Genomic DNA, 56865 nt, shown 5'->3' on the forward strand with positions numbered 1-56865 from the left:
CTGCGTATACGCAAAACTGCCGAAGGGATTCCATATTCCTACTCCTGTGGGGAATTACTCACCTGACTGGGCGATAGCTTTTTATGAAGGAACCGTAAAACATATTTTCTTTGTGGCAGAAACCAAGGGTACTATGGAGAGTCTGAACCTCAGACCGATTGAGCAGGCAAAGATTTCCTGCGCTAAGAAGCTGTTCAACGAAATGTCTACAAGTAATGTGAAATATCACGATGTGGACAGCTACCAGAATTTGTTGAATGTGATGAAGTTGTTGTGACTTATAAATGTCTTAGGGGTAGAGTTGCATTTATAAAAGTTTGATTTCAGCAACGAGTAACAAAAATTTCAGCTTCGTGTGTGACTTACTCTAGGAAATATTAGAACGGGAATTTATTGACTGCGATATATAATACAAAGAAAGGATTTCCCATATTATGGGCTTAATTGGAAGGAAGGTAAAACATTATAAATTTGGAGAAGGAGCCATTACGCAACAGGATACTTCCTATGTTACTGTTAAGTTTATGACGGAGGCTGCTCCTAAAAAATTTCAATATCCGCCCTGCTTCATATGTTGCGATTCTACCGAAAGAAAGTGTAGCAAAAATTATTGGTAGAAACACCAAAAGGCCCTGGAGGAGCTAACTCAGACCACCAGCCCCGCTGGTGGTCTGAACAAAGTGGCCGTGATTTGCTCATAATGTTAAAGGCATGTTCAATGTGAGTAAACTAGACAAGAAGAGAGATTGACATTGCTGAAAATTCTGAAATAATATTGAGTCCTAATTTTGAAATTTTGCTGTACAATTAATGTAGAATAGTATACATTTGGGGTCAGATATAATGCGGTTCAAAGTAATCCAGGGGAGTATCACGGTATAGGTGACAAAATTAAATTGCATCCTCCCCAAATTCCGCCCTAATCCGAGCACACAGCCGTTCCCACGCTGCCTGTCGCTCTTCCGGCGTTTCTTCCGGAAGTTCCGTATCAGGATATTTTTCATCCAATTCCTTTTCCAGTTTTTGACCGTAAACATCTGTCAAATCCGGATAGTCCCTGAGAAGCCGATAAAAAATTTTGTCGGCCGCAGATCCAAGCTCATTACAGCGTTCAAGAATGGATTCGAAAACCTCTTGGGTCATGGGTATTAGTCCATCGATGGCTGCAAGCTGTTCTTCGTTAAAAGCGAATGTTTCAAGCAAAAAACTTTTTACATTTTCTATTTGTTCTTTGGTAAGTTTCATACGACACCTTCCTTATCGTGCTGAGTGACAGTTACCCAGATACGGACGAAACTGTCCTGAAAGCACAAAATAAGGAGCAGCTCATCCGATTGGTTCATCAGAAACTACTCCTATTGGAAAGTGCGTATAATTTTCATCAATCTTTCACGTTCTTCCGGGCTTAACCCGTTCCACGTTTCAATGATTTCTTTTTGTTCGGCAGTCAGATCCGGAGGATTCTCATCTTTCGCAAAGAACTGTGCCAGCGATATGTTCAAGGCGGCGCATATCTTTTCGAGCGTCTGAATTGTCGGTACATTTTCTCTCTTAATGATTCGTGACAGGACAGTTTGCGTCACTCCTGTCATTTGTGAGAGGCGGTACTTGGTGATCTGCTGCTTATCGCACAGTTCTTTTACTCTCGGCCCAATAAAATCAGCTGCAGATACCTGAGTGATTTCCGGCATTGCTGGATTCTCAAGCTCAACTGACAAGTACAATCACCTTCCTTCTGCTTATACTGGTCTTATTTTACCTGTAAAGCAGAAGTTTTATTAGACTAATTAGAAGATATGCTTTAGTATCTAATTAGGTAGTATTGAGACGAAAGAAAAGGGGGTCATAGTAGATAGTTCCGATGCCCTTCTTCTAAATTCTACTATTATCCCCTATATATTTGCAACAGAATTCGACCGCAAAATTCGAGCTTTTTCGTAGATTTCATTTTGCCTCAATTTTGAGCGCCCTGGAAATCGATCCCTGCCTTTCTGGCCTGGGTCAGCTGATCTTTTCGGTCGATCTGATAAACCCGGTTCCCCCGTTTAAATTTGGCTCCGGTCTGCTTAAAATGAAAGCTGACGTTATATTCCACACACTGCATCATGGTGTTTAGAATCCAGGCATAATCGCAGATTCTGGCTTCTTCACCGGATTCTCCGCCACAGGTCACTTCCTCTATGCAATCGTGGTACTGTGCCAGATAGGGACGGATATTGATGGATCCCAGCATTGGCTCATGGATAATAGATTTGTGGCGGATAGGAAGCTCCAGAAATAACGGCAGCCGTTTGTCGGTCATACGCTGGTTCTCACAGGTGCAGCAGATATGTACGTTTTCATAGCCGTCGCCCCAGTCATCCGGCAGGCTGACAGAGAATCGCTCGGGACGTTTGGTTACAAAAAAGAAGTTCAGGTCATCCCTCTCTTTCATCATCGCCCAGGCCTTTTTTCGCCATTCGTCAGCTGCAGGGTGAAAAAAATCAGATGTAAAGCAGGTATATACATAATCGCCGTCCGGCTGGAGCTTATATTCTCCTTTTCGGTTCTTCTTTACGGGCAGATTGAAAGAGGCCGTTTTGGAAACGACAGAAGTATCCTTGCCAAACTCGGCATCCCGTCGGTACACATAGCAGTGGTAACAGCCTGGGCTGATCTTCGTGCAGCCATGCCAGGGATTCCATGTTGCCATACCAAAAGCCCCCTTTCAATCAAATGCCGGGACATCAGTCCGCTGTTCCAGATTTTTCAGGAAATCTCCGTTTGCCGTTATGGGAGACTCTACCTTGTAACCGCGCCGCTTCAGAATGCGGAATTTGAAATCCAGCAGTTCGGAAGGAACATATAAGGCTTTCGCTGCCTGAAAGAAAAACATATCGTCATTCAGCACCTCCAGTACAGCTTCATCCGGGAGAAGCAGTTCTGAGGCAAAGACGTTGGCTTCGTATTCCTTTTGGTCTGCCGTATCAAAGAGAATGACCTCATGGAAGGCCGCGCTGGAAGAACCGGAATGCAGGACGCAGTGTCCCAGCTCATGGGCCAGCACCACTTTCTGCAGGACGTCCGGCAGATCGCCGTTGATGGTAATGTGTTTTTTCCGCCTGTGAACCAGAAAAAAGCCCTTGCAGCAGCCCTCAAACAGCCCCATTGGTTCCCGTGATACAAGGATTTTCATCTGTTCAGCCAGCCTTTCCGGATCTGTCTCATCATATTTTTTCTTTAATCGCTTTGCAGCGTCTGAAATCTGTTCTATGGTCAATCGAAATCACATCCTCCCCATATACAAGCGCCTGTTGACAGGCATTTTGAACAGCTTGCTTGATAAGCTGTTCCAGTAACCGGATCACTGCCTGTCGGGAGCAGTCTTTTTCTTTCGTCCATAGGTCTCTTTGGCCGCCTCTTTACATTCGAGGTATGCCTTCATGACTGCCTGAAAGTAGGCGTCTTTTGCTTCTTCGCTGATGGTTCCTCCGGCAAAGAGCGCCTGATTTTCCCGGAGCATTTCTTCCAGATCAAGGGATTCGCGCCGTCCGCCCTTCTGCCGCATTTCCTCTACATAGTCCATGCGATCCATGCCGTAACTGGGATCTTCAATCTCGTCATTCTTCAGATACTCGGTGGAAACGCCGAGAGCCTTTGCCAGCTTGTACAGTTGTGCGGCCTGGGGGAAACGCTTGCCGCATTCATAGTAGGTGAGCGTGCGCACTCCGATCCCTGCTTTGTCTGCAAGCTCCTGCTGGCTGAGCCCCAGCTGTCCGCGGTGTTCCCTGACTTTTTCCGTAAAGGGTTTCATGCGATTGCCTCCATTCTGTAAAATATTGTGCGTATTCTTGCGGATTAGATATTGACAATCCGGCTGATTCTTGCTAGAATACGAATCAAATAAAACGTATGTTCTAGCAACTATATGCACATTATAGATGCTGAAAGCAGGGATGTCAAGTAATAATCGTGCTGAAAATTGCGGAATTATGCGGAAAGATACGAGAAAGAGGTGGAAGAATGGACAGAGTGATACTCCACTCAGATATGAATAACTGTTATGCCAGTATTGAACTTCTTCATCATCCGGAGCTGCGCGGCAGGCCCCTTGCTGTCGGGGGAGATCCGGAAGCCAGACACGGTATTGTACTTGCGAAGGATAAGCTGGCGAAAAAGGCAGGAGTAAAGACTGGCATGGCGCTCTGGCAGGCCAGGGAGGTCTGTCCGGAGATTCAGTTTGTTCCGCCGCATATGGATTTGTATCTGCGGTTTTCCCGGCTGGCACATGAAATTTACGGAGAATATACAGATAAGCAGGAGGCCTTTGGGGTGGACGAGAGCTGGCTGGATGTGACAGACAGCTGCTCCCTGAAGGGCGATGGTATGACGATTGCAGCGGAAATCAGCCGCCGGATTAAATTTGAGCTGGGAATTACCGTCAGTATCGGCGTTTCCTGGAACAAGATATTTGCCAAACTCGGTTCCGACTATAAGAAACCGGATGCCATTACCGAGATCAGCAAGCAAAACTACAGGCATATTGTCTGGCCTCTTCCGGCGGAAGATCTGCTTTTCGTTGGTCCGGCCACAAAGAGAAAGCTGCGCGATTATGGAATCCGCACCATCGGGCATCTGGCTGAGGCAGATCCGGGCATTCTGAGCCGCAGACTTGGAAAAATGGCTTATATACTTCATGCGTTTGCTAATGGCGAGGATCAGACTCCAGTCAGCAGGGAAAATACCTCCGCTCCCATTAAGAGCATTGGAAACAGTACCACCACACCCAGAGATCTGGTAAATGAATCGGATGTGGCGATTGTTGTATATCTCCTGGCAGAGAGTGTCGCGGCGCGGCTCCGTGATAATCATTTTAAAGGTGATGTGGTGGAAATCTCCGTCCGGGATAAAGATTTGTACAGCTTTACCCGCCAGCATAAGATTTCGATGCCAACCAATATCACCAGTGAGATTGCCGCTGTGGCCATGAAGCTGTTTCGGGAAAGCTATAAATGGGAGAAGCCGATCCGGAGCATGGGTGTCCGTGTGTCGGATCTGGTTCTGGAGGACTGTCCAATACAGCTTGACCTGTTCATCAGCCAGGAGCAGCGTGAGAAACAGCACAGGGTGGATGTGGCGGTGGATACGATCCGTAGAAGGTTTGGATTCTATGCGATTCAACGGGGACTGATGTACACAGACCGCAAATTAGCCGCGCTGAACGCAAAGGAGGACAATGTCGTTCATCCTCACGGCTATATGGAAAGAGGGAACAGAACCGGCGCATATGCCGGATAGCTGTACCGGAAAACGAGGTGTAAGCGATGGAGGAACAGAAAAGCTGCAAAGTATATGTAGATGTAGGGGTAGAGTTTACTGCAGAAGGAAAGATGCGCCCTTCCTGGATACGCTGGACGGATGGACATATATTTCAGATTGACCGGATAAAACAGATCTGCAGAGCGGCCAGCCGGAAGGCAGGCGGTGTGGGACTGCGGTATACGGTAATCATCAGCGGGCAGGAGTCTCAGCTGTATTATGAAGAAAACTATAAATGGTTTGTGGAAGCTAAACATCCGCAGTGAAGATGAATGAGATTATTTTCTAACGCTGTCTTGGGAGCAAAGGCAGCCGATACAGATAGAGAACCGGCAGCGCAGCTTCGCGCGACGGAACTTGCTGGTTACATACTGCGTGTCCCCCGATTTCCTTTCCCTTTATCGGGCCAGCACGCTTAGAAAGGATTTTATAAGATGAACGAATGATGAAGGGAGATTGAAAAATGAGCCGCAAAAATACACAGACATTAAACAGCATCCGGAGGCTGTGCCGGATGCAGGAGCTGGATGAAAAAACACTGTATGACCGTTCCAAACTGATTTTATCCGCATACCGGGATATCTGCTGGTCAACGGCGGGACGGGCTGACCAGGTACGGGAGGAACTGATTTGCTACTGCGGTTCCCAGCTGGATGACGCATTGATTTATCTGGAAACCTTTGCGCCGGATGAAGCCAGGGAACATTTTGAGGAACGGATAAAGACTCTGTTTGAGACACGTTGGATGATCGAACTCGTGGAAGATACTATGGTACGGGTCAGAGACTATCCCTGCAACGGGAATCTGTACTGCGAGATTCTTTCCAAATGCTATCTGACCTGCTTTAAATACAGGGAGCCGGAACTTTTGGAAATTCTCGATATGGAGCGCAGTACCTTTTACGACAAGAAAAAGGAAGCGGTGCTGGTATTCGGACTGTCTCTGTGGGGTGCGTCCATACCAAAGCTAAAAGGATTTCTTGGACATACAGATGAAGAAGCCGAGTATTGGGAAGACAGCTATGGATATGGCTGTATGGAAGAATCAGTCCGATGAAAACCCGACCTTTTCCCGACTAAATCCCGATGAAAGTCCGATGGAATCCCTACTGAAAGTCCGACTTTGGTTCTGCTATGATTGCTATGCTGGCAGAAGTACGGTATAGCAGTCAGGATAATTGAATAAATAAATTTCAGCCTTGTGCCTTTGATGGGGACAGGGCTTTTTTTATGCCGTCTGCCAGACATTCGGCACAGATGAGAGTCAGAGGTGAATAAGCCTCCGGCTCTTTTTCTGTGCCTGCAAAGGAGGGCTGGCAGGTGCAGGAACGGCGCTGGTATAACACAAGATACCCGTGATCTCCGGTTTTGAACCAACCATTCAGAACCACAGAAAGGAGATCGCGGATATGGCGAAAACAATTTATCTGGTGAAAAAGAACCCGGAAAGTAAAAAAGAAAACACAGAGTGGATGCAGATGAGCGGAGAAGAATTTTATCGGTTTACCCATTCGGAGGAAGGGAAAGGAAGATATTTCATTCATTTGACGGATGACGTTGGATATGAGGCAGATGAGATTTACATTGAGGCGGGATATGAAGAATATCAGGATTGGTATAAAGAGGCTCGCCGCCATCGGTATCTTTCCGACTGTGCAAAAGACACCATGATTATCTCATCAGACGTTCCGGTGAGCGGAGGAGAAGAACTGCTACTGATTGATACAATTCAGGATGAAAGTATTTCAATAGATGAAATGATAGAGAAAAAAGAGATGCTTAAAAAGTTACGTGAAGCACTGGCTTCATTGTCATCTGATGAAGTGGCAATTATTCAAACTTTGTATTTTTCAGGGTGTATCATAACCGAAGCGGAAGCTGGAAAACATCTTGGAATATCACAGCAGACTTTCCATTATCGGAAAAAGAAAATTTTTTCTAAATTAGCAAAATTTCTTTTTGTTAAATCTTAAAAAGTTGCCCAATAGGAGGGGTGAAGGGACAAACTTCACTTCTCCAGGCCCAGGGCCTGATGAACGTAGTTGTTCTTTCAATGCAGATTGAAAAGAAAATACGCATTCATCAGGTACAGTCCTGTGATGGGAAGCCACATCCAGTGGTACGCCATGATCCTGCAAAGGGGAGCGGTTAATGCCAGCTGGTAAGTGCCGGATAGCTTCCGGCATGGCGATGATTCACCACAGGGATAATGAGACTTCCGTCCAGCCACAGCCCCGCAGGAAGCGGGATCACGCAATGGGGACGGCCCGGCGAGAACCGCGGGGAGGTTAGATGCCTATGGAGCCGGAAGCATCCGGCCGCCTGGTGATTTCCCATGTATCGGGGTGCCGGGGACAAATAGATACAGACGCAAAAATATCTTTAAGATGCGGAGACTGGCTTTATGTCAGCCTCTGCTTTTACATACAGCGAAGGAGGATAAAGAATATGAGATACGAAGATTTGGTTTATCACAAAGGCGACATATACATTGCGGAGCTGGGCGAGAATTTCGGCCATGAACAGAGCGGAACGCGTCTGGTGATCATCATGCAGAATGATGTGGGAAACTACTTTTCTCCCACGGTGACGATTGTTCCATTGACCTCGAAGGACAAGAAGCCCGGTCAGCCTACCCATTATCGGCTGGATATGAAAAAGTATCCGTTTCTCACATCATCTTCCACGGCCCTCTGTGAATCGCCCAGAACACTGGATAAACGGCTGCTGAAGAAATACCTTGGAAGAATTGATAAAGCGGATCTGGCTAAGGTGGATGAAGCCCTGGCGGCGCATATCGGATACCGGATTCCGGAGGCTGTGGATGCACCCTGAGCCGCTGGCATATTTTCCGAAACTTAACAATAGTTATGAGATAAGAGAATGAAGGTGGTGTATGTGGTTGATAATGGAAGAAAGGGAAACGGCTGCTGTTCAGGCAGTGGACAAGGCTGAACTGACAGAACTGTCCTCTGTCAGAGTACTGACGGATAGCCAGAAACAGCCGGATCTGGAGGCTTTAAAGAGGCAGACAAAGAATCTGTACCGCTATCGTGTAGGAAATGTGGTTGTGGAATTCGATTACCTTCATAACGGCAGAACAGTCAACGACCTGTTTGCGCTGATGGTTCAGGCAGGAATGTGACATCCTTGAGTGAAAGCAGAATCCCCAATATACTGTAAGTGACCTGAAAACAGGCACCAGCGGCGGCTGCCTGCCCGCAGCTGCCGCCCACAGTATTTCCCTGATAATTTGAGAAAGGAGCAGATGTTATATGTTACAGAAACGGCTGGAACGATACGACACGGCTCTTTACCTGAGATTATCGAAGGAAGACGGAGATGTGGCGTCAGGTTCCAAAAATGAAAGCAACAGTATTGCAAATCAGAAAAGCCTGATTATGGATTATTTGCAGTCCAGACCGGAATTCCGGGTGGTATCCATTCGCGAAGACGATGGTTTCTCGGGTACGGATTTCAATCGCCCGGCATTTCAGGCCATGATGGAGGACGTAAAGAAGGGAGTGATTAACTGCATTATCGTAAAGGATCTGTCCAGGTTTGGCAGGAATTACATTGAGGTAGGACGCTATCTGGAGAAGCTGTTTCCCATGCTGGGGATTCGTTTTATTGCTGTAAATGATAATTATGACAGTTTGGAGGCGGACACGGCACATGATATTGTCGTCCCCTTTAAGAACCTGATCAATGATTCCTACTGCCGGGATTTATCCGTAAAGATCAGAAGCCACCTGGCCATCAAAAGGAAGAAGGGCGAATTTATCGGGGCGTTCGCCTGCTACGGCTATCTGAAGGACGAGAATAACCGGAATCAGTTGGTGGTCGATACATACGCAGGACAAGTTGTACAGGACATCTTTCGTATGAAAATCAATGGCATGAGCCAGTACCGGATTGCGGATGCGCTGAATGAGCAGGGTATTCTGTCACCAATGGAGTACAAAAAATATTTGGGAAGTCATTTTGAATCTTCCTTCAAGGTGAATCCCAAGGCTGTCTGGACGGCAAAGGCGGTAACCAGAATCCTGACCAATGAGGTTTACACCGGAGTGCTGGTGCAGGGAAAACAGACGACGCCGAACCACAAGGTTAAGGTACGCCAGGAGGTGGATGAGGCTGACTGGATTCGGGTTGAGAACGCCCATGAAAGCCTGATTGACCGCGTTCTGTTCGATATCGTCCAGAACCTGATGGGCCGCGATACCCGTACTTCTCCTAATGAAACACAGGTGTTTCCCCTTTCCGGCCTTGTCTACTGCGGAGACTGTGGCCATCCCATGGTTCGTAAGATCAGCCGTTATACCAAAAAGAAGAAAGCGGATGACGCGCAGACTTATGGATATTTTCTTTGTTCTGAGAAGTGCGGGAAAGGCGGATGCAGCTGGCACAGAATCGGCGAGGACGACCTCATGGAAGCGGTTCTCGGAGCGGTGAACCTGCATATTCAGAAGGTACTGGATGTGCAGGAAGCGCTGAAGCAGATTGAAAAGGCTCCGTCACGGCAGCTGATGATACAGAAATATCTGGAGCGGCTGTCCAGGAAGGAAGAGGAACGCAAAAAGGCCGAACGGCTGAAAATCGGGATTTATGAAGACTTAAAAGACGACCTTCTGGATAAGGAAGAATACCAGAAACTGAAAGCGGAGTTTGACAGCCGGATCGCTGAGGCAGAGGCCGCAGTGAAAGAACTTACCCGGCAGATTTCGGAACTGGAAGAAAGCCACAGCGCAAGTGCTCCATGGATGAATTACTTTCAGCAGTTTGGACGCCTGGAACAGCTGACACGCTGGGCGGCAGCCATCGTTATCAATAAGATTCTGGTTTACGAAGATAACCGGATTAAAATCATATTCAATTTCGAGGCGGATCTGAATCGGATTCAGGAGATACTGTCCGCAACGGAGGAACATAAGAAGGAGGCAGTCTGATGGCGCGAAAGAAAAGGCTTGATGTCAATGAGGTACTGGATCGGGAACGAGCTAAAATTGAATTTCAGGAAGAACAAAACATTTATCACACGGCGGGATATATCCGGCTTTCCATAGAGGACAGCGGGAAAACCGACGGTTACAGTCTGGAAAATCAGGAAAGGCTGGTGCGGGACTATATCGCGGATCAGCAGGATATGCGGCTGTATCGGCTGTATATTGATAACGGCGCGACAGGAACTGTGTTTGAACGTCCGGCATTTGATGAAATGATGCAGGATATGAAGGATGGGAAAATCAACTGCATCGTGGTCAAGGATCTCTCACGCCTTGGCAGAAATTATCTGGAAGCCGGGAACTATCTGGAACAGATTTTCCCGTTTTTCCGGGTACGATTTATCTCCATCACAGACGGCTATGACAGCAATTCCCCAGATGTGACGGATGAATCGCTGATTATCCCACTGAAAAATATTATCAATGAAGGATATGCGAAGGACATTTCACAGAAAATCACTACTTCCTTTGAGGCTCGGAAAAAGCAGGGACAGTTTATGGGAAAATATCCGGTGTATGGATACCTGAAGGACCCGGAAAACAAGAATCATCTGATTGTCAATCCGGAAACCTGCGGGATAGTGAAACGGATTTTTCAGATGCGGGATTCCGGAATGGCTCTGGGAGCGATTGCCAGCCAGCTGAATGAGGAGGACATCCCCTCTCCCGCCCGCTACCTCTGGATAAAAGGTCTTTCAAAAGAAGAAAGACACAAGGATTCCTATTGGGACAGAATCAATGTGAAACGGCTGCTGACAAACAAAATGTATCTGGGAATGCTGGTCTATGGAAAAGAAAGGACATCCTTTGCCAGAGGAATCAAGCGGCAGCGTGTTCCAGAATCGGAATGGAAATACGTTCCCAATGCCCATGAGGCGATTATTGATCAGGAATTATTTGATTCTGTTCAGAGAAAGCTGGAAGGCGCGAAACAGGATTTTTTCAAAATGACGGGAATCAATGAGGATTATCAGCCGGAAAATCTCTTCCGTGGCCGGATTCACTGTTCTGACTGCGGCAGAGCCATGAAGATGACAAAATTTGTGACAACCAGGAAGGACGGGAGCATTGACCGTTACGCATTATATGAATGCTGCCGGAGAAAGCAGTTGTACGATCTTTCCTGCCCTCAGAGGAGTATTCGCAAAGCTGCAGTTGATAAAACGGTGGAGGAAGCCATTCGCTTCCACATTCGTACTTTTCTCGACACAGAGCAAGTAATCGCCAAACTGAACCGCTCCCTAAAAGGCAGGGCCGTTGCCTCTGATATACAGAACCGTATTCGGGAAAAACAGCGCCGTATATCCAAAATTGAACGGCTCAGCACCGGGATTTATGAAGACTATCGGGAAGGAATTTTAAATGAAGAGGAATATCTGGCGCTTCGCAAACAATACGGAGAAGAAAAAGAAGATCTGCTGAAAGAAGTGGATGCGCTTCTACTGGCGGAGACAGAGCATGAAGCAGATTATCACAGTACCGGATCTCTGGCGGATATCGTCAGAAAATATGCGGAGTTTCAGGAATTAAACCGTGAGATTGTGGAAGCCTTTATTGCCGATATCCAGGTACATACTGACTCTCATCTGGCTATTACCTTCGCCTTTGAGGATGAGTTTCAGCGGCTGATCGATATGGCAGAACAACGCAGGAGGGAGACAGTATGAGACAAAAGACACTGGCGCTCTATATCCGGCTTTCAAAAGAAGACGATGATGTGGGAATTTCCTCTGATAAAGAGGAAAGTAACAGTATTACCAACCAGAGGATGCTTCTGTATGATTATCTGAAATCACATCCGGAATTTCAGGATTACCGGATTATAGAAAAATGCGACGATGGCTACAGCGGAAAAAAGTTTGACCGCCCTCAGTTCGTCGAGCTGATGGAGCTGGTCAGGCACCGGGAAGTGGATTGCATTATTGTAAAGGATTTTTCCAGATTCGGCAGAGACTATATTGAAATCGGAGATTATCTAGAACAGCTCTTCCCCTTCCTGGGAGTACGATTCATCGCGGTAAACGACAGGTATGACAGTCAGGAAGGCGGGAAACAGACCGCAGGACTGGAAGTGGCGTTCAAAAACTTTATCTATGACTTTTATAGCCGGGATACTTCCAAAAAGATACGGAATGTCCGAAACAAGATGGCAAAGGCGGGCCAATTCGCCAGTGCAAACGCGCCCTATGGCTACTTGAAATCAGCGGTGGATAAGCATAAGCTGGTGATTGATGAGGAAGCGGCTACCGTGGTCCGGGAGATTTTTCGGCTGCGGCTCTCCGGCCTTTCCGGGAACAAAATTGCTGCTATCTTGAATGAAATGGAAATCCCCTCTCCTGCTCAATATGCGCTGAATCATAAACGTGGAATGGACTGGCGGCGGGTGAATCGGAAAACCGCATGGGACCCGGCAAAAGTGCTTGCGATTTTAAGGGACGAGCGGTATGCTGGAAATATGATATCCCTTCGCAGAACGCTGAATGGCATTTACGGAGCAGATACTCCGGTGGAAAAGGAAGAATGGGTTAGAGTTGAGAATACCCATGAAGCCATAGTCTCTTATGAAGACTTCGCAAAGGCTCAGACCACCTTCCTAACCTATCAGAAAAGCCAGCCAAAGGCCATACAGAAGTACAATGCCTTTACCTGCGCTCACTGCGGGAGGAAGCTGTCCTTCAGCAAGGATCGAAAAAAGCTGCTCTGCCGGTATGGAGAGGTAAATCCTTCAGAACCTTGCTACAAGGCCGCTTATCCTGCAGAGCAGTTGAGAGGCGCAGTGCTGGATAGCCTGAAATGGCATTTTGAACAGTTTGTCCGGTGGGAACAGATGAATGCTCAGGCAGATCAGCAGGAGCAGATCCGGCTGGACACATCGGGCTTAAAAAAACGGATTGATACACAGGAAAAAGCAAAGACCATTCTTTATGAGAAGTACCGGGACGGCAGGTTAAGCCGCGAGGAATACATCTCGGAAAGAAATCGTGTGAATCTTCAGCTGGAAGAAGCCCGGAAGCAGCTGGAACAGATCCGTATGGAGCGGGAGGCCAGAGAAAGCGGGGAGACAAAGCTCGGTGAGTTTTCCAGGCTGGTTCAGAAGTACCGTTATGCGGAGACACTGACTAAAGAGTTGGAACAGACCTTTGTAGAGAAGGTTCTGATATTTGATGCGGAGCACATCCGGATAACCTGGAAGTTTGAGGATGTGTTTGCGGCAGTCGAGGCGATGGAGTAGCAGCCCATAGGGCCAATACTCCAAAACCTCAAATTTTTTTATTCCTAATGGGACACCAGCAGATGTCACCGAACGGCTCCTCCAGATCAACCCCTCTCTTGCGGCCAGGGCCAGAGTGGTGCTGGACGTAAACAAATCAGAACGGCATATCCGGGGCGGACTGGCTACCAGGGAGAAATATCTTCATCAACATGAGTAAAACGGGAAAATGTAAAACGGAGGTAGATTGTGCAGAGACTGTGCAGCTGCTTCCGTTTTTTGTGAGAAATCTGAAATGACCTGGCATCATGACATTATGGTATGTGCAAAAATTGTACAGTAAGCGCTAAATAATTGACCGGATAGCAATGAATCGGATTTTATGAGATACTTCAGATACTTGGAGTAATTCACTTCATATCCGGATCTTGGATTTACAAAAGTTGCGATTTCACTTCATATCTACCGTTGCTTTTGTTGTACCTGATTACTCCAAAGTCTAACTTCTTAACTTTACAGGAGATGAATCAAATGAGTACAGCTTCAATCTCGCAGGATCACTGGTTAGAACTGATCAGCCAGTGCAGATCCAGCGGACTTACGGATCGTCAGTGGTGTATTCAGAACGGAATCCCTACCAGCACGTTTTATTACCACATAAAGGCTTTGCGAAAGAAAGCCTGTGAGATTCCGGAAACTTCTGTTGCTGCCACACAGAAACAGGAGGTGGTCCAGATTCCGCTTTGGGAAACAGAATCACATCCGGATACCGTTCCGGTTTCTTCACCATCGGTCTGCCTCGAAATGCAGGGGATCCGTATCGAAATCCATGAACAGGCCGGGGCAGATGTGATCCGTAATACACTGCTTGCCCTGCGGCAACTTTGTTAGGCGAGCTGTCCGGTGTGGCAAAATTTTTCCTGGTGACAGGCTACACCGACATGCGCAAGAGCATCGACGGGTTAATGGCAATCGTCCGGGACACCTATGAATTGGATCCATACAGTAACTCCCTGTTCCTTTTCTGTGGGAGACGCTGTGACCGGATCAAGGCGCTTCATTAATTCCGACATCGGAATTAATGAAGTTATTCCGATTTTTCAATTATTCCGACAGAATCGCATGATGATATATTTTTGTTAAAAACAGTTGAAAAATATCGGAATAAGTATTCTCCTATTCTATATCAAATATAGGGAGGAAAATACTATGCAAGAGCCTGTCATTAAAGGCAAAGGGATTGCTGTCTCTGATGCTGAGTCTGCCGGATGACTGGAATTATAATATGCAAGGACTTGCATCCTTGAGCAGGGATGGAATTGATTCTGTCCGGTCTGCAATCAAAGAACTGGAACACCATGGATATGTGCAGCGAAATATTGTTAGAAACGAGTATGGCTGCGAAATAATCCTGACTTCATTGCAGAATTGGATTATGTGATGGAGCTTAATGGAAAGCTGATTGGACAGAACATTTTCATGAAAGCGGTGATCAAGGCTGATGACGGGAGCAATATTCCAATATCTTTATGTCCCAGATCAATTAAACGCTGAGTGGATTCAATTGATGAAATCATAGAAGTACAAAATGTGGAATCAAGCATAGGTAACAGGATGGCAACGGAGAATGATTTGGCATTACACAGTCCTTTGGCTATATTATTAGGATGAAAGTCAAGTTCTTTGATTGCTTCTTCTATTGCCAGGCGTGTGCTTTCTTTTACTGTTTTGCCATTAATGTATTTGGAAACAGTAGCTACAGAAAGACCGGCACGAGCTGCAACATCGCGTATTGTTGAGGCCATAATAACGCCTCCCTTCTTAATGTGATTGGCTTATAAAAATATTAGCATAATTGCAGAAATTATTTAACGCTGTTAAAGATGCATATATTCCTTAATGAATCCTGTGATTGCTGTTCGCTCCGTTCACAGCAACTTGGTCAAAATCCATTCCACTTGCTGTAAACTGTCAGGAATGCTATATTATAAGAAATATCTGTCGTACTGTACAGTTGTACCAAAAATAAAATGTATGGGAAAGACGGTGAAAAAATGATACCGCCTGTAAGAATACACGGACGGAAATGGGATGTGGAGGAATGGAGCATGTTTAAAGAAATTAGAGATGAACGGGCTTTCAACGGGATTTTAAATCAGATTATAGAGAACATTCAGAATGGCAGTCTCAAAGCGGGCGATGCCCTTCCGGCGGAGCGGACAATGGCGGAGATAATGGGAGTATCCAGACCGGCAGTCAGAGAAGCTTTGAGAGCACTGGAACTGCTGGGAATAGTCAAGCCGGTGCCGGGAGGCGGAAATTATATTACGGAGGACCTGGATACCTGGCTGATCGAACCTTTATCCATACTTTTTAAATTAAATAATGGATATCTGCGCCAGAATCAGCAGTTCCGTGCGGCACTGGAGCGAGAAGCGGCAATTCTTGCGGCACGAAAGTGCACACCGCTGGATGCAGCAGAATTATGGGTGATTCTTGCACGGCTGGACGCCGCAGAAGATGAAAAGATACGGGGTGAACTGGATCGCGAACTTCACAAGAAGATTGCAAAGATCGCAGATAACCCGATGGTTTACAGTGTCCTTGCGGCAGCAGATCAGCTTACTGAGAATATTGTTTCCGGGACGAGAGACTACATTATGAAAAAGAATAATTCTGTCAGAGAGGTTGATGACCAGCATCATCGGCTTGTTAAGGCAATCATCAACGGAGATGTAGAACAGGCGGAACGATGTATGTCCGAACATATGGATACGATTGAACGTTATATGGAAGAAATGCAAAAAAAATCCTGAGAAATTTTGGGCATTTTTACAGGGTAAATTGATATGACCTCTATTGCGTTTTGGTAATACCGGCGGTATAATTAAAATGTAAATTGGTAATGCCGATAAATAAAACTGGCAACACCAGAAGGAGGGACGAAACAATGGGATATGTGAAATGGTCACATGAGACACTGAATCATTTTTGCGGAGACGTATTCAAGGCGTTTGGTTTTACAGAGGAAGAAAGCAATCAGATCAAGGATGTGCTTCTTACGGCTGACCTTTATGGAATAGAAAGTCATGGCATGCAGAGAATGGTGCGTTATCATAAGGGAATCGAAAAGGGAACGATCCATCCGCAGGCAAAGCCTGAAATTGTATTTGAAACACCGATATCTGCAGTGATTGATGGTCATAATGGAATGGGACAGCTTATTTCCGTTTATGCAATGAAAAAAGCAATCGAAAAAGCCAAAAAGACCGGAGTTGGAATTGTAACTGTCCGTGAGTCTAATCATTTCGGTATCGCTGGATATTATGCAAAGATGGCATGCGATGAGGGACTTCTGGGAATGGCCTGTACAAATTCAGAGGCTATTATGGTTCCTACGTTTGGCAAAAAAGCCATGCTTGGATCAAACCCAATCGCAGTAGCTATGCCGGCAGACCCGTATCCGTTTTTCTTTGACTGTTCTACCACGGTAGTTACAAGAGGAAAACTCGAAATGTACAATAAAATGGAGAAACCACTTCCGGATGGATGGGCCCTGGACAAAGATGGTCATGCAAGTACAGATGCACCGGATGTCCTTTCCAATATTGTTGCAAAGAAGGGCGGTGGAATCATGCCCCTTGGTGGAAATGAAGAGGTTACAGGAAGCCACAAGGGATATGGATATGGTATGCTGTGTGAACTATTCAGTTCCATTCTTTCTATGGGGGTTACTTCGGATCATTGCTGCACATTCCCGGATAAAACAGGAATCTGTCATGGATTTATGGCAATCGATCCGGCTGCATTTGGTGATCCTCAAGCAATCCGCAGACACTTTTCAGAATACCTGGAAGCTTTGAGAGAAAGTCCGAAGGCAGAAGGCAAAGATCGTATTTATACACATGGTGAAAAAGAAGTTTTGGCAGAAAAAGATAGAAGAGAGCATGGATTACCTGTAAACGATAATACGATGGTCGAACTTGCTAATCTGTGTGGATATCTCGGACTTGACTTTAATAAATATTTTGATGGATATGAGCTTCCAAAAGAAAGCAAATTCTTTACCGGTAATTATTAATAGATTAGAAGATTGCTGTGAACGGAGTGAACAGCAACAATAGAAGAGTCGAATGATACGGTTTCGCAAAATTTAAGATACCAGGGAGGACAATAGAAATGGATTATGCAAAAGAATCTTTAAGACTGCATGGAGAATGGAAAGGTAAGATTGAAGTTGTAACAAGAGTACCTGTAGAAAATAAGGATGATCTGTCACTTGCCTATACACCAGGTGTTGCACAGCCTTGTCTCGAAATCCAGAAGGATGTGGATAAATCTTATGATCTTACCAGAAGATGGAACATGTGTCTGGTAGTAACTGACGGTTCAGCTGTTCTTGGACTTGGAAATATCGGACCAGAGGCCGGAATGCCGGTAATGGAAGGAAAATGTGTACTTTTCAAGGCATTTGGCGATGTAGATGCATTCCCTCTTTGTATCAAGAGCAATGATGTAGATGAGATCGTTAATACAATTTATCTGATCTCCGGTTCTTTTGGCGGAGTAAATCTGGAGGATATTTCAGCACCGAGATGTTTTGAAATTGAGAAGAAATTAAAAGAAAAATGTGATATCCCGATTTTCCACGACGATCAGCATGGTACAGCGATTATCACTCTTGCCGGTCTGACCAACGCACTGAAGGTTGTAGGAAAGAAAAAAGAAGATGTTCGTATCGTTATGAACGGAGCAGGAGCTGCTGCAATTTCTATTGCACGTCTCCTTCTGACAGCAGGATTCAAAGATATCACTCTCTGCGACAGAAAGGGTGCAATCTACGAGGGACGCCCGGAAGGCATGAATCCGATCAAAGAAGAAATGGCTAAAGTTACTAACCTGGCTAAAAAATCCGGTTCTCTTGCAGAGATGCTGGTTGGCGCTGATGTATTTATCGGTGTTTCAGCACCGGGTGCTGTTACAACAGAGATGGTTAAGACCATGAACAAAGATGCAGTTGTTTTTGCATGTGCGAACCCGACTCCGGAGATTTTCCCGGATGATGCAAAGGCAGGCGGAGCAAAAGTTGTTTCCACAGGAAGAAGTGATTTCCCGAACCAGATCAACAACGTACTTGCTTTCCCGGGAATCTTCCGTGGTGCATTTGATGTGAGAGCAAAAGAAATCAATGACGAAATGAAATTGGCAGCGTCTGAAGCACTTGCAAATCTGATCACAGATGAGGAACTTTCTCCGGAGTATATTATTCCGAAGGCATTTGATAAGCGAGTAGGACCAGCGGTAGCCAAAGCGGTTGCTGAGGCAGCAAAGAGAACCGGTGTAGCTCGTATTTAAACGAGATACGCAGGGGTAACACCGGAAAGTCATGAGACTGCACTGAAGGTCATGAAAGCGTGCCAGATAGAGGTTGTCGAATGAACGGATTACAAAAAGATATAGAATAAAGTAAAGCAGAAGGGGCTGTCGGTTAATATCACATTTCGGCATCCTCAGTAGCAATTGAAAGGATCCCTGCAAGGACAAGGCTTGTTAGCCTTCCACCTTGCGTAGGATCCTTTTTTCTATGAAAGATGAAATTTATTTTTGGCCGCAAAAATCCCTTGTCTGGATTTTTACAGCCACACTTTTGATCAAGCTGTTTTTTTCGGTGTTTTTCCCTCAAACTTCTTTAATTTTTCATTGAGAAAACGGCAGTATTTATTTATATTCCTTCCGATTGCGGTCCGCTCAAGAGATTAAAAGATAAATAAAAGTAGAGTAGTTTGAGATGGGATTAATTTCAATAATTTTCTCTTTTTCTGTTTACGAATCTTTATTTTGATATATAATATAGATGTAACAGAAAATAAATTTGATACAGAGAGGTAACACTATGAAGATAGCAGCCTATTGCCGTGTTTCCACAGATAAAGCCGACCAGCTTAACAGTTTAGAAGCTCAAAAGGAATTTTTCTCCGAATATACGCAGCGTACCGGGGATGTTTTAGTGAAATTATATGCAGATGAAGGTATTTCGGGAACTAAAATAAAAAATCGAAAAGAATTTCTTCGTATGATGGCAGATGCAGAAAAGGGAATGTTTGACATGGTTGTTGTAAAGGATATTTCTCGCTTTGCCAGAAATACCGTAGATCTTTTACAGAATGTTCGCAAGTTGAAAGCGTTAGGTATTGAAACACAGTTCCTTACAGCGAATATGACAAGTATGGGAAATAGTGAGTTTGTTCTCACCATCTTTGGAGCATTGGCTCAGGAAGAAAGTGCCAATACATCTAAGCGAGTGAAATTTGGAAAGAAACTAAATGCAGAAAAAGGACGAGTTCCCAACATTGTGTACGGATACGATAAAACAATCGGAGATTATTTCAATCTTGAGATCAACAAAGAAGAATCGAAGGTTGTAAAGCAAATTTATAAGTGGTACACAGAGGAGGGTTACGGTGCTGCCAAAATTTCCAATATGCTGAACGAAAAGGGATATCGAACAAAGAGAAACTGCAAATGGAGCCAGAATGCCATCTGTCGGATTTTGACCAATGAGATTTATACGGGAAAGATTATCAATGGAAAGCAGGAAATCAGTGATTTTCTGACTGGTCAGAGAAGAGAGAAGGATGAAACGGAATGGCTTGTTGTGGAACGTCCAGAACTTCGTATTATTGAAGATGAGGTGTTTGAAAAAGCACAGGAAATTCTTCGTGGAAGGAACGATGCGTTCAATCTGAATCATGAGCGACAAAGCAACAAATATTTGTTTTCTACATTGATTAAATGTAAAGAATGTGGCTGGTCTTTCCGAAGAACAGTTCGTACTTACAAAAATACGTATGTGCGTTGGGTTTGCTCTGGAAGAAATGGGAAAGGAGCAGATAGCTGTCCAAATAAAACGGTTGTAGATGAAGAAGAATTGATTCAGATTTTACAGGAATATTTTAATCGGGTTCTTCAGCAAAAAAATAAAGTAATTGACTATGTTGTGAAAGAATTCCAAAGAGTGTACAAAGCAAAAGATGAAAATGCAGAGTACGAGAAGGAATTGAATTTGCAGATTGCCAGATTACAGAGAATGCGACAGAAATATATGGACATGTATACTGATGATTTGATTTCAAGAGAAGAATTGAATGATAAGTTGGGTGGTACTCGTCAAGAACTGGCTCGTCTGGAAAATGAATTGAAAATGGTATCCAGTAATTTGACAAAAGGAGATCAGATGGAAAAAATCTTAAATGATACCTTTAAGCAGATTGAGGATATTACAGATGTTCATGAGATGACCAATGTACAGTTAAAGAGACTGATTAAGAAAATAGAAGTAGACAAAGATGGAAATGTGGATATTTACCTTCGATTATTGGGAGATTTGGGATTAAATGAAAGCATTTTAGTGGAAGACGAATGTGAAAATAAAACAGTTCTAAATAGTAATGACCAAACATAAAGATGTCACCGAACGGCTCCTCCAGATCAACCCCTCTCTTGCGGCCAGGGCCAGAGTGGTGCTGGACGTAAACAAATCAGAACGGCATATCCGGGGCGGACTGGCTACCAGGGAGAAATACCTGCATCAGCATGCATAGCCGGTCATTTTTCAAGAAATATTGAGAAAAGTCTGTGAAAGGGCCCAAGCCCGGAACACAGACTTTTTTCTATGCCTGGATTTATAAATGAAGATCGCTTATATAATTCAAAACGACAAAACACATAGAGGATAGCTTTTTTATATTTGGTAAAAATAGATAAAAAATAAAAAAGAAAATTGTGAAAAGTCACGTAAATATATAAAAAGGGACTCGAGTCCTTTTTCAGATGTTAAATTAAAGGTAAGATGCAGGTAGAACAAAGAACGAAAACAAAAAAGAAAGAAGGTATGATTATGAATTACTCAGAAGATGCTAATAAACAATATCACATTCAGGTAGGAAAAGGAGATGTGGGACGTTATGTGATCCTTCCGGGGGACCCCAAACGCTGTGCTAAGATTGCCAAGTATTTTGACAACCCGGTGCTGGTGGCAGACAGCAGGGAGTATGTTACCTACACCGGATATCTGGACGGTGTGAAGGTAAGCGTTACTTCCACAGGAATCGGCGGACCGTCTGCTTCCATCGCCATGGAAGAGCTGACCATGTCAGGAGCAGATACTTTTATCCGGATCGGAACCTGCGGAGGCATGCAGCTGGATGTGAAGAGCGGAGACGTTGTCATCGCAAACGGCGCTATCCGCATGGAAGGTACCAGTAAAGAATATGCGCCTATTGAGTTTCCGGCGGTGGCAGATATCCGGGTGACAAATGCTTTGATCCAGGCAGCAGAGGAGCTGGAAAGCCCTTATCATGTGGGTGTGGTACAGTGTAAGGACTCTTTCTATGGACAGCATTCTCCGGAAAGAATGCCGGTGAGTTATGAACTTCTCAATAAATGGGAGGCCTGGAAACGGCTGGGCTGCCTTGCTTCGGAGATGGAATCAGCGGCTCTTTTTGTTGTGGCAAGCCATCTGAGAGTTCGGGCAGGTTCCTGTTTCCTGGTTATGGCAAATCAGGAGAGAGAAAAAGAAGGCATGGAGAACCCTGTAGTCCATGATACAGATATGGCTATACGGGTGGCGGTACAGGCAATCCGAAATCTGATCAAGGCAGACCAAAAGGCAGAGAAATAAGGGAGGAAATTATGGAAAAAGCAAAGATACAGGAGCTGATCGATACAGCAGTTGCTCAGCTTTCCTACTCTTATACACCATATTCCCACTTTAAAGTTGGAGCGGCCCTCCTTGGGAAAAATGGACAGATTTACACGGGATGCAACATTGAAAATGCAGCCTATACTCCTACAAACTGTGCAGAGAGAACGGCTTTTTTCAAAGCAGTCAGTGAAGGAGTCAGAGATTTTGAGGCCATCTGTATCGTGGGAGGCCCGGAGGGACAGCTTAATGATTATACCCCTCCCTGCGGAGTCTGCAGGCAGGTTATGATGGAATTCTGCAGTCCAAAGGAATTCCAGATCATACTGGCAAAAGGGAAAGAAGATTATAAAATATACAGGCTGGAAGAGCTGATGCCCCAGGGATTCGGCCCTGGTAATCTGGAAGACTGAGAGGCAAGGAGGACAGAAATGAAAGAATATAAACGTGTATTTGTCATCGTAATAGATTCTCTGGGAATCGGGGCTATGCCTGATGGAGAAAAGTTTGGAGATGTTGGAGTGAATACCCTGGGACATATATCGGAATCCGTAGAAAACTTCCGGATTCCCACCCTTCAGAAGCTGGGAATGGCCAACCTGACGCCCCTTCGTCAGGTGCCTGCTGTGGATGAACCTCTTGGATATCAGGCTGCTCTGAGAGAGCGGAGCAACGGGAAAGATACCATGACCGGCCATTGGGAGATCATGGGAATTGAGACTAAGAAGCCATTTAAAACATTTACAGAGCATGGCTTTCCTAAGGAACTGATCGAGGAGCTGGAAAAGAGAACCGGCCATAAAGTAATCGGAAATAAAAGCGCCAGCGGAACGGAAATCATTGATGAGCTGGGAGAAGAAGAGATTGCCACCGGACATATGATCGTCTATACTTCTGCGGATTCTGTGCTCCAGATCTGCGGGAATGAAGAGACCTTTGGCCTGGAAGAATTATACCGGTGCTGCGAGATTGCAAGAGAGCTGACCATGAAAGAAGAGTGGAGAGTGGGAAGAGTCATTGCAAGACCCTATGTGGGCAGGAAAAAAGGAGAGTTTGAGCGGACCAGCAACCGACATGACTATGCCCTGAAACCACCGATGAAAACCGCTCTGGACGTGCTGAAAGATCATGGACTGGATGTGATTTCTGTAGGAAAGATCAAAGATATTTTTGATGGAGAAGGGATTACAGAAGCCTATAAATCCAAATCTTCTGTTCACGGTATGGAACAGACCATAGACATTGCCAAGAAGGATTTTCATGGACTTTGTTTTGTAAATCTGGTGGATTTTGATGCAAAATGGGGACATAGAAGAAACCCGGAAGGCTATGCAAAAGAGCTGGAAATGTTTGATGAAAAACTGGAGATTTTACTGGAAAATCTGAAAGACGATGACCTCTTGATCATTACGGCAGATCATGGAAATGATCCTACCTATACAGGAACAGACCATACGAGAGAAAAAGTGCCCTTCCTGGCATACTCCAAATCCATGGAAGGCAACGGAAGGCTGCCGGAACAGGATACTTTTGCGGTGATCGGAGCTACTATTGTTGAGAACTTCGGACTGGATATGCCGGAACAGACCATCGGAACCTCATTGCTTTCATATATAAAATAAAACTTTGACAAAGGAGGAATGAAGAGATGAAAAAACTGAAAAGGCTTGCCGCATTGCTTCTGGCAGTATGCACAGCGGTTACTGCCCTGGGATGCGGACCTTCGGGAACACAGGAAAGTACCAGCGACTCAGAATATCGTGTGGCCATGATCACAGACAGCGGGGATATCACGGACCAGTCTTTTAACCAGACGACCTATGAAGCCTGTCTGGAGTATTGTACAGAAAACAACATTGATTTTACCTATAAAAAACCAGATGGAGATACAGACTATGCCAGGATTGCCATGATCGATGTGGCCGTGGCAGAAGGATATAACATCATTGTTATGCCGGGATATATCTTTGCACCGGCACTGGTAGAAGTGACTTATAAATACCCGGATGTGAAATTTATCGCCCTGGATATGACGGCGGGAGATATCATTGCGGCAGCTGTAGGAAGCAAATATTATGATGATCCGGATTCCTATGAGGCTTCCGATTATTATAATACGGAAAACACATACTGTGCAGTCTACCAGGAGGAAATACCGGGATATATGGCAGGATATGCAGCGGTAAAACTGGGATACCGGAACCTGGGATTCCTGGGCGGACAGGCAGTGCCGGCGGTTATGAGGTTTGGATTCGGTTATGTACAGGGAATTAATGACGCGGCCAAAGAACTGGGAATTGTAGATGAGATTCAAGTGGAATATGCCTATGGAGGACAATTCTATGGTTCTACAGAGATTACGGCAGCTATGGATACCTGGTTCAGCCAGGGCACAGAGATCGTATTTGCCTGCGGCGGCGGAATCTTTACTTCAGCAGCAGAGGCTGCGGCGAAAGTAGGGGGCAAAATGATCGGCGTAGACAGTGACCAGTCTCCTATTATTGACGCATATGGAGAAGGAATGACTGTGACTTCAGCTATGAAAGGCCTGGGAGCTACTGTAAAAGCTATGCTGAATTCGATTATTGTAGACGGTACCTGGGAAGAACATGTAGGAAAAATTGAGAACCTGGGTCTGGTATCAGGAACAGATACATCTGTAAATTATGTGGGACTTCCGGAGGATACAACTCAGTGGAATGAAAACTTTACTGTAGAAGATTATCACCAGCTGGTACAGAAGATTTATGACGGAGAGATCCAGATTGACAACTCTATTGACAAGATGCCGGAGGTATCTGTCAAGGTAAACGAAAGACAAGGATCGATCATGTAGGAAAATACAGAAAGGAGGAAACAAAAATGGGAGAATATGCAGTTGAAATGCTGAATATAACCAAGAGATTTCCTGGTATTGTGGCAAATGACAACATCACCCTGCAGCTGAAAAAAGGGGAAATCCATGCGCTCCTGGGAGAAAACGGAGCAGGGAAATCTACTTTGATGAGCGTGCTGTTTGGCCTGTATCAGCCGGAGGAAGGAGAGATCCGGAAAGACGGAAAAACCGTACAGATCAAGAATCCCAATGATGCCAACGCCTTGGGGATCGGTATGGTGCATCAGCATTTTAAGCTGGTAGAATGTTTCTCTGTACTGGATAATATTATCCTTGGCGCAGAGCCGGTACAGGGAGGATTTTTAAAGAAAGACGAAGCGAGAAAAAAGGTGATGGACCTGTCTTCCAGATATCATCTCCAGATCGATCCCGATGCTATTGTGGAAAATATCACAGTGGGAATGCAGCAGAGAACGGAAATTTTGAAAATGCTGTACCGGGATAATGAAATCCTGATTTTTGACGAGCCTACGGCAGTGCTGACTGTACAGGAGATCGAAGAGCTGATGCAGATCATGAAAGGCCTTGCAAAAGAGGGAAAGAGTATCCTTTTTATTTCTCACAAGCTCAACGAGATCATGGAAGTTTCTGACAGATGTACGGTACTTCGGAAGGGAAAATATGTAGGTACAGTAGAGACAAAAGATACCACTCCTGAGAAGCTGTCCGCTATGATGGTAGGAAGAAATGTAAGCTTTAAAGTAGAGAAGAAACCTGCCAAACCAGGGGATGTAGTGCTGGACGTAAAGCATATGACCGTTGGCGGACAGAACAAAAAAGACGCAGTTCAGGATGTGAATTTCCAGGTACGAAAAGGAGAAATTGTCTGCATAACAGGAATTGACGGAAATGGTCAGACGGAGCTGGTCTACGGACTGTCTGGCCTGGAGCCTCTGAAAAGCGGAAATATCCTTATGAATGGAAAAGACATTACCCATACTCCTATCCGCCAGCGTTCTGTTATGGGCATGAGCCATATCCCTGAGGACCGGCATAAACATGGACTGGTCCTGGACTATTCTCTGGAGGATAACCTGGTGCTGCAGAGATACTTTGAACCTCAGTTTACGAATAAATTCGGAGTGCTGAAGAGAAAAGAAATCCGGGAATATTCAGATCGTTTGATCGAAGAGTATGATATTCGTTCCGGCCAGGGCTCGGCAACTACTGTTCGTTCCATGTCCGGAGGAAATCAGCAGAAGGCCATTATTGCCAGGGAGATTGATAAGAATCCGGATCTTCTCATCGCTGTGCAGCCTACACGAGGAGTAGATATCGGGGCTATTGAGTTCATTCACAAACAGCTTATTGAACAGAGAGATGCGGGAAAAGCCGTGCTTTTAGTCAGCCTGGAACTTGATGAAGTTATGGACGTGCCGGATCGGATTCTGGTAATGTACGAAGGGAAACTGGTCGGAGAATTCAAACCCGATGAGGTGACGGTTGAGGAATTGGGACTTTATATGACCGGTGCTAAAAAACAGGAGGTGTAGGATATGAATACGAAAAAAGAAAAGAAAGGATTCCTGGAAATCGCCGGTGTGCAGACTGTGATCGCCTCTCTGATCTGTATTATCCTGGGGCTGCTGGTAGGATATGTTGTGCTGTTATGCATTAACCAGGCAGAAGCCTGGAGTGCAATGACCGCAATCCTGAAAAACTTTTTATACTTCCCCAGACCAGAAGTGGCTCTGGAATATTTCGGAAGTACCCTTGCCAAGACTGCCCCTCTTCTTATGTGTACGCTGTCTATCTTATTTGCCTATAAAGTAGGACTTTTCAATATCGGAGCTTCCGGACAGTATGCGGTGGGAGCAGGGCTGGCCCTTTACCTGGCACTGGCCTTCCAGATGCCCTGGTATGTGTGCATGATCGCAGCCATGATCGGCGGAGGCATCCTTGGCGGGATTGCAGGAATTTTGAAGGCTTACTTAAATGTAAACGAAGTTATTGCGGGAATCATGCTGAACTGGATCAGCCTTTACAGTGTGAACATGCTTCTGACCAATGTAAAGGAGTCCAGCACTACCTATACAATGGCTCTGAAGACTAATGCTCCCGGAGCCTTGATCCCAAGTCTGGGCCTGGACGGGCTGTTTTCCAACAACCGGTATGTGACCATTGCCATTCCTCTGGCGGTTATCATTGCCATTCTGGTGTGGTTCCTGATGAGCAAAACAAAACTGGGTTACGAGCTGAAAGCTACCGGATTGAATAAAAATGCGGCAAAGTATGCAGGTATGAAAGAGAAGAGAAATATGATCCTTACCATGGTGATCGCAGGCTGCCTCTCCGGATTGGGAGCTTCATTCCTTTATCTGAGCGGCATCGAGCAGTGGTCCTGCGCCCAGACAGCAGTTCCGGCTATGGGCTTTAACGGAATCGCAGCAGCTTTCCTTGGGGGACTGAATCCTATCGGAAGTGTTTTCTCCGCATTTTTCATCCAGCACATTACAAGCGGCGGCTCTTATGTGGATAAGATGGTATACTGTGCCCAGATTTCTGACCTGATCTCAGCAATCATCATTTACTTCTGCGGCTTTGTATTATTCTTTAAACACTGCATGAACAGAAAAGGGAAAAAGTAGGAAAGGAGGAAGAAAAGGATGGCACTATTATTACAATATACATTAATTTATGCCTCAGTACTGATGCTGGTAGCCCTGGGCGGATGCTTTTCAGAACGAAGCGGCGTAATTAACCTGGGCTTAGAGGGAACCATGGTCATCGGCGCCCTGGGCGGAGCTCTGGTAATGAAATACATGGGGAATCTTCCGGCGGCTCTCATGATCCTGGCAGTTGTGATCGGAAGTGTCCTTTTCGGTATGGTTTATTCCCTTCTGCTGGCAGTATCGGCAATTAATTTTAAGGCAGACCAGACCCTTATCGGAACGGCCATGAACCTTCTTGGAACAGCGGCTGCTACAGTATTTGTAAAAGCAATCAATATGTCAGAAAATGTAAACAACGTTTCTTCCTCGATCCAGTACATCGAACAGAGAAAAGCGTTTTCCGCCTTTAAGATTGGAAATTTTGAGGTGAGCTGGTTTATGATCCTGGCAGTTATCCTTCTGATCATTGCCCATATTGTTCTCTATAAAACCAGATTTGGCCTTCGCCTGCGGGCCTGCGGCGAGCACCCTCAGGCAGCAGATTCTGTGGGAATCAACGTATATAAAATGCGCTATGCAGGCGTTCTGATTTCCGGGGCTTTCGGAGGCCTTGGAGGAATCGTTTACATTACAGCAGGAGTCAGTGAATGGAAGTTTGAGAACGGCGTTGCCGGCTTCGGATTCCTTGCTCTGGCAGTTATGATCTTTGGTCAGTGGGAACCAAAACTCATCGGACTGGCGGCCCTCCTTTTTGGACTATTCCGGGCTCTGTCCAATGTATATTCAGGATTCGACATTCTGGAAGCACTGAACATACCAAGTGCAGTTTACAACATGCTTCCTTATATTATTTCTCTTGTGGTGCTGGCACTGTTCTCAAGGAACTCCAGAGCGCCGAAAGCGGAAGGCATCCCCTACGACAAAGGACAGCGATAAGGAATATCCCCGTTGTCTGGGGACAGAAAATTAAAAATCAGTAAGGAGAAGATCCCATGGAAAGATTTGCCATCAGAGGCCATATCTGTTACAGTGAAGATAAGAACAAAATACGGACCACAGAGCATGGGTATGCAGTATGCGAAAATGGAAAATGCCTGGGAGTCTTTGAGGCCCTCCCGGAGGAATGGAAAGGGATTCCCTGTGTGGACTACGGGGAGAAACTGATCATTCCGGGGCTTGTTGACCTTCATGTCCATGCTCCCCAATACACCTTTCGGGGACTGGGGATGGACATGGAGCTGATTGACTGGCTGAATACCCATACTTTTCCGGAAGAGGAGAAATATCAGAATACAGAATATGCCCAAAAGGCGTATTCGATATTCATAGACGACCTCCTTCACAGCTCCACTACAAGGGCCTGTGTCTTTGCCACCTGCCATAAGGAGGCTACCTTATGGCTGATGGAAAAGATGGAGGAAGCAGGACTGGCAGGATATGTGGGTAAGGTAAATATGGATAGGAACAGCCCGGAAGGACTCTGTGAGAAAAACGCTGAAAGGTCAGCAAAGGACACGGAAGAGTGGCTCCTGGCATCGGCAGGTCTTTCCAATGTCAGGCCGATTCTGACTCCAAGATTTATCCCCACATGCTCAGAGGAGTTGATGGAGAGACTTTCTGAACTCCAGAAAAAATACCGGCTGCCAGCCCAGTCTCACCTTTCAGAAAATCTCAGTGAGATAGAATGGGTGAGGGAGCTCTGTCCTGAAGCTACATGCTATGGCGATGCTTACCGGCTTCACGGTCTCTTCGGGGGAGACTGTCCAACTGTCATGGCTCACTGTGTTTACAGCAATGCAGAGGAAATCCAGATGATGAAAGAGCAGGGAGTATTTATTGCTCACTGTCCGGAGTCTAATGCAAATCTGGCGTCGGGAATCGCACCGGCCAGGAAATATTTAGATCAGGGACTGAAGATGGGACTGGGCACAGATGTAGCTGCAGGCACTTCCCTTTCCATGTTCCGGGCCATGGCTGCGGCCATTCAGTGTTCAAAGCTCCGGTGGAGGATACAGGATGAGAGCCTTGCTCCTCTGACTGTAGAGGAAGTATTCTACCTTGCTACAAAAGGGGGAGGAGAATTCTTCGGAAAGGTGGGAAGTCTGGAGCCTGGCTATGAATTTGACGCAGTAGTCATTGATGACGGAATGCTCCGCCACGCCCGGAAACTTTCTCCAAAAGAGCGGCTGGAGCGGCTGATCTACCTGGCAGAGGACAGACAGATCCAGGCAAAATATATCAAAGGAAAACAGGTGCTTCCTATATAAATGGACTATAGGTGACGAAAGATGGAAAACAAATATCTGGCAAAGATCCTGCCTTTTTTAAACGAAATAGAAAAGGAGAGAAGAGAGCAGTTTGAAGGGTATTTTCGGACAGCTCCCATGTGGCTGATGGACACCTTTGTGGTGGAAGAACTGGAAAAAGGAACCATATTTGTCCAGGAGGGTGAGCCTGCGGACATGATCTACCTGATAGGAAAGGGGCTTATCAAAGCCACAGATTACAGAATTTACGGTATTAACTATGACTTTACAGTTTTCGACAAAGTCTATGCTTTCGGCGGGATGGAAGTGATCATTAATCTGGACAAATACCAGACAACTCTTCAGACAGTGACAAAATGTACAGTGTTGAAAATTCCCAAAGAAGGCTTTAAAAAATGGCTGGATTCCGACATTGTAGCCCTTCAGCAGGAAAGCAGACTGATGGGAGAATACCTTCTGGAGCAGGCCCGGGACAGCCGGATGCTTTTATTCCTCCAGGGGGCAGACCGGGTGGCCTTTCTTCTAATGAAACGGTATCGGAAATATGCCGAGAATGGGGTCATGAAGATGAAAGGAGACCGGCAGGAACTTTCGGATTTTACAGGATTGTGTGTAAAGACCATCACTCGTTCTATTAAGAAATTTAAAGAAAGCGGGTTGATCACCACCCAGGGAAGCTATATTCTCATTAACTATGAACAGTACTGCCGGATGGAAAAAATGATATCGGAAATCCTGGCGGAAGATTTATGAGAGGAGTGGAAATATGGAAAATAAATTAAAGACTTGCCTGGCAAGTATCAGAGAAAAAACAGATTTCAAACCAGAAGTTGCCCTGATCCTGGGAAGCGGACTGGGAGACTACGCGGAAAGTATTAAGATAGAAACTACTGTGGATTACTCAGATATTGAAGGATTTCCCGTGTCCACAGTAAAAGGCCACAAAGGACGGTTTGTCTTCGGATATGTAGGAAATGTCCCGGTGGTGATCATGCAGGGAAGAGTTCATTATTATGAAGGATACCCTATGTCTGATGTGGTGCTGCCTACCAGGCTAATGGGGCTTTTAGGAGCAAAAAAACTGATCCTTACCAATGCAGCAGGAGGAATCAATGAGAACTTCCAGCCGGGAGATTTTATGATGATCACTGACCAGATTGCAACAGGCGTCCCCAGCCCCCTGATAGGACCAAACCTGGAGGAGCTTGGAGACCGGTTCCCGGATATGAGCGAAGTCTACAGCAAAAAAATCCGGGAAGTGATCCGAAAATCTGCCGAAGAATGCGGAATCCATCTCCAGGAAGGGGTCTATGTACAGCTTACCGGACCAAATTATGAGACTCCTGCAGAAGTCCGGATGTGCCGGATCTGGGGAGGAGACGCTGTGGGAATGAGTACTGCCTGCGAGGCTATGGCTGCCCGCCATATGGGAATGGAGATTGGAGGAATCTCCTGTATCACTAACCTGGCCGCAGGACTGTCAGACAAAAAACTGGATCACAAAGAAGTGCAGGAAACTGCGGACAGAGTTTCCGTGCAGTTCAAAGAACTGGTTACTAAAATTATAGAAAAGGTGTGATTATATGGATATAGAACAGCTTCCAAAACTTGATCTTCACTGTCATCTGGACGGTTCTCTTACAAAGTCTATGATAGAGAAACATCTGGGGAAAGAAGTGACCAGGGAGGCTCTGACCGTATCTCAGGATTGCAAAAGCCTTACGGAATATCTGGAGAAATTTGACCTGCCTCTTCAGTGTCTTCAGGACGAGAAAGGACTGGAAGAAGGCGCCTATACCTTTGTGGAAGAAATCGCAAAAGACAAGGTAGAGTATATTGAAGTACGATTCGCCCCTATGCTTTCCGTACATGAAGGTTTAAGCTGCAGACAGGTGATCGAAGCGGTGAGGCGAGGTATGGAACGGGGAAAAGAAGATTTCCATGTGCATTATGGAATCATAGTGTGCGCTATGAGAAACCACAGTGAGGAACAGAACCTGGCCATGCTGAAATGTGCCAGAGAATATCTGGGAGAAGGGGTATGCGCCCTGGACCTGGCCGGAGATGAGTCCGCCTTTCCTACGGCCCAGTACCGGAACATTTTTCAGGAGGCAAAAAGACTTGGCATGCCCTATACTATTCACTCCGGGGAAACCGGAAGCCTGGAAAATGTCCGGGAGGCCTGGGAACTGGGAGCGGCCAGGATCGGTCATGGAATTGCACTGAAAAAAGACCCGGAGTTGATGAAAACATATGCCAGAGCAGGGATCGGCGTGGAAATGTGTCCTACAAGCAACTTCCAGACTAAGGCAGCGCAAAGCTGGCAGGATTATCCTCTCCGTCAGTTTTTGGAGGAAGGAATTAAGGTTTCCGTAAATACGGATAACCGGACTGTCAGCGGTACTACTATGACAAAAGAGCTGATACGGGTTTACGAACAGTATGGCCGGGATGAAGAACTGATCTTTACCCTGCTGCAAAATGCTGCTGATACAGCCTTTAACCCGAAAATCAGAGAAATCTTTGAGAAGAAATGGAAAGGAATTTAAGATGGATAAAAAAGAAATTTTGAAATATGTAGACCATACTTTACTGACACAGACTGCAGCCTGGGAGGAGATCCGTCAGATTCTGGATGACGCCATAAAATATGGAACAGCCTCTGCATGTATTCCGGCTTCCTATGTAAAGCAGGCTGCCGAATATGTAGAGGAAAAGCTTCCAATCTGCACGGTTATCGGTTTTCCAAACGGCTACAGCACCACAGCCACTAAGGTATTTGAGACAAAGGACGCTGTTGCAAATGGAGCTTCCGAGATCGACATGGTCATCAATATCGGAAAGCTGAAAGATAAGAAGTACGAAGAAATCGAAGAGGAGATTCGCCAGATCCACCAGGCCTGCGGCGGCAGGATCCTGAAGGTTATTATCGAGACATGCCTTCTTACTGAGGATGAAAAGATAAAAATGTGCGAGATCGTCACAAAGGCAGGAGCAGAATATATTAAAACATCTACAGGATTTTCTACCGGAGGAGCCACCTTTGCAGATGTGGAACTGATGAAAAAACATGTGGGAAAAGAAGTGAAGGTAAAGGCTGCCGGAGGCATTTCTTCCTTTGACGACGCAGAAGAATTTATCCGCCTGGGAGCTGAAAGACTTGGTACAAGCAGGCTGGTGAAGATCATGAAAAACAGCCCGGATGCCGGGAATGGATACTAAGGGGGAGACGGTGTGAGTACACATATGATGGTGGAGCTGGTGGGATATATTGGCTCCATACTGGTGCTGATCTCATTTCTTATGACTTCCGTAGTAAAACTTCGGATTATCAATGCAGTGGGAGGAACGATTTTTGCAGTTTACGCCATGATCATTCAATCCTATCCTACAGCCCTTATGAATTTCTGCCTGGTAGGGATTAATATTTATTATCTGGTCCGCCTCCGGAAATCAGATAGAAATTATGATTTTATTGAAGGAAAGCCGGGAGAGTCCCTGGTGCAGTATATGATGGATTTTTATCACACAGATATCCAGAAATACTTTCCAATATTTAAAGAAAAACAACCGGAATGTGATACTGCATACGTAGTCTGCAAGGATGCTTCACCTGCCGGGCTGTTTCTTGGAAAGAAAGGGGAAGAGGGTGAGCTGGAGGTCCTTCTGGACTACTCTGTGCCGGCATACAGAGACTGTTCCGTGGGAAATTATCTCTATTCAAAATTAAAAGATCATGGAATCCGCAAAATGATCTTTACAGGAACGCCGGGTCCGCATGAATCTTATCTGCAGACAATGGGATTTGAAAAAGTAAATGGAGTTTATGTAAAAGAGCTGGCTTGAAACAGTCTGAGACATAGCTGCCCTGTGGATGAAAAGAAGGGGAAATTTTTGCCAGGGTTATGATTGCATATCAGAAAAACAAGATGTATAATAGGGCTGTTTGTCCAAGTCCAGGCCCGTGATCCCGGGATTTTCGGAAAGGACAGCGCAAAAATTTCGCATGATGTGCAGGGAGACCATTACATGAAAACTCTGAAAGAATTTTTTAGAAAAGAGACGGTTTTCTGCGTCTCTTTTCTTCTTGCCCTTATTTCGGCAGCGGTGGTGAGACCGGATCCGGCCTATCTGACTTATCCGGATTACCGGACGCTTGCACTGTTGTTTTGTTTTATGATCATTGTAGCCGGATTTCAATGGCTGGGGATATTTTCCCTATTGGGAGAGACCCTGCTGAAGAAGGCCAGCAGCCTGCGGAACTTGTCTGTGCTTATGGTGCTTTTGTGCTTTTTCTCCAGTATGATCATCACAAACGACGTGACCCTGATCACTTTTGTGCCATTTACCATATTGGTATATCAGATGGTAGGCCGGGAAGACAGGATCCTGAGGATCGTGGTGCTGGAGACCATTGCCGCCAACCTGGGAAGTATGGCTACTCCTATAGGAAATCCCCAGAATCTTTATTTATATTCTATGTCGGGAGTTACGCTGGGAGAGTTTGCACGGGCAGTTTGGCCCTATGCCGGCCTTTCCCTGATTCTTCTGGTGTGTATCCTTTTTACAGAAAAAAATGAAGCTTTAAAGAGTATTGCAGTAAAGGAGCAGAAAGAAGTCCAGATAGGAAAAAACCTGTCCCAGCTTTTTGCATTTGCGGCCTTGCTTTTATTATGTCTGCTGGTGGTATTTCGGGTCTTTCCATATATTCCGGTGTTGATCTGTGTGGCGGCAGCTGTGCTGGCAGTGAACCGGAGATTATTTGGAAAAGTAGACTATTTTTTGCTGCTGACTTTTCTGTGTTTCTTCATTTTTATCGGTAATATGAAGCGGATCCCGGAGATCAGCAATACGCTGGCTTCTCTTGTCCAGGGAAAAGAATTGTGGGCAGGGATCCTCACCAGCCAGATCATCAGCAATGTGCCTGCGGCCATCCTGCTGTCGGGATTTGCAGGAAATTTTTCACTTCTCCTTACAGCGGTTAATCTGGGCGGCCTGGGAACCCTGGTGGCTTCACTGGCAAGTCTGATCTCCTTTAAATTTTATACAGTGGAATATCCACAGAGAAAGGGAAGATTTATGGCAGTCTTTACGGTGTGGAACCTTGTTTTCCTGGGGATCCTTATCTGTGAGGCCCTTATCCTCACATAGTTGCCAAGTATATCATCTCGAAAAAATATCCTGGGTGATTGGTCCGATTGTTTAGGGGACGATGTACTAATGGAAGTCTTTTGACAGAGAAGGCTTCCGTCTTTTTATGTGGAAGAGAAAAAGTTGAGAATCTCTCTTGTACACCAGAAACCGGGAGCGTATAATGTGGGATATCAAAAAGATACGGAGGAGAAAAAAAGAAAAATGGACAGGAAAAAGCTCTTTTTTTCCAATGCAGACCTACGGAAACTGATCCTTCCTCTGGTGGTGGATCAGTTCCTTCAGGCCTTTGTGGGACTGGCAGATTCTGTCATGGTGTCCAGCGTAGGGGAAGCTGCAGTATCGGGGGTTTCTCTCATTGATACGGTGATGGTTCTGATCATCAATATCTTTACGGCTCTTGCCACAGGCGGAGCAGTCATCGCCGGCCAGTTCCTGGGCAAGAAAAAGACAGAAATGGCCTGCAAAGCCACAAACCAGCTTTTGGCTTTTACCCTTAAAGCTTCTCTGGCAGTGATGATCCTGGGATATCTGGGACGGAATCTGATCACACATGTGATCTTCGGCAATATTGAGGCAGATGTTCTTTATAACTGTAATGTCTATATGATGATCGTCTTTGCCTCCATTCCTATGATCGCCCTGTATAATGCAGGGGCAGCGGCTTTCCGGGCAATGGGAAATTCCTCGATTGCTATGAAGACTTCTCTGCTGATGAATGCCATTAATATCTGCGGGAATGCCGTTTTGATCTATGGGTTCCACAGAGGAGTGGAGGGAGTTGCCATCCCCACTTTAGTTTCCAGAACCGTAGCCTGTATTGTGATGCTGTTTATGCTGAACAATCAGAAGCATATGGTTCACATTTATCACCCCTTTTCCTTTAAAACAGACTGGTCTCTGCTGAAAAAGATCCTGTATATCGGAATCCCCAACGGCCTGGAGAACAGTATGTTCCAGCTGGGCAAGATCATGGTGCTGAGCATTGTGACTGGATTCGGAACTGCTTCTATTGCAGCGAATGCGGTTTCAAACAATGTGGCTACTTTTGCGACTCTTCCGGGAATGGCTATTGGATTTGCCATGCTTACCGTAGTGTCTCAATGTGTGGGAGCCGGGGACTTTGAACAGGTAAAATATTACACCAAAAAGCTGATCAGGATCATTTATATTTCCGCCCTGGCAATTAATATTCTTGTGGTACTGGCTGTGCCTTTTGTGGTGAGTATTTACGGACTTTCAGAAGAAGCCAGCAGCTATGCACGACAGATTTTGTTCTACCATTCTGCCTGTGTAGTGACTATCTGGCCTCTGTCTTTTTCCCTGCCAAATACCCTGAGAGCGGCGGCAGACGTAAAGTTTACGATGGGAATGTCCATCCTTTCTATGTGGATATTCCGGATAGGATTCAGCGTGGTGCTGGGAGTATATTTGGATATGGGAGTATTCGGAGTTTGGGTGGCCATGACTATTGACTGGCTGTTCCGGTCTATATGTTTCGTTACAAGATACATAAGAGGAAAATGGAAACATGCGGCACTGGTATAGGACGAGAAAAAAGTATGAACAAAAAAGTATTTAAAGAACCAAAGATTCCCGAAGAACTGACAGAGGTAAAGGATGGAGCAGAGCTTATCCGGACAGCCAGGGAAGAAGAAGGGGAAATCTTCAGAAGACAGTTTACAGGGACTTTTCTGTCCAGAATTGACGGAAAGCATATTTCTTTTCAGCAGGTAGTGTTTCGGAACTGTAAATTCTTAGGCTGCTCTTTTGACAGAGCCAGCTTCACAGATGTGAAATTTATTGGCTGTGATTTTTCCAATTCCAGTATGAATGATGTCTGCTTTAAAAGCTGTGCTTTTGAAAACTGTAAAGCTTTGGGAACAGATTTTTACGGAAGCAATATCCGCCATATCTCCATTGAAAACTGCAATTTCAGAGATGCAGGCATGGATGCGGTACGTATGAGCTATGTGAAAATCTACCATTCAGATTTTACCGACGCCAGCTTCAGCAAATGTAATATCACCAATGTAGACTGGAAGGACGACTGCTTTAAAAATGCCAGCTTCTTTAAGACCTGGCTGAAGGATATTGACTTTACAGAGTGTGATATTACAGGCATTGTGATCTCTGATGCAAAGGACGAACTGAGGGAAGTGATCGTAAATCTGGAACAGGCCATTGTCCTGGCAAAAAGACTGGGAATTGTGATAAAAGAGCTGGAGAAATAAGCATATATGTGGATGAGCTGGATAGATGAGAATATAGAGGGCAGACTGATGCAGTTCAGCAGCAGGCACAGCAGACTATAAGGCAGGAAGAGTACGGCATTTGGTTTGGAGGATTTCTGCCTTCCAAGCCCCAGGGATTTTTTCCTTGTAAAATGGATAGGGATAATCTATAATGAAGTATACAATCCAGGCTGATATCTAAGGAAGCTGGATAAAATGTTTTTAAATGAAGATAAAGAAGAACAGGAGGACACTTTCTTGAAGAGAGAAACCGTTATTGTACTTGACTTTGGCGGCCAGTATAATCAGCTGATCGCAAGACGTGTACGTGAATGTAATGTTTACTGCGAAATCTATTCTTATAAAACAGATATTGAAAAGATAAAGGAGATCCAGCCCAAAGGTATTATCTTTACCGGCGGCCCCAACAGTGCGTATCTGCCGGATTCTCCTACTTATTCAAAGGAAATCTTTGAGCTGGGTGTTCCCATCCTGGGAATCTGCTACGGCTCTCAGCTTATGATGCATCTTCTGGGAGGAAAAGTAGAAAAGGCTCCTGTAAGAGAATACGGAAAGATTGAGGTTACTGTAGACCAGAAATCAAAACTCTTTGAGAATGTGTCTGAGAAAACCATCTGCTGGATGAGCCATAACGACTACATCTCCAAACCAGCTCCGGGATTTGAGATCATCGCTCATACAGATGACTGCCCTGTAGCGGCTGTGGAGAATATAGAAAAGAACCTTTACGCAACTCAGTTCCACCCAGAGGTTCTGCATACAAAAGAAGGCAAAAAGATGCTTTCCAACTTTGTTTATAATGTATGTCAGTGTGCCGGCGACTGGAAAATGGATTCCTTTGTGGAGGAGACCATCAAAGCTATCCGTGAGAAAGTGGGCAATGGAAAAGTCCTGTGCGCTCTTTCCGGCGGCGTAGATTCCTCTGTGGCAGCAGTCCTTCTTTCCAAGGCAGTAGGGAACCAGCTTACCTGTGTCTTTGTAGACCATGGCCTTCTTCGTAAAAATGAGGGCGATGAGGTTGAAGCTGTATTCGGTCCGGAAGGCCCATATGACCTGAACTTTATCCGTGTAAACGCTCAGGAAAGATTCTATGGAAAATTAAAAGGGGTAACAGAACCGGAGAAGAAACGTAAGATCATCGGTGAAGAATTTATCCGTGTATTTGAAGAAGAAGCAAAGAAGATCGGCACCGTGGACTTCCTGGTACAGGGAACTATTTATCCCGACGTAGTAGAAAGCGGCGTAGGCGGAGAATCCACCGTAATTAAGTCCCACCACAATGTAGGAGGACTGCCGGATTACGTTGATTTCAAAGAAATCATCGAGCCTCTCCGTGACCTGTTCAAAGACGAGGTCCGCCAGGCAGGCCTGGAGCTGGGAATACCAGAATACCTTGTTTTCAGACAGCCATTCCCAGGCCCGGGACTTGGTATCCGTATCATCGGCGAAGTAACTGCTGAGAAAGTACAGATGGTACAGGACGCCGACGCTATCTGGAGAGAAGAGATCGCTAAAGCCGGCATTGACCGGGAAATCGGCCAGTATTTCGCAGCCCTGACCAATATGCAGTCTGTGGGCGTTATGGGAGATGAAAGAACCTATGACTATGCCATTGCACTGAGAGCAGTGACCACAACAGACTTTATGACAGCAGAGAGCGCAGAGATCCCATGGGAAGTAATCGGACGGACAACCAGCAGGATCGTTAATGAAGTGAAACATATTAACAGAGTACTGTATGATTGTACGGGGAAACCACCGGCGACGATTGAGTTTGAATAGTCGGCGGTGGGCCAGAAAGCCTTTATTTACGGGCTTTTCCGGCACCGGTGCCTCTGGATTGCATTATCATTGCATTTTTACATTTGCCTGTGATAAGAAGCGGTGAACTGATTGTGTGTGTAATCAGCCACGCTTTCCGTAGCAGGCGTGAAGTTAATAACTCCGCCTAACATTTTAGCAACCTCAAAGTTGCTGTTAGGATATAGATGTCCATAGGTCCCTAAAGTCGTCTGGATTTTTTCGTGGCCGAGACGGTCTTTAATGATCAATGGATTCACCCCCATGCTGATTAAGAGTGCAACATGAGAATGACGTAAAGCATGGATTTTAATTCGGTGAACGCCGGCAAGCCCTGCCAGCTTTTCCAGGGCTCTTGGCAGGGTATGCTTGCTGGTGGGAATCCCATTGTAGCTTAGTACAAAGTTACAGTCTTTCAAAACTTTTTTCTGTACTTCTTTCCACTCTTTTAATTCCCTGATAGTATCATCATCAAGCACAACTGTTCGGACACTGGCAGATGTTTTGGGTTCCACAAATTTGTATTCCGTCATTGATTTGTAATACAGCGTTTTGGTTACACTGATTATTCCGCTTTCAAAATCAATGTCATCCCACTGTAATGCAGCAGCCTCTCCGATCCGCAGTCCTGTTGTGAACAGGAGCCAGAAGCAGATGAACAAATAATGTTCATAGTAGTCACCCTTGTATAAAAGGGAAATGACTTTCTGAAATTCATCCAGCGTCCAGAAATCTATCTTCACTTTTTTTGACTTAATATTGCCGACCATACGTGACGGATTTTTTGAAGCAAGACCAAGGATAATTGCACGGTCAAAAGCGAGCGACAACATGCCCTGGATAATCCGTACATAATTTGGGCTGTACTCTTTTGCCAGCTTCAGCTGCCATGCCTGTACATGAATCGGCTCTATTTCAGCAACCTTTTTCCTGTAAAAAAATTTAAAGTGCTTTTCAATAGTATTTAATCGGTTTTTATAGGTACTTTCTTTGACCTGCGTTTTATACCATGGAAGATAAATTTCCTCAATGTACTGCTTAAACGAGGGCTGTTTCTTTTCCATAGCCAGTCCTTCTTCTGCCGCCAGCACCAATCGGGAATACTCTGTACGAGCCTCCTTTTTTGTAGAAAAGCCGCTGCGGTATTTCTGGATCTGCTTTCCGGTTACAGAATCATAGCCCAGGTTTGCCCTGAAATAATAGGTTCCGTTTTCCGCTTTTTTAATTGGATCTTTTGCCATAAAGTTTACTCCTTACATTTCTGCAAGAAGTGTGTCATTACTGCTCATCTGGAAGTTTGATACCGAGCAGTTCTTCTACGGCCTCTTTTGGAACTCTGTCCAGCTTTCTTGACTGATAGTAGGTATGTCCTTTTTCCACCATTAACTTTTTAGCCTCACGTATAATGTCAGCAGCAAAAGAAGGACCATATCCAAGTGCAATTAAATCTGATTTCGTTACAGTAACCATAACCCTCCTTTCCATGAACAGAGTACCATTCTCAATACCTGTTCATTATTATACCAGAATTTGAGTAAAAGGTCTTTAGGTTCAGATACCTCTTGCAAAAATAAATTATAGTTATGTTTAAGATACCGTTTTTCTCTATCTCCCTGGAAGCCAGTTCCTGCGCCTTCCCAAGCCGCGTCTTCGGCGTTGCTATGCAATCTTAAAGCCTGCAGGCACGCATCATGCTGCACTATCTGCAGGCACCCGTATCCCTCTTCCGGGAGGGTGTGAAATTTTCAAGGTACTCTATTTTGCCATTTGTAAGGGAAATAGTGGAGAAAATGCAGAATGTGTAAAAAAATAGAAAAAAAGCTGTCCGTGTGGACAGCCTCTGAAAATTATTTATGTCTGGCAGCGAGCCGATGTAGTATACTGATTACAGCGATCATATCCTCATCGTCGAGCTGCTTTAATAAGTCAGCCGCTTTTTCGTATAGAGGAAGATTGTGAAGAGCTGTATCGAAGAACTGGCAGGGAGTTACTTCCAGATATTCGCAGATTTCCAGGAAGTTCTCCATGGTAGGCAGGGAGCGCCCGGAAGAAATGGACTGGATGTAACTTTTGTTTTTGCCGAGATCCAGGCTCATCTGATATTCGGATACATTCTTTTTTATCCGCAGTTCGCTAATCCTGTCACCGATAAATTTTTTCTCCATGTCATCCACCTCTCTTCCTACATCTTCCTTCGATTTTAAACTATTTACTTCCGGCAAATTACGGAATAAAATAGAGTTATTCACTATATAAATGCTCATATTACGGAATATAACCGGAATTTACTGCTATATACCTGATTGCAAAAAAATGTGATAGAAGCGCTGTTTTAGGGTATGATGTTAATGAGGTGTTTTTAATGAAAATCATAGGTACGCAGGAAGAATTGAAATGGGTCCGCAGGGCGCTGGCAAATAACTGTAAGGGATGTATCTTTGAAGAACGATGTAATCAAAATGCCAGTGAGGAACTGAAGAAGCATGGAAAAACTCTGACAAGCTGTGAGGAATTTATGTCAAGACAGATCACGTTTGTCTGCGAGGAGGAAACAAAAGGCACAAAATAGGATAGTTATGTCATTATCACATACCATATATAGTATAAAACAAATTGACAGCACCTATATCCTGTGCTACTATACTGATATAGTTCTTTTTTATGCGTTCCCCGGCGGGGGATCATGTTTTGGGATTTTGAGAAATCCCGTACATGAAGAGGAAAAGCAGGAGCTTTTCCCGGCATAAGTTGTTTATGTTTGTAGTGAAGTGTCACCGTATGCCTGAAATGGCTGTGTGGCACTTTTTTTGTTTTATCGGTGAAGAACCAGATTGGAAAAGGATGAATGGAGAAAACAAGAGGTTTCTCTGCTCATCCTTTTTTGTTGCCGTTTATCCGGAAGAAAATGTTTCTGCCGGATTTTTGTGTATGTGTGTGGCCTGCCACAATCAGCTTCGGCTGTTTATGGATAATTATTTTAAAGAAAGGTGGAAGAAACAATGAATGAAACAATGGTTTACGCAGATGGTTTTGAAAAGACATTTGCCACGGCAGAGGAGATGCTTGATTTTCTTTCAAGAAGAGGGAAAGCCTCAGAGTGGATCCGCAAGCCCATCCGGGCCCTCCGGCTGGTGCCGCTTGAAAAAGAGGCGGACAACCTGGATAACGGAGACGCAGAGATGGAGGAAATCCTGAAGGATACGGAAAAGCACACCCGGCTTGTACTGAAGGTACGAGGCGAGGCATATCCGGTCCGGAACTGTGCAATCCAGACAATCTTAGGACGTGCCGGTATCGGCGGGGACGGCCTGCGAAAGCTGGATCTGGCAACCTATGCAAAGGTTGTGAATTGCTGCCTGAAAGCAGCGAAAGGAGAATGCCTCATCAAGATTGCGGATGGAAAAGTCTCTGCAGTCCACGGGGGAGACGCCCATGATTACAGCGTACTGGACATGAAAGCAATCTTTGAGATGACCAGCGAATATCTGCACACGAATTTCAAGGGAAGCGCTTATCTGGAAGGCTCCGGAACCTATGACCATTCCGTCATGAGTGCCATGTGGACGCTTTCCGGGAACCAGGAGCTTCTGGACACCTACAGGGATGCGCTGGACCGGTACGGAGTAAGCAAAAGAAACCTTACGCCGGCGCTGCGCCTGACCACTTCTGATGTCGCAGCCAGCGGTGTCAATCTGTATCCTATGCTGCTGACAGACGGGAACAACCATACGCTCAGCCTGGGAAGTCCGATCACTCTGGCGCACAGGAACCACAGCACGATCCTGGATTACCGCAACAATTTGAAAGAAGTGTATGCAAGATATCAGGATGCCACAGAGCGTTTGGCAGCGCTTCTGGAAATCGAGATCCATAACCCGGTGAACTGCTTAAGGTTACTGATGAAAAAGCTGAAGATCAAGGCGGCGATCCGTAATGAAGTGGTGGAGATGTATGTGGCACAGAACGGGGAACAGAGCTGTACGGCCCATGACCTTTACTATGCCATGAACGAGGCACCCTTCTATGCCGCCTGCCAGGGATTTACCGGCAGCCAGCTTTTGCGGATGGAGGAGAACCTGACCAGGGCTCTTGCCATGGACTGGAAGGAATTTGATGTATATGGCGCCGTTAAGTGTTAAGGAGGAGCTTATGAAACAGACGTTACGAATGGATTATGAACCGGAACAGGTCGTGGATATCAGCACCCTAACCAGAGAGCAATGGCTCGCATTCCGCCGTCTGGGAATCGGAGGCAGTGATGTAGCTGCCATCATGGGGATCTCGCCTTTTGTTACCAGCCGTGATCTTTACTATGACAAGATCGGCGTTACCCCGGTGATCGAGGAACCAGAAGCAAACTGGGTTGCCAAGGAATTTGGACACAGACTGGAGGATCTGGTAGCGGAGATTTTCTCTAAGAAAACCGGCCTGGAGGTGTTTCCCGTGCGGATCATGTTCCGGCATCCGCTTTACCCGTTTATGCTTGCCGATATTGATTTCTTTGTGCGTATGCCGGATGGCAGCTTTGCCATACTGGAGTGCAAAACCTGTAATTATAACGCCAAAGAGAAGTGGGATGACGGGAAAATCCCGGAGCACTATGTCTATCAGGTGCGGCACTATATGTCGGTGGTGAATATCAGTCATGCATTTATTGCGTGTCTGTGGGGAAATAACGAGAACGACTTTGTATACCGTTCTCTGGAGCGTGATCTCATGGAAGAGCAGGATATCATCGAGCAGGAAGGATATTTCTGGCGTGAATTTGTGGAGAAGAAGGTGGAACCGCCGCTGGTGGGGAAACCGGATCTGGCGCTTGCCAGCATCCGCCGTTACAGCGGCTATGCTGATAAGTCGATCCCGGAAATCCCAATCACGACGCTGGATTCCAAAAGCCTGGAAAAGTATCTTGCTTTATCAGATGAAAAATCACGCTTAGAGAAGCGTAAGAAGGAAATTGACGCTGAACAGCGTGCGATCAGTGTTCCTTTCGTGGAGTTGATGGGACAGGGATGCAAGGCATTTCTGGAAGACGGAACCAACCGTTACAAGATTACCTTTAACCCGACCCGCAGGACGATGATCGGGAAAGAAAATCTTGAAAAGCTGAAAGTACAGCATCCGGATATTTTCAAAGAATATGCTACAGAAACAGAAAACCGGATCTTCCGGTTAAAGAAGGAGGCGGCGTGATGTTAAAAGGAAAAAGAGCGTATATCTGCTCTCCGTTGTCTGCGAAAACCAAGGAAGAACGATTGTATAACATGGGGCTTGCGAAGGCGTATCTGGATACGATCAGAGAGGTATTCCACTGCCGCACGTATGCCTCCCATGCCTATCTGCCGCTGATGCTGGATGACACCATACCAGAGGAACGGAAGCTGGCGCTTTCCATTGGGAAACAGCTTTTAGACTTTTGTGACGTGCTGATTATCTGTGGCGGCAGGATTTCTTCCGGCATGGAAGGAGAAATCCGGTATGCCCATGATACCGGGAAGGAGGTGTACTGGCTCGAAGGAGGCCGGGATCCGTTTCAGTTACGGAAGATTAAAAATTGGAAGGAGATCGAATATGCGGTGCAGATACCGGAAGACCATATTTCTGAATGAGGAGAATGGATACACCATTGCGGTGTTTACCACAAAGGATACTTCTGTACCGCTTGCTGCCAGAGACAAATATTTACAGGGCCTGAAAGTGATCGGGTTTACCGCCATAGGCTTTGACCTGCCCCAGTCTGACCAGATCGAGATTGAGATGGAAGGACAATGGGAAAAGTCCAGCCACGGCCTGCAGTATCAGGTGGAAAATTTCATGGAGATTGTACCACGCACAAAGGAGGGGATCTTAGGATACCTCTCCTGCGGCTCTGTAAAGGGTGTGGGACCAAGAGTTGCAGAAGCCATTTACAAAGAATTTGGCCTTAATACGCTGGAAATCATGGAAGAACATCCCCAGGAGCTTCTGAAGGTAAAAGGAATTTCCCAGAAAAAGCTGAAGGGGATTGTGGAGTCCTACGGAAAAAACAAGGTGTTCCGGGAACTCATGACATTCCTGGCACCCTATAAGGTAACCCCCAAAAAGGTGAACCTGATCCTCCAGCGGTTTCGCAATGAGTCCGTGGAGATTGTCCGCCACAGGCCTTATCAGCTCTGTGCTGTGAAAGGGTTTGGCTTTTTAACAGTAGATGCCATTGGACGGCAGAACTGCCAGGCGCTCAATGATCCCATGCGGATTTCAGGCTGCCTCTCCCATCTCATGGAGTCTGCCATGAAGGAGGAGGGACATCTGTATCTGGAGCGCCCGGAGCTGATCCAGCGGGCATATGCCATGCTAAACCAGGATCTCCCGCATCAGGCAGTGACAGAAACAGACATCCAGCGGGTACTCTACCGGCTGGTCATGCAGGAAAGCATTGTGGTAGACGGCGAGCGGGTGTATGTGAAGAAGCGGTATGAGGAAGAAAACCAGACCGCTTCCATGATCGCCCGGCGTTTGTTGGATCAGGGCGAGGCGTATGACATCGAAAAGGAATTGGCGCAGGCCCAGACTGCCCTGGCGATTACCCTGTCAGAGAAGCAGAAACAGGCAGTGCGCATGGTGTTCCGAAACCAGATCAGCATTATTACCGGCGGGCCTGGAACCGGAAAGACCACCGTGTTAAAGATCATCCTTTATATCCATGCCATTGTCTGCCGATCACAGGTACAGCTCATGGCTCCTACGGGGCGTGCGGCACGCCGGATGGCGGAAAGCACCGGGCATGAGTACGCCTCAACGATGCACATGGCTCTGGGGCTTCTGGGTGACTTTGCCGATTATGAAGACGCAGTAGAATACCTGGAAGCCGGTTTTTTGAATCTGGATGAAGTATCCATGGTAGATATGCATTTGGGATATGAATTTTTCCGCAGGGTAAAGCCTGCCTCCCGTATCCTGCTGGTAGGCGACGTGGATCAGCTCCCGTCTGTGGGGGCCGGTGATGTGTTCCGACAGTTGATCGGCTGCGGGCTGATCCCTGTGACGGTGCTGGATCTGGTATTCCGCCAGGGAAAGACCAGCAACATCCACTTAAATGCCCGTAAAATGTTGGCAAACCGGACGGATTTTGGGTTTGGAGATGATTTCCAGTTTATCTCCTGCAATTCGGCAGATGAGACAGCAGCCATGGTACGCCAGCTTTACCAGGAAGAGGCCGCAAGGAACGGCCTGGACCATGTGCAGATTTTGACACCCTATCGGGTAAAGACGGTAAACGGCGCTAACGAGCTGAACCGGAGCCTGGAGGACCTGATCAATCCGCCAAGTCCTGGGAAAAAGGAACTGTCCGCAGGAGGGCAGACCTACCGGGAAGGGGATAAGGTGCTTCAGAACAAGAATACGTTGATGGCCAGCAATGGGGACCTGGGAAGGATTACGGATTTTTATACGGATGAGGAAGGAACCGTAAAAACGGTGATCGAATTTCCGGATGGACGTGTCGTGACCTACGAGACGGAAGATCTGGAGATGATCGAACACGCCAATGCCATTACCATACACAAGTCCCAGGGATCCGAGTGCGATATTGTCATCATCCCCTGGGTGAGAGCCTTTTATATGATGCTGAAGCGGAATATCCTGTACACAGGCATTACCCGTGCAAAGAAAAAGGTGTATCTGGTGGGGCAATGGAACGCAGTCTGCCAGGCAGTCCATACGGACGATGCCGGCAGGCGCAATACAGCTCTTGGGGAGCGGATCACCCGTTACTATTATCAATACCTGAATGAGCGTGAGCCGGAACAGCTTCGGCTTGCGGTATAAAAATAATTTCCACTTATGAAGAAAGGCAGGCTATTCCTTATGTAGAGGGATATCCTGCCCTGTTTGCGAAAGGAGCAGATTTATGAACGAATTACTGTATCAGAAAAATCAGGCAGTGGCGGCTTTGAACCGGGTAGAGGGATTTGAGCCTCTGGAATTTGCCCGCACGATCAAACAGGAGGATCAGGAAGATCAGCTTTATCTGGACGTAAAGTACCGGAAACTCTGGTTCCGTCTGGCCTATCCTCTGGGGCGGATCGCCAGTACCATTGTTCGGTTTACCGAAAATATGGCGTTGGCAGAGGCAAGGATCTATCTGAACCATGAAGATGCACCGGAGAACTATATTGCCAATGCTTTTTCTATGAAATTCCGCTCAGAGGATCCGAAGTTTGGGGACAAGTTCCTGGAGATGGCAGAGACTGCCGCCGTGGGAAGGGCACTCTCCGATGCGGGCTTTGGTGTCCAGTTTGCGGATGTGGGAGAAAGAAACGATCCGGCGCAGGTGGATGCGGGAATCCCTGTACCGCCGCAATATCCGGAAGCTGCCGTAGGTACTCCCTCTTATGGAGGACAGCCGGTTTATGCCGGACAGCCGGACTACAGTGGTCAGAACAGCTATGCCGGGAACACTCCCGCTGGAAATATGCCGTATCCAGGCAGACCGGCAGAAACCAATCCCAGTCAGAGCATGATGAACCAATTCTATCGTCAGGCCCAGGTGCAGGGAAATATGATGGGAGCGTCTGTACAACAGATGAAACCAACAGTGGCTACTCCGGATATTCCGCTGGACAAAAATCTTCCCGTGGAGGAGCTGGTGAACCAAATGACCTATGAGCAGGCGAAAGCCGTGGTTATCGGTGGCAAAGGAAAATTTGGCGGAAAATCTATGGGGCAGGTGGCTGTGGAAAGCCCTTCCAGCCTGGATTATTTCGCTAACAGCTACCGGGGGCATAACAATCTGATCCCGGCGGCAGCCAGGGTGCTGTTAAACCAAGCGTTGCCGCTTGCAGGATAAAGTAATACACAATACCCGTAGTCTGTCAAAGGGCTACGGGAGAAAGGAGGACGGGCATGGATGTATGACGGACCGGAGTTTGATTACGACATTTTAGATGTAGTCCATCTTCTGAGGCTTCATAAGCGACGGGGGAATTACTATGACTGTCCCTTCTGCGGCGATACCAAAGGGCGGTTTAACATTAATCCGGCAAAGAATGTATTCCGGTGCAACCGCTGTGATAAATCCGGCGGGATGCTAAGTCTCTATGGCGAGTTGCATAATTTGACGCTTTCTGAAGCGAACCGTGAGATCCGGGAAGCCCTCAACCGGGGAGAATACCGGCAGGTGCGTCAGACAAGGGTACAGGAAGAAAAGGAAGAACCTGTGCAGTCGAACCTTGCGTCACTGGATGAACGACACCGTACCTATACGGAATTACTGGATCAGCTTCCCCTTTACAGTATACATAGGGAAAACTTGATCTCCCGGGGTCTTACAATCGAACAGATAAAAGAACGGCGTTACCGGAGTGTTCCGATGTATGGGCTGCATAAGATTGCAGAGACACTTCAGGAGAGAGGCTGTGTGCTGGAAGGTGTGCCGGGATTTTATCGGGATACGGAGGAGCGTTGGACGCTGAATTTCAAGACGAAGAACTCCGGCTTCCTGGTTCCTGTGGAATCCATGGATGGAAAGATACAGGCATGTCAGATCCGTCTGGATCATCCCAGGGATAACAACAAATATCTCTGGCTTTCCAGTGCGGGCTATCCAAACGGCGTTTCTTCCGGAAGCCCGGTTCATGTGATCGGAGATCTGGATGCGGAAAACGTCTATTTGACGGAGGGCGGACTGAAAGGCTCGATTGCCTACTACCTGTCCGGGCATACATTTATCTGTCTGGCGGGTGTGAATATGTATCGGAGCCTGCGTCCGGTTCTGGAGGAATTTCAGCAGAGAAAGATGAAATTTCTGTTTGAGGCGTTTGACATGGACAAGAAGCTGAAAACAGACTGTGATAGGCATTATCATAAATGTTCTGTCTGCAGTGAAAAGGAGATGCCGGAAAACTGTCCATACAAGGTGGAAAAGCGCCGGATCATCCAGAACGCCTGTGGAAAAGTCTATGGGATCTGTCAGGAGTTGTCCCTGCCGGTTAGCCGTATGATCTGGGATCAGGATGCAGATGGTAACTGGAATGGAAAAATCAAAGGTATAGATGATTATTATTACGCAAAGCGGGCTGCGACGTCAGCCCCTTTGCAGAAACAGAAGGGAGTGGAAGCATGAGAAAAGGAGAAAAGCTGCTGTTTCTGGCAGGGATCCTGCTTGCCATCGGCGCGCTTGCTTTTTCAGCATGGAAACTGAGAGGAATCTATGGAGAATACCAGGAGGGCGAGGATACCTACGAAGAGCTTGCCTCATTTGTGGAGGAGCCGGAGGAGACGTCGGAACCAGATAAAACCGATATAGAACCAGACGGATATCTGCAGATTGATTTTGAAGGACTGCAGGCTGTGAACCCGGACGTGATTGGCTGGATTGATATTCCCGGCCTTTCCATCAGTTATCCGGTGGTACAGGGAACCGATAATGCTTATTATCTGCATCATCTGTTTACCGGGGAGTACAACAGCAGCGGCAGTATCTTTGCGGACTGGCATAACCAGCAGGATTTCACGGATCCAAACACCATTGTATACGGCCACAATATGAAAAATGGCAGTATGTTTGGAACCCTCTCCCATTATCAGGATCAGGCTCTGTGGGAAGCATCCCCTTACTTTTACCTGTATGTGCCTGGAAAGGTGTTGAAATATCAGATCTTCTCTTGTTATGCCGGGTATGTAGGGAGCGAGGCTTACACCTATGCGTTTCCGGAAGAGGCAGACTTTCAGGCTTTTCTGAAGCAGATCCGCTCCTATGCGGGATATGATACCGGTGTGGAAGTCGGGAAATCAGACCGGGTGGTGACACTTTCCACCTGTGTCAGCTCCAGACGGGATTATCGGTATATTGTCCACGGGAAATTGACAGAGGAAATAGCAAATTGAAGAAGAAAAGTATAGGAACAGAAAACAGCGCCGGTATGGAAAAGGAAGACACCATGCCGGTCTTTTTTTATGGAGGAAAGTATCATGTTGGAAGCTGAATATGAGAAAGAACGGGAGAAAATTGAAGGAAAAGAAGATGACAGGCTTAAGGAGGAGCGGATACAAACACTCCAGACAATTTTTCAGCGGGCCTGGCGTTATCAGGAGCGGGGGATGCTGGAGGAGATTATCTTAGGATTTGTTCAGAAAAAGACAGCGATGCTTCAAAATGCCAGGACAAAAGGCGAACTGCAGGAAATCAGCAAACCGCCTAAACCGGTTTATAACGGAAATGTCTTTACCACCGGAAAGTATGACACAGAGGAAGAAGAATTGCTGGTCTGGAGCCTTACTTGTTTGAAAGCACCGCTCAACAACCAGGCATATGAACGGTACAAAGAGCTGTTCTGCCGCCTGTTGCCGGAAAAGGCGAAGATATTATTCCCGGAAATGAATGAGAATAATCAGGCAAAAGTTGCCTGAAGAATGGAGGATGGATATGACGATCAGAGAAGCAGGAAAAGGAATTGTGACAACCGGGGGAGGTACTTACAGGATCGGATTTATCAACATGGATGGTCAGGAAGATGAGACCGAACTCGATGCTTACAACATGACGGAATTGGAAGAATTATACAGGGATTTTTGTAAAGAGAATGGATTTAGACAGAATACCGTCATTTATGTGGAGCGGTAAATGAAGCGCAGGTGCCGGGAAACCGGCGCCTGCCTTGATAGAGAAAAATTAGGATTGTTCTATTTCTTCAAATTTTCTATAAACCCGGAGATAGCGGATATAAGCCAACCCAAGCCAATAATAATTAACGCAATTTTCCACCCAATACCATTATCAAAAACAAAGATAAATGTATATAGAGCGAATAAACTAACAGGAATAGCAATTCCATATAACACCAAATGAAACTTCCTCTTTTTTTCTTTATCCATTTATTCTCACCTCATTAACTTCCAATTCGACAACTTAGGATTTGTCAATCTCTTTTTCCCCAATAATGGAGAATGTGTTCCCGCCTTGATTACTCTTTAGCAAATATATGTGGAGCTGTCAATTAACAGTCGTTTAATTTTTGTATTTCTTTACAAAAAAGTGAAAAAATGCTCATAGCAAAACCACAAATCCCCGTACATAAAAACATGACGGCCATACCACTGCCTGTACCGATACCCACAATTTTCCCCAACAAGGGCACAATATCTGCGTTTGAACGCATAAAAGGCTCGAACACATAATCAGATAAGTAACCGCCTAAAAGAATACCAAAAGGAATTGTACTATATTGTACAGCATTTCTTACCGCAAATACCCTCCCTTGAATATTCTCAGGTATTTTTTTATAGAGTATCAGATTTTCTCCCGCCATAATAAATGGAAGCGGTAAACTTGCAGCAAAGGCGGCAAACGACCAGAAAAAGACATTCCTGCCAACAGCCATTGTTAAATCTCCTAAAAGAAAAGATAGTGCGGCAGAAACATAAATCATATTTGCTTTTTTCCTGCTTTCTTTTCTCATAGATACAAGCAAGCCGCCCATAATTCCGCCAACTCCCATACAAGCATTTACAATTCCTAAGACAAGATTGTTTTCGGAACTTCTTGCTAAAATCATCGGCGATAATATATTTTCATAAGTCAACCTTGAAAAGAAGTTTATTACAGCCATTGTAAGCATGATGTATAAAATTCCCTTTTCTGTTTTCAGAAAATGAAATCCATACAGGATTTCCGCAAAAGGAGATTTGAAATTTTCCTTTGTAAGCCGTTCTGGTATGCGAATTAAAAAGAGCAGTACGAAAAAAGCAATCGCAAAGCTAAATAAATCAAATAACAAAATCAGCGGTAAGCCACCGATAGAAAAAATCACAGCCGCCAACATGGGACTAAATACAATAACTAAGTTACTGGAAAAAGAGTTCATACCACTTACATTAGACAGTTTATCCTTTGGCACTATTTTCGCTATTGCAACAGAAGACGCTGGCTGTTGAAATGCCGTACTAACTCCCACTATTATATTGATGATGTAAATATGCCATACGGAAAGATTTCCAGCCATTAAAAAAACCAGAGCAAATAAAGAAACTATTGCGGCAACAAAATCTGATACAAGCATAACCAATTTTTTTCGATGATTGTCTACAAAAGTACCAACAAATATGCTTGTCAAAATATACGGTACATAATTGCAAAAAGATATAATCGAAATGGAAAGTGCGGAATGTGTTTGTTCATAGATCCATAAAATAAATGAAAACGCCGTCATAGAACTTCCCAACTGCGATATACTTTGACTTAGCCATAAAACTATATATTTTTTGAAATTTTCCATTGAATTTTCTCCAATCTAATCTTTATTTTTTGGGGGATCAAATTGTACAAAATCCAATGTTCAGCGAAAATTACCTCTGTACAAATATCGCCTTATCATCAGATTTTGTACAGAGTTGATTGCTTAAATCAATTATTCTATGACATAACATTATCCCCACCTCCTTCTATATATGATTTTTGGTCAATAACGATAAGTTTCAAATTAGGATTTGCAATACTAGATAATATATTTATCCAGTCGATCAATCCACTCATTTGAATGCAGTAATGCGTCCTCACAATGTCCCTTTCCTTTTGAACAAATAGTTATGGAATTTTTATAATTTTTCTTGATATATTTAGCTACGTTTCTAAAAACAAATTCATTTATCTTTCCACCATAAAAATAAATAATCTGTGTATTGGGCGTATCAATATCTGAAGGAAGTTTAAATTGTCCAACTGTATATAAATATTTTTTTATGGTTTCATCTGATATATTATCTAACAGCTCTAAAAACACATCCAACTTATCTTCTGTTACCATTGTATTTATTGCGTTTCGTACCACTTTTTGATTTCGTTCTCTTGCTTTTTTTGTTATAGACAAGTACTGTTTTATAAGCATTTGAGTCATATATTTTCCAAATGGTAAAAGTGGTGAACTTTCTAAAATAACCTTTTCAAAGGTAAGCCTTTTGTTTTTCCATAAATACGATGTTAAAACTCCACCCATGCTCATTCCATAAATTGCGTATATATGGTTAATAGATTTTGATATACAATAATTTTCTATCTCTTTTGCAGTATCATCAAAGGAATTGAACTCGGACTTCTCCTGCACATCATGTCCCGGCAAAATTGGCACAAGAATATGATAGTTCTCTTTATAATGCTCTATATAATCAATCCATATTTGATATGGACTTTCAAAACCATGAACAAGCATTATTGTTGGATTATTTGTATTGCCATATTCCAAAATACGCATTTTAAGCCCCCTCTTTGCTTACACAAATTCCTATTTGTTGCTGTATTCATTCTACCAAAGACACTTCTCAAATACTATCCTAAATAAAAAATCTCAATAATTTTCTTTCCAGAGTTGCTATCTACATATCTCCTACGTATGAAATAAGTAGAAAACAATATAAGGAGAGTGACGCATTATGATAAAAAAATTGACTATCCCCGTGGATCACGGGAACCGGAACATGAAGACCCCCCATTTTCTTTTCACCACGGGGCTCTCTTCCACAGACCGTAAGCCTGCGGGACGGGAGGATTTCCTTCAGACTGACGGCAAGTATTATGTTTTGAGCGGGAAGCGTATTCCCTATCAGAGAGACAAGACGCAGGATGAGCGTTTTTCCATCCTGACCCGGTTTGCCATTGCGAAGGAACTGGAGCGGACCGGACAGGTAGCGGAGGAAGATGTGGTGCAGGTATCTCTGCCAATCGGTGTGCCGCCTAAGCATTACGCAGAGCTGGCAGACCGGTATCGGGAATATTTCCTGGGCGACGGGAAGGTGCAGGAATTGGTATACAACGGCAGGACCTATCACACTTGTATCCGGGATGTTGCGGTATATCCCCAGGCGTATGCTGCCATAATGACTGAGGGCGAGAAAATCCGGCAGATCCCCAAAGCGGTGGGAATTGATATCGGAGGATTTACTTCCGATTTCCTGCTGATGCGAAGCGGCGCCCCCTGTCTGGACTATTGTGACTCCATGGAAAAGGGTGTCATCACCATGTATAACGACATCATTTCCAGCGTCAATGGGGATCATGATATGCTCCTGGAGGAAACAGACATTGACAGTATCCTGGAAGGCAAGACGGAATATTATCCGGATATGGTGGTACATACGGTAGAAGAAATGGCCCGGAATTTTGTGACCGACTTGCTCAGCAGTGTCCGGGAGCGGGGCATTGATACGAAATCTACCTATACCATATTTATTGGAGGCGGCGCCATCTTACTCCGGCGGTTTCTGGAAAGTTCTAACCGGCTGATCAAGTATCGGTTTATTGATGATATTTTCGCAAATGCGAAAGGGTATGGCATCCTGTACCGCAGTTCTTTGGCAGGGAAGTGATGATCGTGGGAAAGAAAAATCCATATGTATTTACGATAGGATTTGACAAGAAAAATCCAGAGCATCTGGAAGTCGTAGAGATCCTGAACGGGACGGAGAAAAAGGCGGCCCTGATTGCGGAAGCCGTTCTGCAGTATATGGGGAAGAAGTCTGGTGAAGATACTGGAGTCTCCCAGGAAAGTATCCAGGCAATGGTGCGTCTTCTGGTACGGCAGGAAATGGAGCGGATTGCCGGTGAGGTTCCTGTTTCAGATATTGGAACTTTAACCAGCCAGCAGCTGCAGCCGGAGACAGAAAAGAAGCCTGCCGAAACCGTGATCGAGGATCTGAACGAAGAAGGCCCTCCGATTGATGAAAGAACGATGCAGGATATTGCGGATGCCATGGCAGCATTTAGAAATATGTGATACAGGTCTTTGGGGAGAACTCGCATGGGTTCTCCCTCTTTTTCACCGTTTTTTCAGAATTTCCATAGAAAATCCATAGAACTTCTATAAAGATTTCCGAGAAGTGTATCTTACAATGGCAGAAGAGGTGGTTATGTGGGGTTCTCTGTCCGGGTATGTAGTCCTTTCAAGAGGCCTCGCAGCGTTTGCAGCACAATTACCTGCTCTTCTTCTGAGCAAGACTCCAATTCTACCAGGATCTGCTGCATCGTCGTACTGCCGCTATTGTTCTTACGGTCTTTGATTACCGCGTCAATAGAAATGTTCAGATAGGACGCCAGGGAGCAGAGACTGTCAAAACGAGGGTTCGCCTTATAAGTTTCGATATCTGAAATTGTACGAAGGGATACGTGGGACCGTTCCGCAAGCGTATTCTGCGATAAATCTAAATTCATTCTGGCTTCTCTTACAGCATCCCCCAATCGTTGTCTATACATCCAATCACCTCATTTCCTGCATATATTTTACCGCAGACAAGCAGTATATGAAATGCGCTATTATGCGTGTTGACAGGCAGTATAACGCATACATAGAGGGGGAATCTACGGAAGATAAGGTGTGAACAGCCGGATGGATCAGACGCTATCTGAAACAATTTCAAAAAAATCCTGCTTCTTTTTGCAGGTGAAGAAACTCTTTTACACGCAGTATATGTGTTGGTTCCGACCACATATACTGCGTGCTCTCATGTAAAGTTAAATCCGCCGGATAGGATCGGGCTGCCTTTGGCAGCTTTCGGTCTTATTTTTTTGCCGTGGGAACGGAACGAAAGACTGCCAGGGTGCCGCTCGCCGCCGGCCTTCTGAATTTCTTTGGAACTACAGATGAAATTCAGGAGGAATCAACATATGAATGAAAAACATACCTATTCGGGAGATCGGACAAAGAACCATTTTACGGCATACTTACTGGAATTTATCAAAGGGCGCAGGAGCAGTTACCTGGACAAAAAGATCCGGACGGAGAAGGACTCCTTCTTGATGGAGGAAATTGCGGAGATTGAAGAACGGATCACATTTGAAGAAATGAGGGAGAACCAGGAGCGGGAAGAGATTCTGCTCAAAGAGGCTGCTGGTGAGTTCCCGGAGTGGAACGAACTCTCGGATGAAAAACTTGTGAAATCGCTGCTGATGCTCAATGAGAAAGAACGGGAGCTGATCTATCTTCACGTATTTGAGGAGCGCTCGTTTAAAAAGATCGGTCAGATGACCGGGATGACAGCAGAGCGCTGCAAGGATGCGTACTTCTATGCAATCCGTAAAATACGCAAAAGATTGGGGGATAAATAGGATGAGCTTTGATGAATTATTATTCCGGGCGAAAGCCGGCGACATGGAAGCGAAGACAGAGATCTTTGCGATGTACCGTCCATTGCTGATCAAGAACGCACTGGTGAACGGAAGATTTGATGAAGATCTGTACCAGGAGCTGGCAGTGGAACTGATGAAGTGCATCCGGTATTTCCGGGATGTGGAGTAATTAAGGAGGGACCGGGCGGCGTAAGCTGTCCGGTCTTCCTTTATGAAGATCATATTGATTTTCTAGTGACTTTCAAAATTAAAAAGTCTTATTGGAATAAAAAAGGCTGAATGGAGCGGAAAAGGAAACAGATATTTGGTACGATAATTAACGGAAACGCCACAGGGCGCTTTTTTTAGGACACAAGGTTAGATGTTGCTAACTAAAGGAGGGAAATTTATGTCCAATAATTTAGAAAAAAAACTAAAGGGAAAAGACCTCATTACCATCGGTATCTTTTCCGCAATCTACTTTGTCATCAACTTTGCCTTCATGCTTCTGGGAGGTATTCACCCTGTTCTTTGGATGCTGATGCCTGGCTTCATCGCGGTGTTTGCAGGCATTCCCTTTATGCTGATGGTCGCAAA

Annotated in this window: 63 protein-coding genes and 2 pseudogenes (2 of these 65 only partly in view); 52 read left to right on the forward strand and 13 right to left on the reverse strand. The window is 45.5% G+C overall.

The genetic code is table 11. The features are described 5' to 3' along the window. Positions 1 to 277 carry the end of a type III restriction-modification system endonuclease gene (locus tag B5G00_RS06710; RefSeq protein ID WP_087270419.1) on the forward strand. It extends 2873 nt beyond the left edge of the window, so 277 of the gene's 3150 nt are visible here — the last part of the coding sequence; the start codon falls outside the window, past its left edge; the stop codon is at positions 275 to 277. Positions 278 to 891: 614 nt separating this feature from the next. Here the strand turns inward: B5G00_RS06710 and B5G00_RS06715 are convergent. The 5 genes from B5G00_RS06715 to B5G00_RS06735 form a co-directional block, all read right to left on the reverse strand. Beyond that, entirely contained in the window at positions 892 to 1245 is a 354-nt protein-coding gene (locus B5G00_RS06715; protein WP_087270422.1) for a hypothetical protein, read from the reverse strand. 110 nt (positions 1246 to 1355) lie between these two features. Beyond that, positions 1356 to 1718 carry a helix-turn-helix domain-containing protein gene (locus B5G00_RS06720; protein WP_242971306.1) on the reverse strand — a complete coding sequence of 121 codons (363 nt, stop codon included), beginning with the start codon at positions 1716 to 1718 and terminating at the stop codon, positions 1356 to 1358. A gap of 236 nt (positions 1719 to 1954) precedes the next feature. Continuing rightward, positions 1955 to 2692 carry a DUF5131 family protein gene (locus B5G00_RS06725; protein WP_087270426.1) on the reverse strand — a complete coding sequence of 246 codons (738 nt, stop codon included), beginning with the start codon at positions 2690 to 2692 and terminating at the stop codon, positions 1955 to 1957. A gap of 15 nt (positions 2693 to 2707) precedes the next feature. Next, positions 2708 to 3259: an ImmA/IrrE family metallo-endopeptidase gene (locus tag B5G00_RS06730; protein ID WP_087270429.1), complete on the reverse strand. Its 552-nt coding sequence runs from the start codon at positions 3257 to 3259 to the stop codon at positions 2708 to 2710. 84 nt (positions 3260 to 3343) lie between these two features. Then, complete coding sequence (locus B5G00_RS06735) at positions 3344 to 3793, reverse strand: helix-turn-helix domain-containing protein (protein ID WP_022346285.1); 450 nt, start codon at positions 3791 to 3793, stop codon at positions 3344 to 3346. A 209-nt stretch (positions 3794 to 4002) separates the two neighbouring features. Between B5G00_RS06735 and B5G00_RS06740 the strand changes: the two genes are divergently transcribed. The 14 genes and pseudogenes from B5G00_RS06740 to B5G00_RS06800 all read left to right on the forward strand — a co-directional run bounded on the left by B5G00_RS06740 (position 4003) and on the right by B5G00_RS06800 (position 14956). After that, positions 4003 to 5277: a Y-family DNA polymerase gene (locus tag B5G00_RS06740; RefSeq protein ID WP_087270432.1), complete on the forward strand. Its 1275-nt coding sequence runs from the start codon at positions 4003 to 4005 to the stop codon at positions 5275 to 5277. Positions 5278 to 5303: 26 nt separating this feature from the next. Further along, the gene (locus tag B5G00_RS06745; RefSeq protein ID WP_015544917.1) at positions 5304 to 5564 is read left to right on the forward strand and encodes a hypothetical protein; all 261 of its coding nucleotides are present in this window, start codon (positions 5304 to 5306) and stop codon (positions 5562 to 5564) included. A gap of 197 nt (positions 5565 to 5761) precedes the next feature. Beyond that, on the forward strand, positions 5762 to 6355 hold the full coding sequence (locus B5G00_RS06750) for a hypothetical protein (RefSeq protein WP_022346283.1): 594 nt from the start codon (positions 5762 to 5764) through the stop codon (positions 6353 to 6355). 352 nt (positions 6356 to 6707) lie between these two features. Then, positions 6708 to 7271 (forward strand): hypothetical protein, encoded by a 564-nt coding sequence (locus B5G00_RS06755; protein WP_087270435.1) that lies wholly within the window; start codon positions 6708 to 6710, stop codon positions 7269 to 7271. Positions 7272 to 7291: 20 nt separating this feature from the next. Continuing rightward, positions 7292 to 7450 carry a hypothetical protein gene (locus B5G00_RS18870; RefSeq protein ID WP_162613490.1) on the forward strand — a complete coding sequence of 53 codons (159 nt, stop codon included), beginning with the start codon at positions 7292 to 7294 and terminating at the stop codon, positions 7448 to 7450. A 296-nt stretch (positions 7451 to 7746) separates the two neighbouring features. Then, positions 7747 to 8133: a type II toxin-antitoxin system PemK/MazF family toxin gene (locus B5G00_RS06760; protein WP_162613491.1), complete on the forward strand. Its 387-nt coding sequence runs from the start codon at positions 7747 to 7749 to the stop codon at positions 8131 to 8133. A 73-nt stretch (positions 8134 to 8206) separates the two neighbouring features. Next, on the forward strand, positions 8207 to 8443 hold the full coding sequence (locus B5G00_RS06765; RefSeq protein WP_087270441.1) for a DUF6870 family protein: 237 nt from the start codon (positions 8207 to 8209) through the stop codon (positions 8441 to 8443). A gap of 130 nt (positions 8444 to 8573) precedes the next feature. Beyond that, positions 8574 to 10247, forward strand: a complete 1674-nt coding sequence (locus B5G00_RS06770; protein WP_087270444.1) for a recombinase family protein — start codon at positions 8574 to 8576, stop codon at positions 10245 to 10247. Then, the gene (locus B5G00_RS06775) at positions 10247 to 11971 is read left to right on the forward strand and encodes a recombinase family protein (protein ID WP_087270447.1); all 1725 of its coding nucleotides are present in this window, start codon (positions 10247 to 10249) and stop codon (positions 11969 to 11971) included. Before B5G00_RS06770 ends, B5G00_RS06775 begins: the two co-directional genes overlap by 1 nt. Further along, a complete protein-coding gene (locus B5G00_RS06780; protein WP_087270451.1) occupies positions 11968 to 13536 on the forward strand; it encodes a recombinase family protein in 1569 nt (522 codons plus the stop codon). The genes B5G00_RS06775 and B5G00_RS06780 overlap by 4 nt, the downstream gene beginning before the upstream one ends. 61 nt (positions 13537 to 13597) lie before the next feature. Further along, positions 13598 to 13735: pseudogene (locus tag B5G00_RS06785) on the forward strand (sporulation transcriptional regulator SpoIIID); the annotation flags it as partial. 311 nt (positions 13736 to 14046) lie between these two features. Next, on the forward strand, positions 14047 to 14406 hold the full coding sequence (tnpA, locus tag B5G00_RS06790; protein WP_242971307.1) for an IS66 family insertion sequence element accessory protein TnpA: 360 nt from the start codon (positions 14047 to 14049) through the stop codon (positions 14404 to 14406). 14 nt (positions 14407 to 14420) lie between these two features. Continuing rightward, complete coding sequence (gene tnpB / locus B5G00_RS06795; RefSeq protein WP_140403120.1) at positions 14421 to 14579, forward strand: IS66 family insertion sequence element accessory protein TnpB; 159 nt, start codon at positions 14421 to 14423, stop codon at positions 14577 to 14579. Between the two features lie 155 nt (positions 14580 to 14734). Continuing rightward, positions 14735 to 14956 (forward strand): helix-turn-helix domain-containing protein, encoded by a 222-nt coding sequence (locus tag B5G00_RS06800; RefSeq protein ID WP_330396321.1) that lies wholly within the window; start codon positions 14735 to 14737, stop codon positions 14954 to 14956. On the opposite strand, the gene B5G00_RS06805 is transcribed toward B5G00_RS06800, so the two are convergent. Beyond that, positions 14949 to 15320: a LacI family DNA-binding transcriptional regulator gene (locus B5G00_RS06805; RefSeq protein ID WP_087270465.1), complete on the reverse strand. Its 372-nt coding sequence runs from the start codon at positions 15318 to 15320 to the stop codon at positions 14949 to 14951. The genes B5G00_RS06800 and B5G00_RS06805 overlap by 8 nt on opposite strands. Before the next feature lie 303 nt (positions 15321 to 15623). On the opposite strand from B5G00_RS06805, the gene B5G00_RS06810 reads away from it, so the two are divergent. The 22 genes and pseudogenes from B5G00_RS06810 (at position 15624) to guaA (ending at position 39179) form a co-directional block, all read left to right on the forward strand. After that, positions 15624 to 16331: a FadR/GntR family transcriptional regulator gene (locus B5G00_RS06810; protein WP_087270468.1), complete on the forward strand. Its 708-nt coding sequence runs from the start codon at positions 15624 to 15626 to the stop codon at positions 16329 to 16331. A 134-nt stretch (positions 16332 to 16465) separates the two neighbouring features. Continuing rightward, positions 16466 to 17596: an Ldh family oxidoreductase gene (locus B5G00_RS06815; protein ID WP_009247458.1), complete on the forward strand. Its 1131-nt coding sequence runs from the start codon at positions 16466 to 16468 to the stop codon at positions 17594 to 17596. A gap of 98 nt (positions 17597 to 17694) precedes the next feature. Further along, positions 17695 to 18870, forward strand: a complete 1176-nt coding sequence (locus tag B5G00_RS06820; RefSeq protein ID WP_087270472.1) for an NAD(P)-dependent malic enzyme — start codon at positions 17695 to 17697, stop codon at positions 18868 to 18870. A gap of 538 nt (positions 18871 to 19408) precedes the next feature. Further along, entirely contained in the window at positions 19409 to 20977 is a 1569-nt protein-coding gene (locus tag B5G00_RS06825) for a recombinase family protein (protein WP_087270475.1), read from the forward strand. Further along, positions 20967 to 21116: pseudogene (locus B5G00_RS06830) on the forward strand (sporulation transcriptional regulator SpoIIID); the annotation flags it as partial. The gene B5G00_RS06825 and the pseudogene B5G00_RS06830, both read left to right, overlap by 11 nt. Before the next feature lie 293 nt (positions 21117 to 21409). Continuing rightward, positions 21410 to 22195 carry a uridine phosphorylase gene (gene udp, locus B5G00_RS06835; RefSeq protein ID WP_087270603.1) on the forward strand — a complete coding sequence of 262 codons (786 nt, stop codon included), beginning with the start codon at positions 21410 to 21412 and terminating at the stop codon, positions 22193 to 22195. An 11-nt stretch (positions 22196 to 22206) separates the two neighbouring features. Beyond that, the gene (gene cdd, locus B5G00_RS06840) at positions 22207 to 22629 is read left to right on the forward strand and encodes a cytidine deaminase (RefSeq protein ID WP_087270481.1); all 423 of its coding nucleotides are present in this window, start codon (positions 22207 to 22209) and stop codon (positions 22627 to 22629) included. Positions 22630 to 22647: 18 nt separating this feature from the next. Continuing rightward, entirely contained in the window at positions 22648 to 23838 is a 1191-nt protein-coding gene (locus tag B5G00_RS06845) for a phosphopentomutase (protein WP_087270484.1), read from the forward strand. Positions 23839 to 23864: 26 nt separating this feature from the next. Beyond that, positions 23865 to 25052 (forward strand): BMP family lipoprotein, encoded by a 1188-nt coding sequence (locus B5G00_RS06850; protein WP_087270488.1) that lies wholly within the window; start codon positions 23865 to 23867, stop codon positions 25050 to 25052. A gap of 26 nt (positions 25053 to 25078) precedes the next feature. Then, positions 25079 to 26605, forward strand: coding sequence for an ABC transporter ATP-binding protein (locus B5G00_RS06855; RefSeq protein ID WP_087270491.1), 1527 nt, complete (start codon positions 25079 to 25081; stop codon positions 26603 to 26605). A gap of 3 nt (positions 26606 to 26608) precedes the next feature. Beyond that, a complete protein-coding gene (locus B5G00_RS06860; protein ID WP_087270494.1) occupies positions 26609 to 27700 on the forward strand; it encodes an ABC transporter permease in 1092 nt (363 codons plus the stop codon). 18 nt (positions 27701 to 27718) lie between these two features. Beyond that, on the forward strand, positions 27719 to 28660 hold the full coding sequence (locus tag B5G00_RS06865) for an ABC transporter permease (protein ID WP_087270497.1): 942 nt from the start codon (positions 27719 to 27721) through the stop codon (positions 28658 to 28660). Between the two features lie 56 nt (positions 28661 to 28716). Further along, a complete protein-coding gene (locus B5G00_RS06870; protein ID WP_087270500.1) occupies positions 28717 to 29991 on the forward strand; it encodes an amidohydrolase family protein in 1275 nt (424 codons plus the stop codon). Positions 29992 to 30012: 21 nt separating this feature from the next. After that, positions 30013 to 30744: a Crp/Fnr family transcriptional regulator gene (locus tag B5G00_RS06875; protein WP_087270503.1), complete on the forward strand. Its 732-nt coding sequence runs from the start codon at positions 30013 to 30015 to the stop codon at positions 30742 to 30744. A 13-nt stretch (positions 30745 to 30757) separates the two neighbouring features. Continuing rightward, positions 30758 to 31570 (forward strand): purine-nucleoside phosphorylase, encoded by an 813-nt coding sequence (locus B5G00_RS06880; RefSeq protein WP_087270506.1) that lies wholly within the window; start codon positions 30758 to 30760, stop codon positions 31568 to 31570. 4 nt (positions 31571 to 31574) lie between these two features. Then, the gene (gene add / locus B5G00_RS06885; protein ID WP_087270509.1) at positions 31575 to 32540 is read left to right on the forward strand and encodes an adenosine deaminase; all 966 of its coding nucleotides are present in this window, start codon (positions 31575 to 31577) and stop codon (positions 32538 to 32540) included. A 1-nt stretch (position 32541) separates the two neighbouring features. Beyond that, positions 32542 to 33213 (forward strand): deoxyribose-phosphate aldolase, encoded by a 672-nt coding sequence (deoC, locus tag B5G00_RS06890; protein WP_087270607.1) that lies wholly within the window; start codon positions 32542 to 32544, stop codon positions 33211 to 33213. Between the two features lie 12 nt (positions 33214 to 33225). Next, entirely contained in the window at positions 33226 to 33837 is a 612-nt protein-coding gene (locus B5G00_RS06895) for a YgjV family protein (RefSeq protein WP_087270512.1), read from the forward strand. Positions 33838 to 34020: 183 nt separating this feature from the next. Continuing rightward, the gene (locus tag B5G00_RS06900; RefSeq protein ID WP_087270610.1) at positions 34021 to 35142 is read left to right on the forward strand and encodes an SLC13 family permease; all 1122 of its coding nucleotides are present in this window, start codon (positions 34021 to 34023) and stop codon (positions 35140 to 35142) included. Positions 35143 to 35346: 204 nt separating this feature from the next. Further along, positions 35347 to 36690, forward strand: coding sequence for an MATE family efflux transporter (locus tag B5G00_RS06905; RefSeq protein WP_087270613.1), 1344 nt, complete (start codon positions 35347 to 35349; stop codon positions 36688 to 36690). Between the two features lie 14 nt (positions 36691 to 36704). After that, the gene (locus B5G00_RS06910; protein WP_087270616.1) at positions 36705 to 37376 is read left to right on the forward strand and encodes a pentapeptide repeat-containing protein; all 672 of its coding nucleotides are present in this window, start codon (positions 36705 to 36707) and stop codon (positions 37374 to 37376) included. Positions 37377 to 37634: 258 nt separating this feature from the next. After that, positions 37635 to 39179, forward strand: a complete 1545-nt coding sequence (guaA, locus tag B5G00_RS06915; RefSeq protein ID WP_087270619.1) for a glutamine-hydrolyzing GMP synthase — start codon at positions 37635 to 37637, stop codon at positions 39177 to 39179. A gap of 77 nt (positions 39180 to 39256) precedes the next feature. Here the strand turns inward: guaA and B5G00_RS06920 are convergent, their stop codons facing one another. The 3 genes from B5G00_RS06920 to B5G00_RS06935 all read right to left on the reverse strand — a co-directional run bounded on the left by B5G00_RS06920 (position 39257) and on the right by B5G00_RS06935 (position 41362). Continuing rightward, the gene (locus tag B5G00_RS06920; protein ID WP_015573092.1) at positions 39257 to 40438 is read right to left on the reverse strand and encodes a site-specific integrase; all 1182 of its coding nucleotides are present in this window, start codon (positions 40436 to 40438) and stop codon (positions 39257 to 39259) included. A gap of 37 nt (positions 40439 to 40475) precedes the next feature. Then, positions 40476 to 40667, reverse strand: a complete 192-nt coding sequence (locus B5G00_RS06925) for a DUF3173 domain-containing protein (protein WP_015573093.1) — start codon at positions 40665 to 40667, stop codon at positions 40476 to 40478. Between the two features lie 377 nt (positions 40668 to 41044). Continuing rightward, the gene (locus tag B5G00_RS06935) at positions 41045 to 41362 is read right to left on the reverse strand and encodes a helix-turn-helix domain-containing protein (protein ID WP_087200766.1); all 318 of its coding nucleotides are present in this window, start codon (positions 41360 to 41362) and stop codon (positions 41045 to 41047) included. A 197-nt stretch (positions 41363 to 41559) separates the two neighbouring features. On the opposite strand from B5G00_RS06935, the gene B5G00_RS06940 reads away from it, so the two are divergent. The 10 genes from B5G00_RS06940 to B5G00_RS06990 all read left to right on the forward strand — a co-directional run bounded on the left by B5G00_RS06940 (position 41560) and on the right by B5G00_RS06990 (position 50799). Further along, positions 41560 to 41766 carry a hypothetical protein gene (locus B5G00_RS06940; RefSeq protein ID WP_087200768.1) on the forward strand — a complete coding sequence of 69 codons (207 nt, stop codon included), beginning with the start codon at positions 41560 to 41562 and terminating at the stop codon, positions 41764 to 41766. 430 nt (positions 41767 to 42196) lie between these two features. After that, complete coding sequence (locus B5G00_RS06950) at positions 42197 to 43336, forward strand: transposase (protein WP_087270515.1); 1140 nt, start codon at positions 42197 to 42199, stop codon at positions 43334 to 43336. A gap of 10 nt (positions 43337 to 43346) precedes the next feature. Further along, positions 43347 to 44390, forward strand: a complete 1044-nt coding sequence (locus B5G00_RS06955; RefSeq protein WP_087270520.1) for a YqaJ viral recombinase family nuclease — start codon at positions 43347 to 43349, stop codon at positions 44388 to 44390. Next, on the forward strand, positions 44390 to 44806 hold the full coding sequence (locus B5G00_RS06960; protein ID WP_087270524.1) for a DUF7768 domain-containing protein: 417 nt from the start codon (positions 44390 to 44392) through the stop codon (positions 44804 to 44806). The genes B5G00_RS06955 and B5G00_RS06960 overlap by 1 nt, the downstream gene beginning before the upstream one ends. Continuing rightward, on the forward strand, positions 44769 to 47003 hold the full coding sequence (recD2, locus tag B5G00_RS06965) for an SF1B family DNA helicase RecD2 (protein WP_087270529.1): 2235 nt from the start codon (positions 44769 to 44771) through the stop codon (positions 47001 to 47003). Before B5G00_RS06960 ends, recD2 begins: the two co-directional genes overlap by 38 nt. An 82-nt stretch (positions 47004 to 47085) precedes the next feature. After that, entirely contained in the window at positions 47086 to 48024 is a 939-nt protein-coding gene (locus B5G00_RS06970) for a hypothetical protein (protein WP_054353195.1), read from the forward strand. A gap of 60 nt (positions 48025 to 48084) precedes the next feature. Then, positions 48085 to 49299, forward strand: coding sequence for a CHC2 zinc finger domain-containing protein (locus B5G00_RS06975; protein ID WP_206423778.1), 1215 nt, complete (start codon positions 48085 to 48087; stop codon positions 49297 to 49299). Continuing rightward, positions 49296 to 50063: a class B sortase gene (gene srtB / locus B5G00_RS06980; protein WP_087270532.1), complete on the forward strand. Its 768-nt coding sequence runs from the start codon at positions 49296 to 49298 to the stop codon at positions 50061 to 50063. Before B5G00_RS06975 ends, srtB begins: the two co-directional genes overlap by 4 nt. An 84-nt stretch (positions 50064 to 50147) precedes the next feature. Next, positions 50148 to 50585 (forward strand): hypothetical protein, encoded by a 438-nt coding sequence (locus B5G00_RS06985; RefSeq protein ID WP_087270536.1) that lies wholly within the window; start codon positions 50148 to 50150, stop codon positions 50583 to 50585. Between the two features lie 16 nt (positions 50586 to 50601). Continuing rightward, on the forward strand, positions 50602 to 50799 hold the full coding sequence (locus B5G00_RS06990) for a hypothetical protein (RefSeq protein WP_054353192.1): 198 nt from the start codon (positions 50602 to 50604) through the stop codon (positions 50797 to 50799). Positions 50800 to 50858: 59 nt separating this feature from the next. Here B5G00_RS06990 and B5G00_RS06995 read toward each other — a convergent pair whose 3' ends face one another. The 3 genes from B5G00_RS06995 to B5G00_RS07005 all read right to left on the reverse strand — a co-directional run bounded on the left by B5G00_RS06995 (position 50859) and on the right by B5G00_RS07005 (position 53422). Continuing rightward, positions 50859 to 51050 (reverse strand): hypothetical protein, encoded by a 192-nt coding sequence (locus B5G00_RS06995; protein WP_054353191.1) that lies wholly within the window; start codon positions 51048 to 51050, stop codon positions 50859 to 50861. A gap of 122 nt (positions 51051 to 51172) precedes the next feature. Continuing rightward, a complete protein-coding gene (locus B5G00_RS07000) occupies positions 51173 to 52450 on the reverse strand; it encodes an MFS transporter (protein WP_087270539.1) in 1278 nt (425 codons plus the stop codon). A 219-nt stretch (positions 52451 to 52669) separates the two neighbouring features. Beyond that, positions 52670 to 53422: a hypothetical protein gene (locus B5G00_RS07005; RefSeq protein ID WP_087270542.1), complete on the reverse strand. Its 753-nt coding sequence runs from the start codon at positions 53420 to 53422 to the stop codon at positions 52670 to 52672. A gap of 178 nt (positions 53423 to 53600) precedes the next feature. Between B5G00_RS07005 and B5G00_RS07010 the strand changes: the two genes are divergently transcribed. Continuing rightward, positions 53601 to 54533 carry a ParM/StbA family protein gene (locus tag B5G00_RS07010; protein WP_087270545.1) on the forward strand — a complete coding sequence of 311 codons (933 nt, stop codon included), beginning with the start codon at positions 53601 to 53603 and terminating at the stop codon, positions 54531 to 54533. Positions 54534 to 54538: 5 nt separating this feature from the next. Then, positions 54539 to 54940, forward strand: a complete 402-nt coding sequence (locus B5G00_RS07015) for a hypothetical protein (protein ID WP_140403121.1) — start codon at positions 54539 to 54541, stop codon at positions 54938 to 54940. Between the two features lie 131 nt (positions 54941 to 55071). On the opposite strand, the gene B5G00_RS07020 is transcribed toward B5G00_RS07015, so the two are convergent. Then, positions 55072 to 55374, reverse strand: a complete 303-nt coding sequence (locus B5G00_RS07020; protein ID WP_242971308.1) for a helix-turn-helix transcriptional regulator — start codon at positions 55372 to 55374, stop codon at positions 55072 to 55074. A 453-nt stretch (positions 55375 to 55827) separates the two neighbouring features. On the opposite strand from B5G00_RS07020, the gene B5G00_RS07025 reads away from it, so the two are divergent. The 3 genes from B5G00_RS07025 to B5G00_RS07035 all read left to right on the forward strand — a co-directional run. Continuing rightward, positions 55828 to 56268 (forward strand): sigma-70 family RNA polymerase sigma factor, encoded by a 441-nt coding sequence (locus B5G00_RS07025; RefSeq protein WP_087270550.1) that lies wholly within the window; start codon positions 55828 to 55830, stop codon positions 56266 to 56268. A 1-nt stretch (position 56269) separates the two neighbouring features. After that, a complete protein-coding gene (locus B5G00_RS07030) occupies positions 56270 to 56458 on the forward strand; it encodes a helix-turn-helix domain-containing protein (protein WP_087270553.1) in 189 nt (62 codons plus the stop codon). A gap of 219 nt (positions 56459 to 56677) precedes the next feature. Then, positions 56678 to 56865, forward strand: the 5' end (the start) of a protein-coding gene (locus B5G00_RS07035; protein WP_087270556.1) for an MptD family putative ECF transporter S component. The gene runs 415 nt beyond the window's last position; the window shows 188 of its 603 coding nt (coding positions 1-188); its start codon is at positions 56678 to 56680; the stop codon falls past the right edge of the window.

It is taken from the genome of Blautia sp. An46 (genome assembly GCF_002161645.1).
GTDB classification, from domain to species: Bacteria; Bacillota; Clostridia; order Lachnospirales; family Lachnospiraceae; genus Blautia; species Blautia ornithocaccae.

Excerpts from the sequence above, each read along its gene's own strand:
- B5G00_RS06715 (WP_087270422.1), bottom strand. The coding sequence starts at position 1,245 with ATGAAACTTACCAAAGAACAAATAGAAAATGTAAAAAGTTTTTTGCTT.
- B5G00_RS06725 (WP_087270426.1), bottom strand. The coding sequence starts at position 2,692 with ATGGCAACATGGAATCCCTGGCATGGCTGCACGAAGATCAGCCCAGGC.
- B5G00_RS06735 (WP_022346285.1), bottom strand. The coding sequence starts at position 3,793 with ATGAAACCCTTTACGGAAAAAGTCAGGGAACACCGCGGACAGCTGGGG.
- B5G00_RS06740 (WP_087270432.1), top strand. The coding sequence starts at position 4,003 with ATGGACAGAGTGATACTCCACTCAGATATGAATAACTGTTATGCCAGT.
- B5G00_RS06745 (WP_015544917.1), top strand. The coding sequence starts at position 5,304 with ATGGAGGAACAGAAAAGCTGCAAAGTATATGTAGATGTAGGGGTAGAG.
- B5G00_RS06750 (WP_022346283.1), top strand. The coding sequence starts at position 5,762 with ATGAGCCGCAAAAATACACAGACATTAAACAGCATCCGGAGGCTGTGC.
- B5G00_RS06755 (WP_087270435.1), top strand. The coding sequence starts at position 6,708 with ATGGCGAAAACAATTTATCTGGTGAAAAAGAACCCGGAAAGTAAAAAA.
- B5G00_RS06760 (WP_162613491.1), top strand. The coding sequence starts at position 7,747 with ATGAGATACGAAGATTTGGTTTATCACAAAGGCGACATATACATTGCG.
- B5G00_RS06765 (WP_087270441.1), top strand. The coding sequence starts at position 8,207 with ATGGAAGAAAGGGAAACGGCTGCTGTTCAGGCAGTGGACAAGGCTGAA.
- B5G00_RS06770 (WP_087270444.1), top strand. The coding sequence starts at position 8,574 with ATGTTACAGAAACGGCTGGAACGATACGACACGGCTCTTTACCTGAGA.
- B5G00_RS06775 (WP_087270447.1), top strand. The coding sequence starts at position 10,247 with ATGGCGCGAAAGAAAAGGCTTGATGTCAATGAGGTACTGGATCGGGAA.
- B5G00_RS06780 (WP_087270451.1), top strand. The coding sequence starts at position 11,968 with ATGAGACAAAAGACACTGGCGCTCTATATCCGGCTTTCAAAAGAAGAC.
- tnpA (WP_242971307.1), top strand. The coding sequence starts at position 14,047 with ATGAGTACAGCTTCAATCTCGCAGGATCACTGGTTAGAACTGATCAGC.
- B5G00_RS06805 (WP_087270465.1), bottom strand. The coding sequence starts at position 15,320 with ATGGCCTCAACAATACGCGATGTTGCAGCTCGTGCCGGTCTTTCTGTA.
- B5G00_RS06810 (WP_087270468.1), top strand. The coding sequence starts at position 15,624 with ATGTTTAAAGAAATTAGAGATGAACGGGCTTTCAACGGGATTTTAAAT.
- B5G00_RS06815 (WP_009247458.1), top strand. The coding sequence starts at position 16,466 with ATGGGATATGTGAAATGGTCACATGAGACACTGAATCATTTTTGCGGA.
- B5G00_RS06820 (WP_087270472.1), top strand. The coding sequence starts at position 17,695 with ATGGATTATGCAAAAGAATCTTTAAGACTGCATGGAGAATGGAAAGGT.
- B5G00_RS06825 (WP_087270475.1), top strand. The coding sequence starts at position 19,409 with ATGAAGATAGCAGCCTATTGCCGTGTTTCCACAGATAAAGCCGACCAG.
- cdd (WP_087270481.1), top strand. The coding sequence starts at position 22,207 with ATGGAAAAAGCAAAGATACAGGAGCTGATCGATACAGCAGTTGCTCAG.
- B5G00_RS06845 (WP_087270484.1), top strand. The coding sequence starts at position 22,648 with ATGAAAGAATATAAACGTGTATTTGTCATCGTAATAGATTCTCTGGGA.
- B5G00_RS06850 (WP_087270488.1), top strand. The coding sequence starts at position 23,865 with ATGAAAAAACTGAAAAGGCTTGCCGCATTGCTTCTGGCAGTATGCACA.
- B5G00_RS06855 (WP_087270491.1), top strand. The coding sequence starts at position 25,079 with ATGGGAGAATATGCAGTTGAAATGCTGAATATAACCAAGAGATTTCCT.
- B5G00_RS06860 (WP_087270494.1), top strand. The coding sequence starts at position 26,609 with ATGAATACGAAAAAAGAAAAGAAAGGATTCCTGGAAATCGCCGGTGTG.
- B5G00_RS06865 (WP_087270497.1), top strand. The coding sequence starts at position 27,719 with ATGGCACTATTATTACAATATACATTAATTTATGCCTCAGTACTGATG.
- B5G00_RS06870 (WP_087270500.1), top strand. The coding sequence starts at position 28,717 with ATGGAAAGATTTGCCATCAGAGGCCATATCTGTTACAGTGAAGATAAG.
- B5G00_RS06875 (WP_087270503.1), top strand. The coding sequence starts at position 30,013 with ATGGAAAACAAATATCTGGCAAAGATCCTGCCTTTTTTAAACGAAATA.
- B5G00_RS06880 (WP_087270506.1), top strand. The coding sequence starts at position 30,758 with ATGGAAAATAAATTAAAGACTTGCCTGGCAAGTATCAGAGAAAAAACA.
- add (WP_087270509.1), top strand. The coding sequence starts at position 31,575 with ATGGATATAGAACAGCTTCCAAAACTTGATCTTCACTGTCATCTGGAC.
- deoC (WP_087270607.1), top strand. The coding sequence starts at position 32,542 with ATGGATAAAAAAGAAATTTTGAAATATGTAGACCATACTTTACTGACA.
- B5G00_RS06900 (WP_087270610.1), top strand. The coding sequence starts at position 34,021 with ATGAAAACTCTGAAAGAATTTTTTAGAAAAGAGACGGTTTTCTGCGTC.
- B5G00_RS06905 (WP_087270613.1), top strand. The coding sequence starts at position 35,347 with ATGGACAGGAAAAAGCTCTTTTTTTCCAATGCAGACCTACGGAAACTG.
- B5G00_RS06910 (WP_087270616.1), top strand. The coding sequence starts at position 36,705 with ATGAACAAAAAAGTATTTAAAGAACCAAAGATTCCCGAAGAACTGACA.
- B5G00_RS06920 (WP_015573092.1), bottom strand. The coding sequence starts at position 40,438 with ATGGCAAAAGATCCAATTAAAAAAGCGGAAAACGGAACCTATTATTTC.
- B5G00_RS06925 (WP_015573093.1), bottom strand. The coding sequence starts at position 40,667 with ATGGTTACTGTAACGAAATCAGATTTAATTGCACTTGGATATGGTCCT.
- B5G00_RS06935 (WP_087200766.1), bottom strand. The coding sequence starts at position 41,362 with ATGGAGAAAAAATTTATCGGTGACAGGATTAGCGAACTGCGGATAAAA.
- B5G00_RS06940 (WP_087200768.1), top strand. The coding sequence starts at position 41,560 with ATGAAAATCATAGGTACGCAGGAAGAATTGAAATGGGTCCGCAGGGCG.
- B5G00_RS06950 (WP_087270515.1), top strand. The coding sequence starts at position 42,197 with ATGAATGAAACAATGGTTTACGCAGATGGTTTTGAAAAGACATTTGCC.
- B5G00_RS06955 (WP_087270520.1), top strand. The coding sequence starts at position 43,347 with ATGAAACAGACGTTACGAATGGATTATGAACCGGAACAGGTCGTGGAT.
- B5G00_RS06960 (WP_087270524.1), top strand. The coding sequence starts at position 44,390 with ATGTTAAAAGGAAAAAGAGCGTATATCTGCTCTCCGTTGTCTGCGAAA.
- recD2 (WP_087270529.1), top strand. The coding sequence starts at position 44,769 with ATGCGGTGCAGATACCGGAAGACCATATTTCTGAATGAGGAGAATGGA.
- B5G00_RS06970 (WP_054353195.1), top strand. The coding sequence starts at position 47,086 with ATGAACGAATTACTGTATCAGAAAAATCAGGCAGTGGCGGCTTTGAAC.
- B5G00_RS06975 (WP_206423778.1), top strand. The coding sequence starts at position 48,085 with ATGTATGACGGACCGGAGTTTGATTACGACATTTTAGATGTAGTCCAT.
- srtB (WP_087270532.1), top strand. The coding sequence starts at position 49,296 with ATGAGAAAAGGAGAAAAGCTGCTGTTTCTGGCAGGGATCCTGCTTGCC.
- B5G00_RS06985 (WP_087270536.1), top strand. The coding sequence starts at position 50,148 with ATGTTGGAAGCTGAATATGAGAAAGAACGGGAGAAAATTGAAGGAAAA.
- B5G00_RS06990 (WP_054353192.1), top strand. The coding sequence starts at position 50,602 with ATGACGATCAGAGAAGCAGGAAAAGGAATTGTGACAACCGGGGGAGGT.
- B5G00_RS06995 (WP_054353191.1), bottom strand. The coding sequence starts at position 51,050 with ATGGATAAAGAAAAAAAGAGGAAGTTTCATTTGGTGTTATATGGAATT.
- B5G00_RS07000 (WP_087270539.1), bottom strand. The coding sequence starts at position 52,450 with ATGGAAAATTTCAAAAAATATATAGTTTTATGGCTAAGTCAAAGTATA.
- B5G00_RS07005 (WP_087270542.1), bottom strand. The coding sequence starts at position 53,422 with ATGCGTATTTTGGAATATGGCAATACAAATAATCCAACAATAATGCTT.
- B5G00_RS07010 (WP_087270545.1), top strand. The coding sequence starts at position 53,601 with ATGATAAAAAAATTGACTATCCCCGTGGATCACGGGAACCGGAACATG.
- B5G00_RS07020 (WP_242971308.1), bottom strand. The coding sequence starts at position 55,374 with ATGAATTTAGATTTATCGCAGAATACGCTTGCGGAACGGTCCCACGTA.
- B5G00_RS07025 (WP_087270550.1), top strand. The coding sequence starts at position 55,828 with ATGAATGAAAAACATACCTATTCGGGAGATCGGACAAAGAACCATTTT.
- B5G00_RS07030 (WP_087270553.1), top strand. The coding sequence starts at position 56,270 with ATGAGCTTTGATGAATTATTATTCCGGGCGAAAGCCGGCGACATGGAA.